Genomic DNA, 57,671 nt, shown 5'->3' with positions numbered 1-57,671 from the left:
TATTTCAAGCACCACATCACTGGGTAAAACATCATGTTTTTGTAGAAGCTGTAATAACTTATTGGGGCTGTTTAAATCATCTAACTGACACGGCGATAAGTTAAATGACAATTTCAAATTTGTACCTAGCTGCTCTTTTAGTTGCTTGATGTCACCACAGGCTTTTTCAAATAGCGTAAACGTAATGTCATTGATTAAATCGCATTGCTCAGCCAAGCTGATAAAACGGCTCGGTAAAATAACTCGCTCGTCTTTACTTGAAACAATGCGAGCCAGCACTTCAACACTTTGTATTTGATTGGTGTTTATATTTATTTTAGGTTGATAGTAAGGTGTTATTTCATTATTTTTTAATGCTTTAATTAGTTTTTCTTTAGTGATTGGGCGCTCTTTTACAAGTGTGTGGCTGTTTAACTGAGCGATTTTGGTAAGTAACGTATTTACCTGATTGAGTTGCACAGGCTTAGATAGGTTGCCAATTAAATGCACATTGTGCTGTTTAGCGAGGTCAGCGGCTAGGCTGATTATTTTAGGATCCATTTCAGAAATAATAACAATTGCACCGCAATAGCCTATTTCACCTAAGTTACGGATCAGCTCCATGCCATCCATTTCTGGCATATTAAGATCGGTAAATATGGCATCAAAATAGTTTATATCAGCTTTTACTTTTTCAAGTGCTTTAACAGGGTTTAAACAGGTGGTTGTGGATTGCGACATTTCGAGTTCATTAAAAATAGCTTTCATGACAATCAAAATGGCTTTTGAGTCATCGACAACGAGTATGTTTGGTAATTTTGTGTGCATTGTTGTCCTTAACTTAACGGTCGTAATTTATATCCTTCTGTTTTAAAAATAGTCGCTTGAATTGTTTTTGTCAGTATTAATTGCTGTTTTAAATTTTAAATATCAGCAAAATCCAATCGACAAATTATTCTATCTTGCTCGTGTTTTTTAGGTGGGTAGGTATACTAGCGCCATAATTTATAATGGTTATAATACCAAGCCGCAATAATACTTAATCATTTTGAGGGGACAAACCAGACGCGAGCTGCGTTAAAAAATTCTTCTTTAAAGCAACTAAATAACGAAGTTTTTGCCTTGCTATCGACTGGATTTTTCTGCCTCAAAATAGCGCCCCTAATTAAGCGAACTGATATAACAATGATAAAAATCGATCTGAATCTAGCCGAACAACCGTTTACGCTTATGCTAGATAAGCAACAAATTGTAAAAATATTTCATGATCAGCAAGCGATTGCATTTGAAAACCCACGTGAAAACTATGTTGAGTTTATGCTTGATGAGCAGCTAATTGGTATTGATAGCAGTGACGTTAACCAACAGAGTATTGCGCTATTTGTAGATAATCAGTTTGCCACTCAGTTAGCTTTGCCTGTGGCGGCGCAAGGCGAATCTAAAAAAGGGTTTTTGGGGCTTGCGGCGCTAGGTTTTAAGTTATTTAAAAGTGCCAAGGTGGTTAAAGTGGTGCTAGCGAGCGCATCAGTAGCAGGTTATGCCTGGCTGTTTACCATTGAGTTTGCGTTAATGCTGATTGCTTGTTTGGTAATACATGAATACGGCCATGTGCGCGCTATGAAGTATTTTGGCATTAAAACCAAAGGGTTTTACTTAATTCCGTTTGTTGGTGGCTTGGCTGTTAGCGACGATAAAATAACTACGCGCTGGCAAGATGTGGTTATATCACTAATGGGGCCTGCCTTTGGTTTGTTTACTTCTGTACTTGGTGTAGTGCTTTATTACGCTACGGAAATGGAAATATTTGCAGGTGTTGCGGTGCTTAGTGCACTGCTTAATTTATTCAATTTACTGCCTATTTTACCGCTTGATGGCGGGCATGTACTAAAAAGCATTAGCTTTTCAATGCGATCTTGGATAGGCTTAAGCGTGTGCTTGCTTGGTGTGTTATTTGGTTTATGGCTAAGTTACACGTTTGGCCTCATGCTATTAGTGTTCTTCTTATTCATCGGTGCGCTGGAAATCGTGTTTGAATGGCGCGGCCGCCATTACTCGCATTTATTGCCATTAGATAGATATGGCCAAGGCTTTTCAGCGGTCATGTATGCGCTGGTGGTTGCTGGCCATGTAGCGGTGATGATGCACTTTGCTGACTCTGAAAATGCAATTTTAAGCTTACCGATGAAGATTTTATCGAGCTAAATAAGTGCGGGCTGTAATATGAGTTACAGCCCGATTATATTAGTAAAAGCTTAATACCAACGAAATAAACACCCCAGTAATAATCAGCTGTACCACGCAAAAGCCCATAATGTCTTTAGCTTTTAATCCTGCAATGGCTAATACCGGTAATGCCCAAAAGGGTTGAATTAAATTAGTCCACGCATCTCCCCACGCCACAGCCATAGCAACCCGCGCCATATCTGCACCAAGCTCTTGTGCTGCAGGGATAACAATAGGCGCTTGCACCGCCCACTGGCCACCACCTGATGGTACAAATATATTCACAAGGCCTGCACTAATGAAACTGTAAAATGGCAAGCTATCAGCATCCGCTATGGCTATAAAGCCCTGTGATATTTGTTGCGCCAGTCCAGTATCTACCATGACCGCCATAATGCCAGCATAAAAAGGGAACTGAATTACAATTCCTGCGCCACTTGGAATCGCTTGTTGCAAGCTATTAAGCACATTATGGGGTGTTTGATGCAGAGTGATTGCCATAAACAAAAACAGGGCAATTACACTATTGAGGTTTAAGCCGCCACCTGCGATAAAAAAGTAATAACCTAAGTAGGCAAGTCCGATTAAACCAATGCCCATACCTAATAGCTTACTTTGTTCTAAATGCTGAGCAGGGCGTGTTATTGTTACTTTATCAGGTGGTGTGTTTTCAAGCAGTGATGGGTCAACATAAACACTGTCTTTTTCACTCGGTAGCATGTAGCGGTTAACCAGCGGCATAATAATAAATAAGCCAATCAGAATCGCAATGTTAAAGCCTGCGAATAAGGTTTGCTGTGTGCCAATAATACCCATAGTCGCCTGTGAAAAATGCCCTTCGCTGGCAATGGTGAGTGGTACGGAGCCTGCCAATCCGCCGTGCCATACTACAAAGCCTGAATAGGCACTTGCCACTAATAGCCGGTAATCCACTCGAGTCTGCTTAGCAATCGCTTTAGCAAATAAAGCCCCAATTACTAAGCCAAACCCCCAATTTAGCCAGCTTGCTAAAAGCGAAATAAATGTCACTAAAATAATGGCTTTTGGGGCCGTATTAGCAAGCGTTGCTAATTTTGTTAGTAACATACTTATTAACGAGGTACTGGCAAGCATGTAGCCTGTTACTAATACCAACAGCATTTGCATGGCAAAGCTCAGTAAGTTCCAAAACCCGCTACCCCATGATGTTATTACCTCAAGTGTGGTTGCAGGGGTCGCTAAATTCGCAATGACTAAAGTAATAATGGTGAGCAAAATAACAAATATAAATGGGTCGGGTAAGTAGCGCTCGACGAGCTTGGTAAATGGACTGGCAACTTTATTAAGCATAATTAATAACGAGTTAGTGAAAACTTATTTGTTAATTAATCATGAAATCTTAGGATTAGCAAACACCGCTTTGAATAAACGCTCAGTAAAGCAGACTTTTTAAAGGTTGTTGATGAGGGAATGTCGCTAGCAAATACTTACCTTGGTCGGTATTTGCTAGTTATGCTCAATTATGAATCACCAAGCACTTGCTTTAAGCGATTTTGTACTTCTTGAACGAGTAAGTCGGGCTGAAATTTTGATAAAAATGCATTACAGCCTACTTTTTCCACCATGGCTTGGTTAAAGCTGCCACTCAGGGACGTGTTAAGCACCACATGTAAGTTTTTTAAGCGGTTGTCGTTACGTATTTCATAGGTTAAGCGATAGCCATCCATTGAAGGCATTTCGGCATCGGTAATCACCATTAGCAGCTCTTTTTCAACATCGCGTCCTTCATCAGCCCAGCTTTTGAGCATTTGTAGGGCTTCTAGGCCATTACTGGCAGGAATAATTTCGATGCCAAGCTGCGATAACGTATCGCTAACTTGTTTACGTGCTGTTGGCGAATCATCGGCGTGCAATATTTTGCGTCCTGCAAATTCGTTTACTATGGTTTCATCCAACACCCCATCAGTAATATTGACTTCGTACTCAACTATTTCAGCAAGCACTTTTTCTACATCAATAATTTCAACTAATTGCTCTTGGCCATCACGCTGCACTTTAGTTAGTGCCGTAATATAATGATTTTTACCCACAGAGCTGGGTGGCGGCATAATGTCAGACCAGGTCATATTCATGATTTGATCAACCTTGCCAATTAAAAAACCTTGTGTGGTACGGTTATATTCAGTTATGACCAGATTACAATCTTCACCATATTCTTTTTTAGCCATAGAAATGGCTTGGCGAAGGTCAATCACTGGGATAGATTCACCGCGTATATTGGCTACACCGGTTACCTTAGGGTGAGAGTGCGGTATTTTGCTTAAACGGGGAAGCTTTACCACTTCTTTTATTTTAAATACATTGAGTGCAAATAAATGGCGGCTATGCAAATAAAAAAGTAGCAACTCTAAACGATTTTCGCCTACAAGCTGAGTACGCTGATCAACTGACGCTAAAACACCTGACATAATAGACCCATATTTTTCCTCATAACTTTATAACTATAGTTTACTCTTATTTTTCTTCATAACGAACCGTGAATATTTCGATTACAGTAAAACGTTGCTTAAGTGTTATCATGTGCAGTATCGTGTTACTAAATGATTTAAATAATCAATCGATTAACAAAAAATTATGCATCATATTTTTAAACGTATTGTTGTGCTGTTGCGCAGCCATATTGATCAGGTAAGTTGGCAGTCTGTTGTAATAGCAACATCTTTACATATGCTGCTTACTTGGTGCTTATTATTAGTGGCAAATGAGCAGGCACTGCTTTCACCGGGTACTTTTTTTTACTACTACACGGTAACCACTTCAACGGTAGGGTATGGGGATTTAAGTCCATCAACTGACTTAGGTCGTTGGGTTGTCGCATTAATACAAATACCTTTTGGTTTGGCTTTATTTGGTGTCTTGTTGGGTAAAACAGGACAAACAGTAACTTACTTAATTAGGCGCGCTATGACTGGTGATAAAAACTTTGCTCACAGTAGCAATCATATTATTATTTTTGGTTGGCATAATGCTCGTACCAAAAAAATGATCGACTACATTTTGGCTGATACTAAGCGGACTGATCGCCGTATTTTATTAGCGGTTACTGAACAAATAGAGCATCCCTTTTTAAGTAATGAGAATGTTGATTTTGCTCGCCTAACCAGTTTCACCGATTTGGATGAATTAGAGCGCGTTGCCATTCGCCACGCGGATAAAGTGATTATTGATGGCCAAGATGACGACCAAACATTTACCACTGCATTGCGTATTAGCCGTTTAGTCAAAGAAGAATGCCACATAAGTGCGCACTTTTTTGATGAAACAAAAGTTGAAATGTTATTAGAACATTGCCACAACGTAGAGTGTAGCAGTACTAAATCGGCAGAGATTTTAGTGCGCTCAATGCAAGACCCAGGCTCAAGTCGTGTACAAGAGGAACTATTATCAACCTTGCATGGTGATACGCAGTTTAGTTTACAAATCCCTAGTAATGTAAAAACCATGGAGTTTGGTAAATTATTTCATCACTTTAAGTACGATCATGATGCAATATTGTTAGGTGTGGCTCATAATTTAAGTGCAAAAAATATGGATTTAAATCCGCCTTTAGATTATGCAGTAAACGCCGGAGATATTTTGCATTACATTGCGCAAGAGCGAGTATTGAGTAATGAAGTTGACTGGCCTAGCTTGGAAAAATAATGACTGAAATTGCGTTTTTAATTATCGTTTTATGTGCTTACATTTTCCCTATTATGATAATCCTTAACAGTAAGCGTAGCCAAGGCCATGAAAAAAATGGCTGGCTAGTAGGCGCTATCTTCTTTTCGTGGATAGCGCTGATTCTTTACTTTTCGATTGTGCCCAAGCAAGGGCACGCCAAGAAAAAGTAAAGAATGAGTACCTTTTGTTACTTATTCTAATTGTCTCAGCTTATGCTCAACCAGCGGGTCGTCTGGCGCTAGCTGTTGAGCCACTTCTAATAGTTTAATGGCATCATTTGGATTTTCATCTTGATGCTTAATGGCTACGTCTATTAAAGGTTGAATATCAATTTTTTCTTGGTTCTCTTGCACGTGCGCTGCTTTTTCGTCGATTAAAATAGTGTGAGCGGTACTTAATAACGCTTGACGATGCGGCGAATTAGCATTGGCTTTATTAAGTTTTTTATAATAATCCTCTTTTAAACGCAGTGTTTTTGTTTGTAGCCTAAATTGTGCAATGTCGATTTGTTGATTAGCAATAAAATCAACAGCCACTTGTTTATAAAACCCAAACTTATTTAAATAAGTGGCATGGGTGCCGTGCCCCATCCCAAACACGCGTAAGTGAGTGAGCTGCTGGTAGCGTTTAGCGTGTTGGCGGTCAATGCGGTTGGTTGGGTCATAAATAATGTAGCCCTGTGCATCCCCTAAATCTAAATCATGGTAGTCACCTTGCCAGTCATATTGCTGGGCAATGTCGGTACTTGAGCGGTCATCCCAAGGGGCGATAAGTTTGTTTTTAGTGCTAACAGGATGGAAAAGCAGTACTTTGTCGAGTTTGAGTAATTTAGCAAATGCACCCACAGCAAAGCCGCCACGACTAAGTCCATAGCCTAGCTTGGTTTCAAAAGGAGAGAGTAGGGTTGATAGTTGCTCAATAAAAAAGATTAAATTGCGGTTACGAAACCAATTACTTTTACCCAAATGCTGAAACGCAATAATATTAACGTTTTGTTTTTGTGCTAAATGATAGCCCCAAGGTGCAAAGTCTTCGTTCAAATCACGCTCTTGTACATCAGTACCGGCAGGTGAAAAAGTAAAAAGCAGGGGTTTGTTGAGATCAACAAAGTGATATTTTACATACACATCACCGAGTAAATCCCCACCAGAGGTAGGTAGTTTTGCTTGCTTCTCATTATCGCTGAGAGTTAACCATTCATCTAACCAGTATAGTAATTTCATTTTTCCTCCAGTGCGCACAAGCCGCAGATCATAGCAAATCTGAGGGCATAAGAGAAATTGAGCCAAGCTATGCTGCGCTGGTGGAGTGCCTTTTTAATGGCAAAATGTATGTTACCTTTGCGACTATTAAGCCATGTTCAAGATTTCATTCCAGTCATTTTCGGTCACTGGCATGACCGATAAACGTCCCCCTTTTTTAAGAGCAATGTCTGTCACTGACTCATTTGCCTTAATTGCTTGCAAGCTCACTATGCTACTGAGATGAGAATGGTAGGTTACTTCCACCACAAACCAACGGGGGGTCTCAACGGTTGCTTTGGCATCATAATAATCGCTACTTAAGTCAAACTGAGTCGGATCAGGGTAAGCGGCTTTAGTGACAATTCCTATTCCCGCAACGCCAACCTGTTTACAGCTAGAATGATAAATCATCACTAAATCACCTTGTTTAACATCATCGCGGATAAAGTTACGCGCTTGGTAGTTTCGCACGCCTTCCCATAACGTGGTTTGTTCGGGTGCATACTTTAAGTCATCAATTGAAAAGGCGTCGGGTTCGGTTTTAAATAGCCAAAAAGCCATATTAGTTTTCCTCACTCAGTGTGTTGGTATTTTTCCAGTATTGTATAGTATCATTTAGAAATTAGGGGATTGAGGAAGAAATAATGAGCCAAGTATTAGATGATTTATTGTCGTTGTTATCACTTGAAGAAATTGAACAAGGTTTATACCGAGGACAAAGCCAAGACTTAGGTTTTAGAGCGGTGTTTGGCGGTCAAGTTATGGGGCAAGCGCTTTCAGCAGCCAAAGAAACACTGCCAGCGGGGCGAATTGTTCACTCATTACATTCTTACTTTTTACGCCCAGGCGATGCTGCAAAGCCGATAGTGTATGACGTTGAAACGATTCGCGATGGTAAAAGTTTTAGTACGCGTCGTGTTAGCGCGATTCAGTACGGTAAGCCTATTTTTTACATGACGGCGTCGTTTCAAGGTGATGAACAAGGGTTATCGCATCAAGCGACCATGCCAGATGTTCCTGCCCCTGAAGAGCTACGTTCTTCATTAGAGTTTTATCAAGAAAATGCACAGCATATTCCAGAAGCAATCCGTAATAAGTTTATTCGTGAAATGCCGATAGAAATGCGCCCAGTGAATTTTCATAACCCCTTTAAGCCAGAAGCCATCGAACCAGTAAAACATATTTGGTTTAAAGCCAATGGCGATATGCCTGACGATCAACGTATTCATAACTATTTATTAGCGTATGCGTCCGACTTTGAATTTTTACCAACCGCATTACAACCACATGGCGTATCGTTTATGCAGCCGAATATGCAAGTGGCGACGATTGACCATGCTATGTGGTTTCATCGTCCGTTTAGAATGGATGATTGGATTTTATATACTATTGATAGCCCAAGCGCGAGCTCAGGAAGAGGGCTGGTACGTGGGCAGTTTTTTGACCGCCAAGGAAACTTGGTAGCCTCTACTATTCAAGAAGGGGTAATGCGCCAGCGCTAATCCTAATACCCACTATATTGAATACCTTCAATATAGTGGGTATGGCTTTATTTTACTTGCATTGAGCGTGCACAATATCTGTTATTGACTGCCAAATGCGTGCCGGTAATAGCGTTTGTAGTTGCTTGTAAGTCTCGCACAACGCTGAGCTGCCTTGTAAGCCACTGTCTGATTCACTAATCAGCTTTTGTTCGCGTAGGTTTGAAATAAAGCTACTGAGTACCTTTTTGTCAAAAAACTCCGGCGTTTTAATGCCATGTAACGTACCCAAGCGCTGCGCCAGCACATAGCTTTCACGTTCAAGCTCTGCTTTTTCAATCCCTTGGCTGGTTTGAATAAAGCCAATCACAATCGCATAACGTTGCAAAGTAAAGCTCAATGCACGACCGAGCATTTCGAGTTTGGCAAAGCTATCGTTATTTTGAGTCACTTTAATGTTATCACCATCAAGCACAATTAAGCCTTGATCACTAAAGTTAGTTAAAATACGAGTAACGTAGCTCTCATCTAACTCTTGCAAGTACCACTCTTTAGCAAACAATGGATAAAAAGATTTCACCAGCTGATGGCACTGAGTTACGGTGCTTTGATGTTGCTTAAATAAATGCAGCGCCACTAAACTAGGCACCGCAAAAATATGTAAAATGTTATTACGGTAATAATTGAATAAGGTTTTTTCTTTATCGCTTATCGCAATTATTTCGCCAAACTCATCACTGATCACGTCAAACTTGTTAAGTTTTAAGGCATGTTCAAGTAGCTGCTCTGGTGTTTCATCTGGTGCGGTTATTTTACTGCTATAGCTGGCATCACGTTGCAATCGTAAGTAAAACTCAAGCTGAGCTAACAGCTTTGGCTTACTCAATGCCTGCTTATCGTTTACCAGCAGTATCATCGCCAGTAAGTTAACTGAGTTAAGTGCGGCGGCATTGTTAATTTTAACCATAACCTGATCAGCAAGGTTAGCCACCTGCGGCCCTAACCATTGTGGTTTTTGCACATCGGTTGCATGAATTGATTCACGCCAGTCAGGCTGGTTATCATTTAAATACTGATTGATAGAAATAGGGTCGCCAAAGTTTAAATAACCACGACCATAGTTTTTTAAATTTTTAATTGCTTTAAAAATACCTAATATCGACTCGCCTTTTTTATCGTTCCCAGCCAGCTCTTTTAAATAGGTATTGATTTCCATGACGTGCTCGTAACCAATATATACCGGCACAATAGATATAGGTCTGTCTATACCGCGCAACATGGCTTGCATTGTCATTGCGAGCATGCCGGTTTTAGGGGGGAGTAAACGTCCCGTTCTGCTGCGCCCACCCTCGGTATAAAACTTTACCGAGTAACCTTTGATAAATAACTGGCTTAAGTATTCTTTAAATACCGCTGAGTAAAGTTTATTACCAGCAAACGAGCGGCGAATAAAAAACGCGCCACTGCGGCGGAATATGCCACCGGCTGGGAAAAAGTTTAAGTTAATACCCGCTGCAATATGCGGTGGAACAAGCCCTTGATGGTAAATAGAGTAGGTCAGTAGCAAGTAATCCATATGACTACGATGACACGGCATGTAGATTATTTCATGGCCTTTGTTGGTTAGGTCATGGATTTGCTCGGTGTACTTTATATCAATCCCATTATACAGCTTGTTCCAAAGCCAGGTTAATATGCGATCGGCAACGCGAATGGTGGCGTCGCTGTAATTAGCAGCAATTTCATCAAGAAGCTTTAATGCGTTTTGTCGCGCTTGGGCTTGGCTAATATTTTTTTCAGACGCTTCAGTTTGAATCGCTTTTTTTATCGTTGGGGATGCCAGTAGTGAGCTAAATAATTGATCTCGAGATGGGATTTTAGGCCCTGTGGCAGCCAGCTTCTGGCGCTTAAAGTGTACTCTAGCTACGCGAAGTAGTTTATGAGGAAGTTCATTTACATCGGCTTTTTCGTTCACCAGTAGTGATAAATCAAGTGGTTGGCTAAAACGAATAAAGTTGTCTCTACCTGAAAAAAGTACAACAAATATTTTTCTAAACCAGCTGGGCGTAAGTGAGTGCGAAAGTAAAGTGCTCAGTCCTGGCTTCTCTTTACCCGGTGCTCTGCCCCATAAAATAGTCACAGGCACAACCTGCACATTTTTTTGGCCACTATTTAATAAGTGCTCAATGATTTGCTTGCCCTGATCTAATGCATTGGTAGGCTTTTCTTTATTACCAAATAACGGTGGTGGGTTTTTAATGCCAATAAAACGATCTAACGCTTGGTCACCTAACACTTGCTGCTCGGTTGGGTCGGGTAAACCATTTCGTTTACATACACGCGCGAGTGCCGCTAAATCAAAGCGTGAATTTAAACGCACTATATAAAAGGTCGGGTTTTTAGGGTTTAACTCAAATTGCTCTAACGGCTTTTCAGGCAGTACTTTGCTTTTAACAAACAAACGGCTAATACCACCAGAGATAAGATTTAAACCATAATTTAAAATACGCATTGACTCACCATAAGAGAGTAGTTACCCAAATCAATATGGGTATATAACAGCAAAATTAGCGCATAGGATAACATATTATCTAAAAAATCCTCTGCAGATTAATCGACAAGCTATGACATTATAGTGACATCATCACTTCCATTACGTTCACTATTGTTAAACTTGACTGTTATTTAAACGACAATTGCAAAGCAATTATGTCTAAATAGTTGTTGCATTTATCACCAGCATCATTATAATACGCAGGCTTTCAAAATTCCCTCGGGAACAAGAAAGAATAAATTAAGCTTGGATTTCAAGCTAATAAACAGGAGTTCCGATTTGGAACTCAACGTAGATATAATCTAACAACCGGCATCTTAATTATTAAGATTGTTTCGGTCGTTTTTTTATGCTCTTTAAATGCTCTTTATATTGAGGTTTAAGAATGTCAAATCAACGCATTCGTATTCGCCTAAAAGCTTTTGACCACCGTTTGATTGACCAATCAACGGCGGAAATCGTGGAAACTGCGAAACGCACTGGCGCACAAGTACGTGGTCCAATTCCACTACCTACACGCTTTGAACGTTTTACTGTACTTACATCACCGCACGTTAATAAAGACGCGCGTGATCAGTACGAGATCCGCACCCATAAACGTCTGATCGACATCGTAGAACCAACTGACAAGACTGTAGACGCACTTATGCGTTTAGACCTTGCTGCTGGTGTTGATGTTCAAATCAGCCTGGGTTAATCGGAAGATTAGAGAGGTTTTAGGAAAATGGCATTAGGTCTAGTCGGTCGTAAAGTGGGTATGACACGTATCTTCACTGAAGATGGTGTATCTATCCCTGTGACAGTTATTGAAGCGACTCCTAACCGCATTGCTCAGATCAAATCTGACGCAACAGACGGTTATAACGCGCTTCAAGTAACCGCAGGCACTAAAAAAGCAAGCCGTGTAAACAAAGCAACAGCGGGTCACTTCGCTAAAGCTGGTGTTGAAGCGGGTCGCGGTCTGTGGGAATTCCGCCTAAATGGTGGTGAAGGCGATTTTGAAGTAGGCGCAGAGCTTACGGTTGAATTATTCAACGAAATCAACAAAGTTGACGTAACCGGTACTTCTAAAGGTAAAGGTTTCCAAGGTGGTGTTAAGCGCTGGAATTTCAGCATGCAAGACGCTACACATGGTAACTCTCTATCTCACCGTGCTCCTGGTTCAATCGGTCAAAACCAATCACCTGGTAAGGTGTTTAAAGGTAAGAAAATGGCCGGTCAAATGGGTAATGAGCAAGTAACAACTCAGAACCTTGAACTAGTTCGCGTTGACGCTGAGCGTAACCTGCTTTTAGTTAAAGGTGCAGTACCTGGCGCTATCGGCGGTGACGTTATCGTTAAACCAGCTGTTAAAGCATAAGTCCTGGAGATTTAGTGATGGAATTAGCAATTAAAGACGCTTCTGGCGCTCTTGAAGTTTCTGAAGCTACTTTTGGACGTGAGTTTAACGAAGCATTAGTACACCAAGTAGTTGTTGCATACGCAGCAGGTGCTCGTCAAGGTACTCGTGCTCAGAAGACACGTTCTGAAGTAAGCGGTGGTGGTAAAAAACCATGGGCTCAAAAAGGTACTGGCCGTGCACGTGCTGGTACAATCCGTAGTCCAATTTGGCGTTCAGGTGGCGTTAGCTTCGCAGCTAAACCACAAGACCACAGCCAAAAAGTAAACCGTAAAATGTACCGCGGTGCGATCAAAAGCATCTTATCTGAATTAGTTCGTCAAGAGCGTTTAATCGTTGTTGAAAGTTTTGGTCTTGAAGCACCAAAAACTAAAGAACTAGTTGCTAAGCTTAAAGAACTTGAGCTTAAAGATGTTCTTATCGTGACTGAAGAAGTAGATGAAAATCTTTTCTTATCGGCACGTAACCTGTACAAGGTTGACACACGTGATGTAGCTGGTATCGATCCTGTAAGCTTAATTGCTTTCGACAAGGTACTAATTACAGCTGCTGCTGTTAAGCAACTTGAGGAGGCGCTAGCATGATCCGTGAAGAACGTCTTTTAAAAGTGATCCTTGCTCCACACATCTCTGAAAAAAGCACAATCGCTGCTGAAGAAAACAACACGATTGTTTTCAAAGTAGCAAATGACGCAACTAAAGCTGAAGTTAAAGCGGCAGTTGAGAAGCTTTTTGAAGTAGAAGTAACTGGTGTTCGCACACTTAACGTTAAGGGTAAAACAAAACGTACTGGCATGCGTTTCGGTCGTCGTAGCGACTGGAAGAAAGCTTACGTTACTCTTAAAGAAGGTAGCGAGCTGGACTTTGTCGGCGGCGCCGAGTAATAAGGGGAGTTAGAATTATGGCACTTCAAAAGTGTAAGCCAACTTCTGCGGGTCGTCGTCACCTAGTTAAAGTGGTTAACCCAGATTTACATAAGGGTAAACCTTACGCACCACTATTAGAGAAAAACTCTAAATCAGGTGGTCGTAATAACAATGGTCGTATTACGGTTCGTCATATCGGTGGTGGTCATAAGCAGCATTACCGTTTAATCGATTTTAAACGTACTAAAGATGGCATTCCAGCCACTGTTGAGCGTTTAGAATATGATCCAAATCGTAGCGCAAACATCGCTCTTGTATTATATGCAGACGGTGAGCGTCGTTACATTATCGCACCAAAAGGCTTAAAAGCTGGCGATGCAATCCAGTCTGGTGTTGATGCACCAATCAAACCTGGTAATGCATTACCTATGCGTAATATGCCTGTAGGTTCGACTGTTCACAACGTAGAACTTAAACCAGGTAAAGGTGCTCAAATTGCACGTTCTGCTGGTGCATATGTTCAAATCCTTGCACGTGATGGTCAATATGTAACATTACGTCTTCGTTCAGGCGAAGTTCGTAAAGTTGAATCTGATTGTCGTGCGACACTAGGTGAAGTAGGCAATGCTGAGCATATGCTTCGTTCACTTGGTAAAGCAGGTGCAAATCGCTGGCGTGGTATTCGTCCGACAGTTCGTGGTGTTGCCATGAACCCGGTTGATCACCCACACGGTGGTGGTGAAGGTCGTACATCTGGTGGTCGTCATCCTGTGTCTCCATGGGGTAAGCCGACTAAAGGTGCTAAGACGCGTAAGAACAAGCGTACGGATAAATTTATAGTACGTCGTCGTACTAAGTAATATTGAGGAATAGCCATGCCACGCTCTCTCAAGAAGGGTCCTTTTATAGACCTACACTTGCTGAAGAAGGTAGAGAAAGCTTTGGAAAGCGGTGAAAAGAAGCCAATTAAAACTTGGAGCCGTCGTTCAATGATCATACCTAACATGATCGGATTGACCATTGCTGTCCATAATGGTCGCCAGCATGTACCAGTTTTCGTTTCTGACGAAATGATCGGTCACAAACTAGGTGAATTTGCACCAACTCGCACTTACCGTGGCCATGCTGCGGATAAGAAAGCGAAGAAACGTTAAGAGGGGAAGATAAATGCAAGCATTAGCTAAACATAAATTCGCCTCTGGTTCGGCGCAAAAAGCACGTCTAGTTGCAGATCAGATCCGCGGGTTACCTGTCGATCGCGCACTAGAAATCCTGGCGTACAGCCCGAAAAAAGCGGCTGTATTAGTTAAGAAAGTACTTGAGTCTGCTATTGCTAACGCAGAGCATAACGAAGGTGCTGACATTGATGAGCTACGTGTAACAACGATTTTTGTGGACGATGGTCCAACAATGAAACGTATTATGCCACGTGCTAAAGGACGCGCAGACCGCATCCTTAAGCGTACAAGCCACATCACTGTTGTGGTTTCAGATAGCTAGGAGATATAAGTAATGGGACAAAAAGTTCATCCTACTGGTATTCGCCTAGGTATATCTAAACCTTGGGTTTCTACCTGGTACGCGAATTCAAAAGATTTCTCTGCACAGCTTTTTGGCGATCACAAAGTACGTACATTCCTTACTAAGGAATTAAAAGCGGCTTCTGTGTCTAAAATCGTTATTGAGCGTCCAGCAAAATCTATCCGAGTAACTATTCACACGGCTCGTCCGGGTGTTGTTATCGGTAAAAAAGGCGAAGACGTAGAAAAATTACGTCAAGCGGTAACTAAAATCGCTGGTGTACCTGCTCAGATTAATATTTCTGAAGTACGTAAACCAGAACTAGATGCACAACTAGTAGCAGACGGCATTGCCTCTCAGCTAGAGCGTCGTGTTATGTTCCGTCGCGCTATGAAGCGTTCGGTACAAAATGCAATGCGCATCGGTTCTAAAGGGATTAAAGTTGAAGTTAGCGGTCGTCTTGGCGGCGCAGAAATCGCACGTTCAGAATGGTATCGTGAAGGTCGTGTACCTCTACATACTCTTCGTGCTGATATCGACTACGCAACTTCTGAAGCCTTAACCACTTACGGTATCATTGGTGTTAAAGTTTGGATCTTCAAAGGCGAAGTTATTGGTGGTTTACCACTAGTACAAGAGCAAGAGAAGCCAGCTAAACGCGCACCAAAGAAAGCCAAAAAAAGTGCTAAGTAGAGGTAGCGAGTAATGTTACAGCCAAAACGTACAAAATTCCGTAAAATGCATAAAGGCCGCAACCGTGGTCTAGCGCAAAACGGTAACAAAGTAAGCTTCGGTACTTTCGGTTTGAAAGCTACTGGTCGTGGCCGCATGACTGCTCGTCAAATCGAAGCAGCTCGTCGTGCTATGACGCGTCACGTGAAACGTCAAGGTAAAATCTGGATCCGTGTCTTCCCTGACAAGCCGATCACAGAAAAACCTCTTGAAGTTCGTATGGGTAAAGGTAAAGGTTCTGTTGAATATTGGGTTGCTGAAATTCAGCCTGGTAAAGTACTTTACGAAATGGAAGGTGTTTCAGAAGAGCTTGCTCGTGAAGCGTTTAACCTTGCTGCTCGTAAACTGCCATTCAAAACAACTTTCGTAACTCGGACGGTAATGTGATGAAAGCAAGCGAACTAAAAGATAAAAGCGTAGAAGAGCTAAATGCTGAACTTCTAGGTCTTCTTCGTGAGCAGTTTAACCTGCGCATGCAAGCAAGCACTGGTCAGTTAGCTCAGACACACACGCTAAGAACAGTACGTCGCGATATCGCGCGTGTAAAAACAATTATTAACCAGAAGGCAGGTCAATAATGAGCGATAAAATTCGTACTCTTCAAGGCCGTGTAATCAGCGACAAGATGGAAAAATCTTTCACTGTTGCTATCGCACGTTACGTGAAGCACCCAATCTATGGGAAATTCATCAAACGTACGACTAAGTTACACGTACATGACGAAAATAACACTGCAAAAGCGGGTGACGTAGTTACTATCCGTGAATGCGCTCCAATCTCTAAGAACAAATCTTGGACTTTGGTAGATGTTGTTGAACGTCCAAAACAAGCTTAATTTTTAATTAAGTCTGTTTTATGAAAAGCCCCGGCATTAGCTGGGGCTTTTTACGTTTAGAGCAGTTTTTAGCGGTAAGCTTTCAGCCGTAAGCCTTTAGCTGGCAGAAGTAAGCTATAGCGCCGTAGTTTGGGTTGAGTGTTACGAACCTAATTGCAAAAAATAATATTATAAAATGGGCGTAAGAAAAGCCTTTGCAAGTGCAAAGGCATATACTTTTCTGCGAAGCCCGAAGCCCGAAGCCCGAAGCCCGAAGCCCGAAGCCCGAAGCCCGAAGCCCGAAGCCCGAAGCCCGAAGCCCGAAGCCCTTTTACCAAATCATTTCTACAAATTCAGGGTGGTCGATATACGGGTTACGATTTCCCTGAAATTCAAACGCTGCTTGATTGCGGTCTAATTCCATTTGGCTAACGGGGTCGTTGTTATGCCATTTTAACAACATAGCCACGACCCAATTTTCAAATACTTGGTTACTAGAGCCGTTAAGTACTGCATTACTAGCCGTAGTGTTATTTTGCCAAGAGCCGATTACGTTTTGGTAGCGTGTAGCCATGTAAAAATAAGCGCGAGCAAAGTCACCTTTAAATTCATCAATAGGCTCAAATACAGTACCAGTGTAATTAATCGCACTACTTGCAGAACCTAATTGACTGCCATTGGTTGAAGTAAACGTAGCGCTGGCCACTTCACCGAACGGGAAGTTGCTACGCTTTGAATTTACATAGCCGTCAGTGGCGTAAATATGATGAACATCAGAGTTCATTGGTTCTATGGTGCCGCCAAACCAGCTTTTAGGAAATGAATGTTCGCGGTTATAACAATCGGCTTCGCTATTGTAGGTGCCACACTGATCGCTTACAGCGGTATAAGTGTAGCTATCTACTCCATTTGGCTTTTCACTGTACATATCTAAAATACTGTTATCATTTTCAAAGTATTTATCGCGTGCTGATGCGTCGTAAAAACTCCAAATAGCAGAATACCCTTGAGCGTTATGGTTATTAATAATGTTATAAAGCTCAGTTTTTAGCGTGTAGCCAGTTAAGCCTTGAGTTGTAACATAGTAGCCGGTTGGCGTCGGTGTTGGCTGAGTAGCACCTAATGAGAATGCGGTAGACTCACTTGCTTGAAAGCTTGATCCACTGGCAAGCAATGTGGCTTCATTATTCAAGGCGTAGCTGCCACTGCCAAATGAGCAACAAATACCATCGCCGTAGCTGTCGTTAATAGTAAATGTATAGTCGCCATTGGTTAAACATAACTGTTCGGTGTATTGAGTATTTGCGGCATAACCACTGCCGCTTGCAACTATACCGACTTGGTTGTGTGTTATTTGCCAACTGGTTTCTTCGCCGTAGTTATCTGTGGTTAGGTTAAAAGTAAGGCTGTTATCTGCGCAGCTTGGAGAACCGCCGCCGCTATCATTATTAGGTAAGAAGTTATCAACATAAACTAACTCACTACCATCAAAGCCGCTTGTATCGTAAAAGCGTAAACCGACATCAATCGTTTTACTACTATCAGCGGTATAGCTGTAAGTTATGGTTTGCCACTGGTTTGTTAAAGCAGGGTTTGAGTAGCCTTGATAACCATCTATAAATAAACGGGCCTTAAGATGACCTTCGGTATGATACACATCCACTGAGAACTCATAAGTTTTGCCCATTTCAACTGCGACTTGCTGTAAAAAATCAGTGTTACTTTGTGTGCCTGTATTTACGCTAATCACAGCTGCTTGTAAGCCTGTACTCACGACTGTGCTATTGGCAGATACGTTAATACCGCTATCAATCACCGTCCACGCTTGTGGAGTGTTGCCTGTCCATTGTTCAAAATTACCATTGACGACATTAGCCATCGCAGGCAAAGAGCTCAATAACAACGTGCTCAGAAGTAACTTATTTTTATATATACCGTGTAACATGTTTGTTCCTAATTTATTTTTTTAAGCAATATACATTAGATTATAAAGGTTACAAAATTGTTAAATTAGAATTTCATAAAAGGCAATAAAAACCCTTTAGGTTAATTTCACTGGTTTTTAACGAGATTAATAACTAAATGGAATATCAAAGCAGATTCTATTCTTTTTTTATCTATGCTTAGACGGCTATCCTGCATACTCAATTAACCTCAACAGAACCTTCTGAATGAGGTGGCACTCATTTTAAACAATGTGAACAAGCATTGTGTTTAACGTTCAGGGTTATGAGGAAAAATTCATGTTGTTAGGTCAACTCAATGCGCTAGCAAGTCCGCTTTCGCAAGAGCAAGTACAAAAGCTACAAGGTTTAGTGGCTGAGCTTAATCCAATTCAGCAAGCGTGGGTTAGCGGCTATTTAGCTGCTAATGCTAATTCAGCAGCGCTAGGTGCGCCAATTGCAGGTACACCGGCAACCCCTGAGGCAGCAGTACTTACTATTTTGTATGGTTCACAAACAGGTAACGCTAAAGCGGTGGCGACTAAGCTTAAAGAGCAAGCTGAATCTCGTGGGTTAGCTGCAAAGCTGGTTAGCATGTCAGATTACAAGCCAACCGCATTGAAAAAAGAAAAGTTTTTAACCGTTGTTGTATCAACTTATGGTGAAGGTGAGCCACCTGAAGATGCCGAAACATTGTACGAATTTTTAATTACCAAAAAAGCGCCAAAGCTTGATGGCGTTAAAGTCGCGGTATTAGGTTTAGGTGATTCTAGCTATGAATTTTTCTGTCAAACCGCTAAAGACTTTGAAGAGCGTTTAACTAAACTCGGTGCAGAGGTTATTTATCAACGTGCCGACCTAGACGTTGATTACGATGATGAAGCCGCCACTTGGATTGAGGGCGCGTTAAATGCGTTTGAACCAGATTTAAAAGCTCAGCAAGATGCCACAGGCGGCCAAGTTGTATCAATGCCATTTGGCACACCCACAACAGCGGCTAGCCAATACACTAAGCAAAACCCGTTTGCGGCAGAGCTAGGCTTAGTGCAAAAAATTACCGGTCGTGACTCAACCAAAGATGTACGCCATGTTGAAATTTCACTTGAAGGGTCTGACATTACCTATACGCCGGGTGACTCATTAGGCATTTACTTTTTAAATGATGAAGCCCGTGTAGATGAGCTACTAACGCAAACACAAATTGATCCAACTAGCCTCGTTAAACTTGGCGATGAAGAACTTAGCGTGCGTGATGCCTTAATTGAAAAACTAGAGCTGACACAATCGTACCCTGGTTTTGTCGAAAAATATGCCACGGCTACAGGCACGCCTGAACTTCTTAAGCTTGTGGAAGATAAAGCCGCAATGCGCGAATATATTGAGCCTCGCCAAATTTTTGATGTGGTTGCACAAAACCCAGCTAAATTAGAGGCGCAAACACTGGTTGATTGCCTACGTAAATTGCAAGCGCGCTTATATTCAATTGCTTCTAGCCAAAGCGAGGTTGAGGACGAAGTGCATTTAACTATTGCATTGGTTGAGTTTGAAGCGTTTGGCACAGAGCATTTAGGTGGCTGTTCAGGCTATTTAGCACGCCGTGCGCAAGAAGGCTGTAAAGTAAAAGTATTTAGTGAACATAACGACAACTTCCGCTTACCAGTAAATGATGACACACCGATCATCATGGTAGGGCCAGGTACAGGTATTGCACCGTTCCGTGCCTTTTTACAAGAGCGTGATGCGCGAGAGGCTACGGGTAAAAACTGGCTGTTTTTTGGTAACCCACACTTTACCCAAGACTTTTTATACCAAGTAGAAATTCAAGGTTACTTAAAATCAGGCTTGTTAAGTAAAGTCGATGTGGCGTTTAGCCGTGATCAAGCAGAAAAAGTTTACGTGCAAGATAAGTTACGTAAAAACTCAAAAGAAGTATTTGACTGGTTAGAAGCGGGTGCTCATTTTTATGTGTGTGGCGATGCAAACCGTATGGCTAAAGATGTACACAATGCCTTAATTGATATCATCACAGAAAATACCGGCAAAAGTAATGAAGAAGCCGATCAATACTTAAAAGATTTGCGTAGCGCAAATCGCTATCAGAAAGACGTGTACTAAGTGCACGTTGTTTATTTTATTAAAAGCTAACAGCCGTCACTGTAACAAATTTAGGATTTAAAATGAGCGAACAAGATAAAACCGTAAAGCTTTCTGATAACGAACGTTTAAAAAGAGAAAGTAACTTTTTACGCGGCACTATAGCGCAAGATTTAAAAGATGAAATTACCGGTGGTTTTACTGCCGATAATTTCCAGTTAATTCGTTTTCATGGCATGTACCAGCAAGATGACCGCGATATTCGTCCCGAGCGTGCTAAGCAAAAGCTAGAACCACTACATAATGTCATGCTGCGTGCACGTATGCCTGGCGGCATTATTAAGCCCGAGCAATGGTTAGCAATTGATAAATTTGCTGGGGAGAAAACCAGCTATGGCAGTATTCGTTTAACTACGCGCCAAACATTTCAGTTTCATGGTGTATTAAAACCTGAAATTAAAGGTATGCACCAGCTACTTAATAGCGTGGGTATTGATTCTATTGCAACCGCCGGTGATGTTAACCGTAATGTGTTATGTACTACCAATCCGGTTGAGTCTGAGTTACACCAGGAGGCGTATGAGTGGGCGGCAAAGATTTCTGAGCACTTATTACCTAAAACCAAAGCGTATGCAGAGATTTGGCTCAATGGCGAAAAAAGCGAAACCACAGAAGAGCCAATTTTAGGCTCAACTTATTTACCGCGTAAGTTTAAAACCACAGTGACGATACCACCTAATAATGAGGTGGACGTACATGCTAACGATTTAAACTTTGTGGCGATTGCTGAGGATGGCAAACTCGTTGGTTTTAACGTGTTAGTAGGCGGCGGTCTAGCGATGACCCATGGCGATACAGCAACCTACCCGCGTAAAGCGGACGACTTTGGCTTTATTAGCCTAGAAGATACGTTAAAAATTGCTGAGCACGTGGTATCTGTTCAGCGTGATTGGGGTAACCGCTCAAATCGTAAAAATGCAAAAACTAAATACACACTTGACCGTGTTGGGTCTGATGTATTTAAAGCAGAAGTTGAAAAACGTGCAGGCGTGAGCTTTGCACCAAGCCGCCCTTATGAGTTTACTCATCGAGGGGATCGTATTGGTTGGGTTGAAGGCATTGACGGTAAACATCACTTAACGCTCTTTATTCAAAGTGGTCGTATTTTAGATTACCCCAATAAGCCACTGAAAACAGGGTGTCGTAAAATTGCAGAAATTCATCAAGGTGATTTTCGCATGACCGCCAATCAAAACTTAATTATTGCCGGTGTACCTGAGGATCAAAAAGCAATCATTGAAAAAATAGCGCGTGAACACGGTTTGATTGATGACAAAGACACTGAGCAACGTAAAAACTCAATGGCGTGTGTATCACTGCCGACTTGTCCTTTAGCGATGGCCGAAGCCGAGCGTTACTTACCGAGTTTAATTGAAAAAATAGAAGGCTTATTGGCCAAGCATGGAGTACCTAATGACAGCATTATTATGCGTGTGGTTGGTTGCCCTAACGGCTGTGGTCGTGCCATGCTAGCTGAAGCTGGATTAGTAGGTAAAGGCCCAGGTAAGTACAACGTTTACCTTGGCGGGAATACGGAGGGTACGCGTATCCCTAAGCTTTATCTTGAAAATGTGGGCGAAGAAGTTTACCTAGAGGCATTTGATAAGCTGATTGGGCAATGGGTTAGTGAGCGCAATGAAGGCGAATGCTTTGGTGATTTTGTTATTCGCAAGGGTATTGTTGCAGAAGTAAAAGTATCTGTTACCGATTTTTACGCATAATTTAAAAGCAGCGCACCGCGCTGGTGAGGTTTAAAATTGACCATGAGTGAATTTAAAAACATATTACAGCTAGATAAGCAAAGCCAACAGGCTATGTTAGCTGATGCGAATGGTTTGCTGGCTAACATGAATGCTGAGCAGCGCGTTGCATGGGCGCTAGAGCACTTGCCTGACACCGCGTTTTTATCATCGAGTTTTGGTATTCAAGCAGCGGTAATGTTGCATTTAATGACATCACAGCGCCCCGATATACCTGTTGTATTAACAGACACGGGTTATCTATTTCCAGAAACCTATCAGTTTATCGATCAGATGAGCGAGCGTTTATCACTTAATTTAAAAGTGTATAAAGCGCAGTTAAGCCCTGCTTGGCAAGAGGCTAAGTTTGGAAAACTATGGGAGCTAGGTGAAGAAGGTATTAAGCAATACAACCAGCTCAATAAAGTAGAGCCAATGACGCGTGCTTTAAAAGAGCTTAACGCGAGCACTTGGTTTAGTGGCTTGCGTCGAGATCAATCGTCGAGCCGTGCTGAAAAACAAGTTTTAGAAATAAGCCGGGGTACAGTAAAAGTGTATCCTATTATTGAGTGGAACAATCGTGATGTGTACCAATACCTCACTAAACATGACCTGCCATATCACCCGTTATGGGAGCAAGGCTATGTGTCGATGGGTGATGTACATACTACGCGTAAATTAGAGCCAGGTATGAGCGAAGAAGAAACTCGCTTTTTTGGGTTGAACCGTGAGTGTGGCTTACATATTGATGGTGATGGAATTTAATTACCTTATTATTCAAAGCTATAAAGTTAAAAACGCAGCTAAAGCTGCGTTTTTATTTTGTGAAAATAATTGCCTGACTGCTGTTTTTTTATTATATTAATGATAATAAAGGATTAAATTTACAGCAGGAACGCTATGAAATACTTTACCTACTTAGCAATATCAGTAATGGTCATTGCTCTTATCTCTTTGTTTTATCTTAAAAAGCCAAATGGGCAACCTTGGCTCACCAGCTCATTGATTAAAAATGAATCTTTTTCTATTAAAGATAAAGTGGTAGCGCTTTCATCTAATACATTCGAACAGCTCACACTTGAGCTTAAAAAAGTAGGAGATAAAATCACATCGTCACCGTTAGCATCTGACTCTCAAAGTAAAATTTATAAGTGGCAAGATGAGCAAGGGCAGTGGCATTTCTCCGATGTGCCAAATAAAAATGGCAAGAGTGTTGAAGTGCACCTTGACCCTGCAGATATTAATGTTGTGGTAGCCGAAGATACAGCTATATTAAGTGGCAGTGCTAAATCTGCAGCAAAACCTTTTCCTCAGCGAGCGCCTGAAATATACAACAGTGAGTCAATTAATAAGTTATTTGAAGATGCTGAAAAAGCCAAAAAGAGAATTGAGCAACGCAGTAAAGAAGTCGAAAGTTTCAGCGGCTTTTAGCCCTAGGGGGTTACTACTATTTCAAGTAGCGCTTTTCTGCTTCCATTAATAATATGGTTAAATAAATTTTAGTTGGCAGTGATAAAAACACACCAATTGCAATGCACGCTGCTGCAGTAATAATGCCTTTAATACCGTACTGGCTGGTAAAGTAGCTCGATACAATTAATACATGGCCCGTCACAATCAGGCATAATCCAAGCAAAATAGATGTTTTAAGTAGTCTTATCATTACTATTGAAGACATGGCGACCTCTGCGCAGCGTGTCTTCTTAGTGTATGGTATCTTGATAGAGCAACATTGATTTAGCGCAAGGGTGTATCAATATTTACTTCTATAGCGAATGTAAAAAAGCCCAGCTCATTGCTGAGCTAGGCTTTTAAGCTACCTTGTTTAATGCCTAGTTAGTCGAGCATATTGCGTAATACGTACTGCAAAATCCCGCCATGTTTGTAGTAATCCCACTCTTTAGGGGTATCAATACGCACATCGGCACTAAAACTAACTTGTTTACCTTCACTGTTAGTGGCAATGACACTGACTTCGTCGGTTTTGTCGTATAAACCTTGAATATCAAATTGTTCTTGCCCCGTTAAGCCCAATGATTCATGGCTTTCACCCTCTTTAAATTGTAAAGGTAATACGCCCATACCAATCAGGTTCGAGCGGTGAATACGCTCATAGCTTTGTGCTATCACAGCTTTAATACCGAGTAGTAATGAGCCTTTTGCAGCCCAATCTCGTGAGGAGCCGGTACCATATTCTTTACCTGCTAGAACCACTAATGGTGTTCCACTCTCTTGATATGCCATTGCCGCATCATAAATACTCTCTAGCTTATCGTCAGGTTGAGTGCGGGTTACACCGCCCTCAGTACCGGGGGCGAGTAAGTTTTTAAGGCGCACATTAGCAAATGTACCACGCATCATGACTTCGTGATTACCACGGCGAGAACCATAAGAATTAAACTGTGCTTTTTCTACCCCATTTTCTTGTAGATAAAGTCCTGCGGGTGCCTCCGCTTTAATCGCACCTGCTGGTGAAATATGATCGGTAGTCACTGAATCGCCTAGTTTAGCTAGACAGCGCGCACCTTCTATTTTTGGGATCCCCGGCGGTTCAACACTCATACCATCAAAGAATGGCGCTTTTTTGATATAAGTCGAGGCAGCATCCCAATCGTAAAGCTTACCATCAGGTATTTGAATTTTTTGCCAGCGACTGTCGCCATCGTAAACATTGGCGTAGCTTTTTTCGAACATTTCTTTAGTTACCGTATTTTTTACAAGCTCACTCACTTCTTTAACGCTTGGCCAAATATTTTTAAGGTATATATCGTTACCATGCTTATCTTGCGCAAGTGGTTCGTTGTATACATCAATATCGGTTCTACCTGCTATAGCATAAGCTACTACAAGTGGTGGCGACGCGAGGAAGTTCATTTTAACGTCTTGGTGAATACGCCCTTCAAAGTTACGGTTACCCGACAAAATAGAGCTTACAATTAGTTTATGTTTTTGAATAGCTTCTGAAATTTCATCCGCTAATGGGCCGGAGTTACCAATACAGGTGGTACAGCCATAACCAACTAAGTTAAAACCAAGCGCATCAAGATCATCCATTAACCCTGCTTTTTCAAGGTAATCGGTAACCACCTGCGAACCTGGTGCTAAAGACGTTTTAACCCAAGGTTTTACATTAATACCTAATTGACGTGCTTTTTGAGCCACTAATCCTGCCGCTAAAATTACGCTTGGATTAGAGGTATTAGTACAGCTTGTGATTGCAGCAATGACGCAGGCGCCATCGTTTAATTCAAACTCTTGGCCATTAAAGTTAACTTTTGCTGCGCCCATAAACTGCGCTTCATCAGTGGGTTCGTCAGGATTGGTAGTAGGGCCTTCACTTTCAATACGCGCTTGCTCTTCATCGCTTTTATCTCGACGTGCCATACGTTCGTCTTGGAAGTCTTTTAAGTGTTGACCAATAACATCACCGGCTTTATCCAGTGTGATTCTGTCTTGTGGACGTTTCGGGCCAGCAAGACTTGGTACTACATCATCTAAAGTTAGTTCTAGCTTATCGGTATAATGTGCTTCATCGCCATCATTACGCCATAAACCTTGATGTTTTGCGTAATCTTCAATCAGTTTAAGCTGCTTTTCATCGCGATTAGTTAAGCGTAAGTAATTAATCGTTTCATCATCAATAGGGAAAATACCACAGGTTGCGCCATATTCCGGTGCCATGTTGGCAATAGTCGCTCTGTCGGCCAGTGGTAAGTCGGCAAGCCCGTCACCATAAAACTCAACAAACTTACCTACCACACCATGATTTCGTAGCATTTCAGTAACAGTTAATACTAAATCGGTTGCTGTAGTGCCCTCAGGTAAGCGACCATTTAATTTAACACCCACAACCTGTGGAATAAGCAAGCTAATAGGTTGGCCAAGCATGGCGGCTTCGGCTTCAATACCGCCTACACCCCAACCGAGTACGCCTAGGCCGTTGATCATGGTTGTATGAGAATCAGTACCAACCAGTGTATCTGGATAAGCTAACGATTTACCGTTTTTTGTATCATTGAACACTACACGTGCTAAGTATTCTAAATTTACTTGATGGACAATACCGGTGGCTGGTGGCACCACTTTTAAATTATCAAATGCGGTTTGACCCCAACGTAAAAACTCGTAGCGCTCTTTATTACGTTCATATTCTAGTTTTGAATTTAAGTCGAATGAGCCATCTTTACCGTAACCATCCACTTGTACTGAGTGATCGATCACCAGTTCAGCCGGAGAAAGCGGATTTATTTTTGCAGGATCGCCACCAAGCTTTTCCATCGCATCACGCATGGCGGCTAAGTCAACAATAGCAGGGACACCGGTAAAATCTTGCATTACTACGCGGGCAGGGGTGAAGGCTACTTCGGCCGAGGGCTTAGCCTTAGGATCCCAATCTAGTAGTGCCTGAATATCTTGCTCTTTAATATTCACACCATCTTCATTACGCAATAAATTTTCTAGTAATATTTTTAACGAAAAAGGCAGGCGTTTGGCTTTATCGCCAAGTCCCATGAGCGAGTTAATATGATATTGCTCGCCATTGATAGTAAGCTGTTGTTGGGTGTCGAAACTATTTTTCATTATTTGTCCCTTCAATAAATTAGATTGATATTCTTGAAAAAGTGACCTCTGTAGTAGTTTGCAAACTGTGTACCATGATAAAAAAATACCATGCAGTGTAATTTTTTTGACTGTTATATAAATAGAGATGAAGGCCAAAAGTTAAAATTCAAGGGATGCTCTGAGTAATAATTGGCCACAAAACTAAACTCAAAAAAGTGTTATTTAAAGTAGTCCTGTTGTTTTAAGTGGAAACTTAAATACACCAATGCAATCGCAATTAAGGTCACTGCAATAGGCATAAAAATAGCGCTAACGCCAAACAAGCTGATGCTATTAATAATCATAAAATTATAGTATTGCTGAGCTAAAACCGCTGCCAAAGAGATTATTAATGTTAATGTGGCTAGTGACTTTTTGAATAATAAAAGTACGCACCCTAATGCGCCGCCAAATACTGCAATAGCAAACGCTAAAGTAGCCCATAGAGGTTGGCTGTTATAAGCAAGTTGTTGTTCTTGTGGGAGTTTACTTACCATTTCGGGTGTTAATAATAGCTGCATGATAAATGCAAAAACACCTAATATATTCCATAACAGGGTGGTAATAAGTACGGGTTTTATCCAGCGGTTTGCAGTGTTTTCTGACATGTAAGCATCGATTTTTTATTATTGATATTCTATTAAAGAATAAAAAAGCCAGTGATGCAAACTGGCTTTTAATAACACATATGACGTAAGCGAATGTTAGCCAAACGAAATAGGACGACGACCCGTTTTTTCATCCACTTTAGGTTTTTTAGTACGTTTGCGCTTATTTTTAGCCGGCTCTGTTGTTGCTACTGGCGCGGCTTTTTCTGCTGTAACTGTTTCATCAATAACAGGACGCTCTGCAGGAGTTGCATCTTCACTTAGCGTCAGTTGGAACAACTCGCCATCAAATGTAAGAACATCGCCACTGTATAATTTTTTCCGTTTAATTGTACAAATTTCATGGTTAACACCTACATAGCCACCGCTAATTAGATTTTTTGCTTGGCCACCACCTTCAACTAGATCTAATACTTTTAATAATTTACAAAGCTCTATAGGCTCTTCTTCTAATTCAATTTCTATATATTCTTCGTTCATCATGTTTCTCTGTGGGGGTGCCATTAGCTGTAGTATAAAGGCTAGCTGGTTATTTTGCACCAAAGTGCGTTTGTTAGATGCGATGATTGTGCATTTTTTATGAAACTTTTTACCTCTTTCATTTGTCTTTAAAAAAACTGAAGTAATTCAAGACTACACTTCGCGTGAAAAAAATTACACATTGGCGCGCTTATTGCCAATATCTGTCGTAAAAAGAGATTGAATATAAAAAGTGGAGTAAAACATGGGCATAAGATTAGCGATGAAAAAAGAGCTAATGGGCTTAGACAATTCAGATATGTTAACTGCTGATGATGTTAGAAAGCATTTGGCTCAGCAGGTACAAGAAGACACTGAGCGTGGTTTTTCAGTTATCTCCAAGTTTAATGACACCCATAGTCAGTTAGTCAGCGGGCTTAAAACCAAACAAAGCGAGCTGGTATTTGAACGACATCGTTTATTTAATGAAGTACTTTATAATCGCCAGAGTGTTGATGCATGGTTAAATAACCAAATAAATTAAATTGCCATTTTAAATCACCCTTATAGACTACGCTTGTAATCGATTGGGGGTGATAATGAAAAATGGAATTTTAATATGTATATTGGTGTTTTTATTAGCTGCGTGCCAGCGACCTACTGTTTATGTTTTTATTGAAAACTTGCAAGGTGAACAGCGCAACCAGCTAGATGCTGCACTAAATGCACAAACTCTTTCCTATGAATATGTAGAACTAGCAATCCCATCAGATTTTGGTGAGGCCACATTACTACTCTCAAGCGATAAAATTTACCCCAAAGAGACGGAGCAACTTGCAGCTATAATGCAAGAGTTAGGGTACGCGCCACAAGTTAATTATACAAGTCGTTCAAATCATTTTTATGGTGATGGCAATATAGGCTTTTATTTAAAAAATGCTGATGCCAATAGAAATTTTGTTATGCCTAAACAGCTGAGAACAACTCATTGCAGCGAAGATAAATACAATGATTTAGCAGTCAAATTTGCAAATGAAGCTGTTGAGTTTACATTACCAAGTGGCGCAATCGTGAGGCTAAACTGGGAATATTTATATGGTTATGTTGTTGTTTATTTTAAAGACTATTCGCAAACATACAGTCATTCGCAGCCGCTTGTAAATACCCCCTTTGGCGCCAAGCCGTCAGATACCTACACATATACCGCAAGCGTTAACACCCCAGGTTGGCTTGATTGCTCACTACAAATTGTTTATATGGACTGATTTAACCGTGGGTTTCTATATGTTCGCTTAGTTTAGCTATGCGCAGGCTCATTCCTTCAATAATACGGTCTTTAATTTTTTCGCGTATAACATTAGGTAGGCGGGTAAGGGCATCGGCAGTAATAGCCAGTACGATGGCATTTTCTTTGGCGCGTGCATTAATGCTGCGCTCTCGGTTATTAATAAACGCGCCTTCACCAATAAATTCACCAGGCTCTATACTACCCAGTTCCAGTAGGTGACTATGCTTAAACACCATCAAAGAGCCACTGAGGACAATAAAAAGTCGCTTGTCATTATCAAACTCTTTAAATAAAAACTGATTTTTACTTACTAAGTATAATAATCCAAACGACTCTAAAAGAATTTGACGTTCATTAAGCGTGAACTCTTTAAAGAATTCTAAGCGATTTATAATTTCCATTTGCTTAAACAAAGGGATGTTTTCAATTAACTTCATCAATAACCTAGGGCGCTAGCCTTATAAAATATCAGCTAATATTGCGCTCTTTTAATTTACGGGTCAACGTATTGCGACCCCAACCAATTTTTACCGCGGCTTCTTGCTTATGGCCTGAACAATTAGCGAGTGCTGTTTTTATTAAGCGGGTTTCCAGCTGGGCTTGAATATCCGGCCAAATATTTTCTTTACCTTGTTTAAACTCTTGATTAAGCCATTGCTGAAATGAATCTAGCCAATCGCCTTCTTGAGTTGCGGCGGCATTATCAATAATTTCAGGGGGTAAATCTTGCTCACCAATCAGCTCCCCAGGTGCCATTACGGTTAACCATCGACAGGTGTTTTCAAGCTGGCGAACATTTCCTGGCCAATTAAATAAACACAGTTGTTTAATCGCTTTAGGGCTAAGTACTTTACTATCTACTTGCAGGTCTTTTGCACTTTTATGTAAAAAGTGTAGCGCTAAGCGTTCTATGTCTTCGGGGCGCTCGCGTAGAGCCGGCAAGCGTAAGCGAACCACGTTTAAACGATGAAATAAGTCATCTCTAAACTTACCTTGTTTTACCAGCTCTTCTAAATTTTGGTGAGTGGCAGCAATGATGCGCACATCCACTTTTATACTTTGATGGCCGCCAACGCGGTAAAACTCGCCATCGGCTAATACGCGTAACAAGCGGGTTTGTACATCAAGTGGCATATCACCTATTTCATCCAAAAATAAGGTACCGCCATTGGCTTGTTCAAAGCGCCCTTTACGCACGCTATCGGCCCCCGTAAAAGCGCCTTTTTCATGGCCAAATAATTCAGACTCAACTAACTCTTTAGGAATAGCGGCCATATTAAGAGCAATAAATTGGTTTTCTTTACGCGGGCTGTGATTGTGCAAGGCGCTGGCAACCAACTCTTTACCGGTACCTGATTCACCATTGATGAGTACGCTCATACTGGATGCTGAGAGTTTGCCTATAGCACGAAACACTTCCTGCATAGCAGGGGCTTCGCCAATAATATGAGCGCTTTTGGGTGGCGCGCTTTTTCGTTTGGTTTTTTTGGTCGAATTAGCACGATAGGCGCTTTCCACTAGCGCAACGGCTTCATTTAAATCAAACGGTTTAGCTAAGTACTCAAACGCACCTTTTTGAAAAGCATTAACCGCTGAGTCTAAATCAGAGTGTGCGGTCATAATAATAACGGGTAGGCCAGGGGTTTGCTCAGCTATCAGCTCAAGTAACGCCATCCCGTCCATCCCCGGCATTCTTACATCTGAAATTAACACACTGGGTTGACTAAATTTTAGTGCATTAAGAACGTTTTGCGCATCTGCAAAGCTTTCTACTTCAAACCCTGCGCGAGTCAGTGCTTTTTCTAGTACAAAGCGAATTGAGGCATCATCATCTACAAGCCAAGCTGTTTTCATGCAAACTCCAAAGTATTAATCTGTAAATGGCAGATAAATATTAAATTCAGTATGTCCTGGCCAACTATCGCATTCGATATAGCCATCATGTTGATCAATCAAGGTTTGCGCTATAGATAATCCAAGTCCCGAGCCACCTTCTTTATTAGTGGTCATAGGGTAAAATAAGGTGTCGCGTAAATTAGCATCAATACCTGGGCCGTTATCCATTACTTGAATAAGCAATGCCTTTTTAGGGGCTTTTCCCGGACGACGATGCTGATAATTAATCCGTGTTTTTATTTTTATTTCGCCACCATCCACCAATGCCTGTTGCGCATTACGCACAATATTAAGCACCACTTGTTGAACCTTGCTCTGATCAATATAGACATCAGGAATACTCGGGTCGTAGTCTTTAACTAACCGAATATCGCGGTTGTTATCTAACGTACTGAGTTTAACAACCGACTCTAATGTTTGATGTATATTGCCATACGATTTTTGCGGTAGTTGGTTAGGCCCAAGGAGTCTATCAACTAATTCACGCAACCGATCGGCTTGTTCAATTATCAGTTCTGCACATTGATCTCTTTCTTGTTGATCACCCTCATACTGCAATAATTGCGCCGCCCCGCGAATTCCACCCAGCGGGTTTTTAATTTCATGGGCTAAACCGCGAATTAAGTTACGTGCAGCTTGGTATTGATGCATTTGATTTGAGACTTGGTCATGTTTTATTTCGTCATCGGTTTGTCGACATTCAAATAAAATATAATAGGTGTCGTTATGTTTTATTCGCCGAGTACTCACCGCTAATTTTGCATGGCGAGAATCGATAAACACCACGTCAGCCCTGTGCTGGTGGCAGTCTACACCATCAACTAACGAGTACTGTGCAATGCGTTTTAAGTCGATAGAATGGTAGTTAAATAAATCGTCGAATGCTTGTCCTAGCAAACGTTTTTCGCCTAAGCCAAGTAATTCACTGGCACTGGTGTTAGCGTAAATAAGCTGAAAGCTTTCATCAAGTAACATCAGGGCAGTGGTTTGGTTTTGCCAAATTATATTCAGTAGCTCTGGGCTAAAATGTGTTTTATTAATCATCATTGCACCATTTTAGTGCGCCTGGGAAGGTAGGCAAGGTTTTTAGAAAATATACGCTAAACACGCGTACTTAATTGTAATTATCGACCTATGTTAAGGCCTTTACGGTGCATAAAAAATACACTGTCAGGACTGGTTGCAATTACCTGATTTTGTTTATTATAAAGTTTAACTTGCAGTGTGTGTTGGCCTCGCTCCACATCTCTTAACGCCAGTGTAGTGGTGTCACTAGGTTCACCAATGGCAACGCCATTTAAAAATAAACCAATGGTAAATCCAGCTTCAAATCGAGGAGCAACACGGGTAGAGACATACACAGAGCCGGTGTTTTCCCTGATAGTTTGGTTTGGTTCAGGCGATGAAATACTAATACTAAACTTTACTGCTGTTTTAGTAGGAGCAGTATCAAGAATATCGGTGTTTGTAGCGGGCATGCTGAGATGTTGGCTCGTGAGTTTAACCTCTTTAGCGCCAGGCTGAGGAGTATCTGAAAAAACCAGCACCCCATTTTTGTCTTTCCATGCGTAAATTTTTTTATCGCTCGCATGGCTATTAAGGCTTAACATTAAAGCTATTAATAGCAACAAAATCTTACCTACCATCCAGCTATCCTGCATTGTTTAAACTAACTTCACTTTAGTGTAGAACCGTTAAATTTACCATAAAAAAAGCCCGCAAAGCGGGCTTAAAACACACATTATTTATCGGTTAATAAATTAACAGCTGTAGTACATTTCAAACTCAACTGGGTGAGTTGTCACGTTAAGTTTTTCAACTTCTTTTGACTTAAGTGCGATGTAAGCATCGATTAAGTCATTGGTGAATACACCACCTTGGTTTAAGAATTCACGGTCTGAATCAAGCGCAGCTAATGCTTCATCTAATGAAGAAGCAACTGTTGGAATTTCTGCCGCTTCTTCAGCTGGTAAGTCGTATAAGTCCTTGTCCATAGCATCGCCAGGGTGGATCTTGTTTTTAATTCCGTCAAGGCCAGCCATAAGCATTGCAGAGAAAGCAAGGTATGGGTTAGCTGTTGGATCTGGGAAGCGTACTTCGATACGACGACCTTTTGCAGATGGAACCACTGGAATACGGATTGATGCCGAACGGTTACGAGCCGAGTATGCAAGCATTACCGGTGCTTCAAAACCAGGTACTAAACGTTTGTACGAGTTAGTTGACGCGTTAGCAAAAGCGTTGATCGCTTTAGCATGTTTGATAATACCGCCAATGTAGTAAAGTGCATCTTCAGAAAGTCCGCCGTATTTATCACCTGCGAATAAGTTTACGCCATCTTTTGCTAAAGACTGGTGACAGTGCATACCAGAACCGTTATCACCAACAACCGGCTTAGGCATAAACGTTGCCGTTTTACCGTAAAGGTGAGCCATGTTGTGGATAACATATTTCATTTCTTGGATTTCATCGGCTTTTAACACCATAGTGTTAAAGCGCGTTGCAATTTCGTTTTGACCGGCAGTCGCCACTTCGTGGTGATGCGCTTCAACAACTTGACCCATTTCTTCTAAAACTAGGCACGTTGCAGAACGCCAATCTTGGAAATCATCAACAGGTGCAACTGGGAAGTAACCGCCTTTAACACCTGGGCGATGGCCTGTGTTGCCATCTGCATATTCTTTATCTGAGTTCCAAGCTGCTTGCTTAGAATCAATTTTGTACATTGAACCAGACATGTCAGATTTGTATTTAACGTCGTCAAATACGAAAAACTCTGGTTCTGGGCCAAATAAAACAGTGTCAGCAATACCCGTAGAGCGCATGTACTCTTCAGCGCGCTTAGCAACTGAGCGAGGGTCGCGTTCGTAACCTTGTAATGTAGAAGGTTCAACCACGTCACAACGAACGATTAGGGTTGTTTCTTCTGTGAAAGGGTCAAGTTTAATTGAATCTGCATCTGGTAGTAACACCATGTCTGATTCGTTGATGCCTTTCCAGCCAGCAATTGAAGAACCGTCAAACATCTTTCCATCTTCAAAAAAGTCTTCATCAACTTGATGATGAGGAATAGAAACATGTTGCTCTTTACCTTTTGTGTCAGTAAAGCGTAAATCAATGAACTTAACGTCATTTTCTTTAATAAAATCTAAAACCGATTGTGACATGTGTCCTCCAACTATTGGGTTTTATTATTGCTGCTTAGATACGTTGAATATATACAAGCTGATTTTGTGCCACTATTATAATTATTTGTTTTTTATGTAAAAAAATATAAATAAAATAAAGGTGATATAGATTAAGCACCATCTTAGTGCGTAATTTTTCCAAAATGGTGCAATATTTACAAAGCAATAATTGCTTGTAAATTAATCACCTTAGACTAGCACAAAGAAAATGCAAAATACGCAGTAAAGTCGCTTTAAATTAACCCAAAACCATCTTTTTATATAAATATCTAAAAATTAATTATCATAATTAATTATTTTAAAACAATGGGTTAATTATTTTATTGAGAAAGTTTGAAATTTTATTTTGGATAAACTTTCATCCATTCCATTTATAGGGGATAATATGCGCCCTTTTAAATCCTATGCTGGGACATCTCGTGAAAGCGCAGGTGAGAACGTATAGCCCCTGCAGGATCAATGAGATTCAATTTCTCTGAGTGAATATATGAGCATCGAAAAGTTAAGAAATATAGCAATTATCGCCCACGTTGACCACGGTAAAACAACACTGGTTGATAAACTACTTGAGCAATCAGGTACATTAGAAACACGCGGCGGTAATGAAGAGCGCGTGATGGATTCAAACGACATTGAAAAAGAACGTGGTATTACCATTTTAGCGAAAAACACCGCTATCTCATGGAATGATTACCATATCAATATCGTAGATACTCCTGGACACGCCGACTTCGGTGGTGAAGTTGAACGCGTACTTTCGATGGCTGACTCAGTATTACTACTTGTTGATGCTCAGGAAGGTCCAATGCCACAAACGCGTTTCGTAACGCAAAAGGCATTCGCGCAAGGCTTAAAGCCAATCGTTGTTATCAATAAAATTGATAAGCCAGGTGCTCGCCCTGATTGGGTTATGGATCAAATCTTTGATTTATTCGACAACCTAGGCGCAACTGATGAACAGTTAGACTTTAAAGTAATCTACGCATCAGCAATCAATGGTTGGGCTACATTAGATTTAGACGAAGCATCTGATAACATGGAACCTATGTTCAAGATGATCGTTGACGAAGTATCACCACCGGATGCAGATCCTGAAGGTGACTTCCAAATGCAGATCTCACAGCTTGATTACAACTCTTATAAAGGTGTAATTGGCATTGGTCGTATCAAACGCGGTTCAGTTGTACCTAACCAACAAGTTACGGTTATTAGCGCTGACGGGTCTAAACGTAACGGTAAAATTGGTTCAGTACAAAGCTACTTAGGTCTTGAGCGTATTGACACTGACAAAGCTTACGCTGGTAACATCGTAACGGTAACGGGTCTTGGCGAGCTTAAGATTTCAGATACGCTTTGTTGTCCTAACAACGTTGAAGCATTACCTCCACTAAGTGTTGATGAGCCAACAGTAACGATGACGTTCTCTGTAAATAACTCACCTTTCTGTGGTAAAGAAGGTAAGTTTGTAACATCACGTAATATCCGTGAGCGTTTAGACAAAGAGCTAGTACACAACGTTGCACTTCGCGTTGCAGACACTGATAACCCAGATAGCTTCCGTGTATCGGGTCGTGGTGAATTACACTTAGGTATCTTAATCGAGAACATGCGTCGTGAAGGTTACGAGTTAGCTGTATCTCGTCCAGAAGTTATCTTACGTACTGTTGATGGTGTGTTAGAAGAACCGTATGAAACACTAACAATTGACTGTCAAGAAGAGCACCAGGGTTCTATCATGGAACAAATTGGTCTTCGTAAGGGTGAGCTTACTGATATGGCCCCAGATGGTAAAGGCCGTATGCGTTTGGACTTTATGATCCCAAGCCGTGGTTTAATCGGTTTCCAAACTGAGTTCATGACGTTAACATCGGGTTCTGGTTTACTTTACCATACGTTCGATCACTACGGTCCGCACAAAGGTGGCGAGCTAGGTGTTCGTAAGAACGGTGTAATGATTGCAAATGCAACAGGTAAAGCACTAACTAACGCATTATTTAACTTACAAGAGCGCGGCCGTTTATTCATCGGTCACGGTGTTGAAGTATACGAAGGTATGGTTATCGGTATTCATAGCCGTGATAACGACCTTACAGTTAATGCGCTTAAAGGTAAGCAACTTACTAACGTTCGTGCATCTGGTACCGATGAAGCACAAACACTAACACCAGCTCTTAACTATTCACTTGAGCAAGCGCTTGAGTTTATTGCTGATGATGAGTTAGTAGAAGTTACACCTGAGAACATTCGTATTCGTAAACGTCATTTAACTGAAAATGAGCGTAAACGTGCGGGGCGTGCGCCTAAGTCATAATCTATTAATTTAGAATCATGATTTTAAAAGCCGCTGTATTGCAAAATACAGCGGCTTTTTTGTGGGTGAAAACAAGCGCTATTAGCTATAAGTCGTCAGCTGTCAGATTAGAACAGTGTCATTGAATCGCTTGGTATTAATATGGCTATTAGGTGAAAGCCGCTAGACTTTATAAACCATGCAACATATTGTTTTTCCTCTAAAAGCGCTGCGCCTCTTATCCTCTTTGTGAATAATTCACTTAAAAATGTTTGCACAAAGAGAAGGGAATGAAAAGTAAAAGAGGAAGGGCTTAAAGCAGACGATAATGAAAAGCAGCTGTTTTTGTTGGTAGGGTATGTTTTCGTTGGGTTTCGCTTCGCTCAACCCAAGCTACACGCTAACTTACATCACTTTTTTGGTAGTAGAGTGATTTTGCCAAATACACTGGCGTCGATAAATCCACGGTTTCTGTCACCGTTCACTGGCTGTACTTCGTGTGAGCCCATAAAGTGTTCACGTACTTCGCTACCATCGTTATCGCAGTAGGCGAGCATAAAACCAATGACGTGTTTTTCAGTTAATTTAAGCGGTGTATTTTTTGCGCCTTGTTGATAATCATTCGGGTAGAGTTTTATCGCCACTTCCCATGTGATGTTATAGGGCGCAGTGGTATTACGCTTCCAGTTACTAACTAAATGGTCGGTATATAAATGCGCTTTTTTATCAGGACCATAATCGGCTGCTTGGTTATCAAGGCCAATGTGATAAGCAAACGCGGTATGATTAAACTGATGATTCCCACCCGATGCGTCACTATCTATAAACACTTCTAAGGCATCATCATCCCAGTATTTATCAGTTGGATCTGGGTGAGTATCAATCAGCACATCGTCACTAATATCTGCTTGTAAATACAAGTAGTTTTCATCCCACAGAAGGCGGTAGCGGCCTTTAAAATCGGCCTCTGATGAGGGAAGTGCGCCATCCATTAGGTGCGGCATAGGATGCCATGTGGCGCTATCCCATGTACTTTCAGAGACACCATCAATAATAATAGCTGTTGATGTATGACTAACTTCAATAGCCATAAGTGGTTGGGTGAAAAGTAAACTAAAAGCGAGTAGTGTTTTTTTCATTAATAAGCTCATCAATTAAAGATGATTTAGCTTGGCTTAAATAGCAATTAAAAACAATCTCATAGTTGTATTTATTATATTAACTTATTGCCCCAGTTATGCTTGTTTTTAATGCCAACATTAATAAATGCGCGCTTTCACCCGACATTTTAAAAGGGTTAAAGTCAATGTTACCCGAGTATTTTAGATTAAGTAATTCGGTTGGCTGTGATTGCGGCACATAGCCCATTGACCATGTTTCAAACTCTCTTTCGGGAATTTGGGTATAGTTGAGCATAATTACATTGTGGTGGCGTTTGTCATTTAATATTTGTTGATAGGTATTATTAACAGCGGTTCTGGAGCCTTCAAGGCATTGTAAAAAGTACTCATTACTAAAACATAACATGCCGGTGACATTTGTTTTTACATTGTAGGTTCGCGCACTTTGTAAGATACTTTCTATATCTTCTGGCCCAAAACCACTACTTATTTTACTGGCGTAAATGAGTCGCACAAGAAACATAAAACCCCCTGACTGTTTAGTTAATTAAAGATAGTTCAGTGAGGGGGTTATTACTAATTATGTAAACGCATTTTGCGTAAATGACTAATTAAAGCTGGATGCTTTCACCTTCATTTAAAATATACAGAGGGATCTTCGAATCCATTTTTTTATGCATATGCAATAAGCGCAGTAGTGCAGAGTGGCTGCTGTGATCGCCCATCTTCCAACTTGAGTTACCATAGCCCCACGGTATCATTACTTTACAGTTAAGCGCTTGTGCTGCGGTTAATGCATCCTCAGGAGTGGTATGTACATAACGGTACCAGTTGCCGTTCTCTTTATGGTAATAAGAGGCAATAGGCATTAAGCATACATCGATATCGCCATATTTTTGCTGTATATCGTTAAAGTGTTTTGAATAACCAGTGTCGCCTGCAAAAAATAAAGTGCTGCCACTTTGCTCAAGTAACCAGCCATTCCATAGGTCTTTATTATTATCTTCATAAATAAAAGGCACTAACACACGGTTACTAAAATGATGCGCAGGTAGCGCATGAATGGTTAGATCATCAATTTTAGTTTTTGCATACCATGCCATTTCACTAATGTTAAAGCCACCTGTTGGAAAGTTATCAGCCATGCCAAGGGGGGTTAGGTAGCGAGGCTGATTACCAATTTCTTCAATATCGGCTTTATTGAAATGATCGTAGTGAATGTGAGAATACATAACGGCGACTAAGTTTTTCAATTCATTGTCAGTGAGCCAGTCGCCAGGCTTGCGATAAAATCCCGATGTAAGGCGAAAAGCTAAATCAATAGGCGAGTCAAATTGCTCTTTTACGGGATCAAATACAACTTGTTGGCCATTCGGGGTTTTGATCACAAAGCCTGCGTGTCCGAGCCAACGAATAGTAAAGCCCGCATTAACCTGCGGATTTTTTTGCTGACCTTGATATTGGCAATTTTCAGCCTCTGTTTCACAAACTAAGTTATTGTTTTTTGGGTAGCAATCAGTTTCACAGCTAACAGGATAACTTTTTTTGCCTGGGTAGAGGTTGTGGTAGCGCCCAGCTTGCTCACCTTGTTGATGAAGTGGAATAACGGTATTAGGGCCAGCAATAACCTCAATATTATTCGCAGTGCTGCATGCAACGAGCACACTGGAGGCGATGATTAAGCTAAGTGTATGTATTTTCATAATTCATTTTTAGTTGTTATTTTTATCTTACTGAAAGTGTAACAAAAGCAGTTTGCTAAAAAAGGACAAAAAAGTAACAAAAAGTGTGTATAAAAAAGCCCGCTATTTTTAGCGGGCTCAGTTTAATAGGTTAAATATTTAGGATTTATTCATTTGCTCAATAAATTTATTTGAGTCTTCAATCGATTTGTTCATATCATTCATTAATAACTGAATATCGCGCTTTAAGTTAGTAAATTCACCTTTGATAGCCGCTACCGCTTGCGCATTTAAGTTATGCTTTAAATACAATACGTTGTCTTTTAAAGATGATAATACCGGCTCCATTTTACTCTCGGCGCTGCGCATTGAGCGAAGTAACTGGTCGAATTGACGTTGTGTTGCTGCTAACTTTTTGCTGCTTTCACGTTTAAGTGAGGCACTTTTGTATTGCTCTAACTCATCATTCCACTCATCAAATAAAGCTTCTGCTACGTCTTCAACTTTATTAATGTTACTTGATACTTCGTTTGCCGCTTGAAGGCTTGACTCGTAGTCGTCATTAAGTTGATTGTAAGCATCTTGCAATTCACCGCCATCAAAATTAATGAGTGTAGTTAAACGCTCAAGTGCTGATTGAAATTCTTGTTGAGACTCTTGTTGTGAGTCTTTTGTTTCTTCTACGCGGTCAATCAAAATATCACGCTTATGAACACCTACTTTTTCCATTGCCGAATAATAAGCAGACTGACAACCAGAGAGCATCAGCATTAACGCAAGTATGGTTGTCCCTAAAAATGTTTGTTTTTTCATCTGAATTCCTATTTACGAGTGTTAATGCTGTAAATTATGGCCTTGATTGTTATTATAATCAAAAGCTCACCAACAAAGTTAATTGTATGAATGATAAGCTCTCCCATTATAAACAGCAAGTTAAGGCGTTTTTAAAACTGCAACCAGGCTGGTGGATGCAATATTTTAATCGCTGTATTGACGATCAAATAACCATTAATGCAGGGTATTTAGCGTACGTTACTTTACTTTCGTTAGTCCCACTTATTGCTGTAGGTGTGGCAATATTTTCTGCTTTTCCAGGATTTGAGTCGACCCGTTTAGCCATTGAGAGCTTTTTGTTTACTAACTTTGTGCCGACCTCTTCTGGTGTTATTAAAGAGCATATTAGCTCGTTTGCTAGTAACGCTAATCAAATGACGGCAGTAGGTATTGGCTTTTTAGCAGCCATTGCCTTGCTACTTATTCGTAATGTAGATGCCACGTTAAACCGTATTTGGCGAGTAAAGAAAAAACGCCCGATGATGATATCGTTTGCCGTATATTGGATGGTACTCAGCTTAGGGCCCGTATTACTGGGCGCCAGTATCGGTGTAACCTCATATATTGTGTCGTTGGTATCGTTTGCCGATCAGGGGATCCCAGGGTTTAGTGGTTTCTTGTTAAAGCTACTACCGTACGCTATCTCTATGGCCGGTTTTATTATGCTTTACACCTTAGTGCCTAATACTCGCGTTTCGTTTAAAGCAGCCGTTCCCGGTGCGCTATTTGCTGCCATGTTATTTGAGCTAACCAAAAAAGGCTTTGCTTTGTACATTAGCCATTTTCCATCATACGAAGTGATTTATGGTGCGGTAGCAACCATTCCTATTTTGTTTGTATGGGTTTACTTGTCGTGGGTCGTGGTGCTACTAGGCGCTGAATTCACCGTGTGTATTAACATGCAGCATTACAATAAAAAAGATCAACAAGCAGAGGATACAGAGTAAATGCAGGGATTAATTCAACGAGTAACACACGCTAATGTGGTGATAGACCAACAGCTTGTCGGTGAAATTAAACAAGGCATTGTATTATTGCTGGGGGTTGAAAAAGAAGATGATGAAAGCAGCGCTGATAAACTATTACACAAAGTCACCAATTACCGTATTTTTAATGACGAAAACGATAAAATGAATCTCAGCCTTAAAGACATACAAGGCGAACTGTTAGTCGTATCGCAATTTACGCTCGCAGCCAATACAAAAAAAGGCATGCGGCCTAGCTTTTCATCGGCAGCTACACCAGACCAAGCGCAAGCGCTATATAATTACTTTGTAGAGCAGGCTAAATTACTCGGTATTAAGGTCGCGACCGGTGAATTTGCAGCCGATATGCAGGTGAGTTTATGTAACGATGGGCCGGTTACCTTTAATTTAACCGCTTAACGTGCTTTTTCTACAATCACAATATGATTAACAAAGCCGGTAATTTTTTGAATACTAATAGCCTTCCCAAATACAGTCAGTAGTACATGTTGTAACTGAGTGAGTTGTGATGAGTGCTGCGATAAAAAGTTAATAAATAAGATGCCCTGTTGATCAAGTGCATCATAAATTGTTTGATAAAAGCATGAATCAAATAAAAATCGCGGGGCGTCTAATTCACTAAATAAATCTAAAATGACCCAGTCCATATGCTCTGCTGATTTTAAAATTGTTTGCGCATCCTCGCAATGAATCTGTTGTTGTTCACTGGGGGCAAAAAATTGTTGATAACAGTCAATAATATGGGGGCTTTTCTCTACTGAAGTAACCTGCACTTGAGGATACTGTTCTAATAAGTAATTACGAATGGCACCGCCACCTAACCCCAGTTCGAGTACTTTTTTAGGCGCAGGTAGCTGTTGCCAAGCCGTTGCTAAATAAGCAAGGTGTGGAAACAGTAATGCATGTGGTTTTGCTTTTAAAATAACAGACTGCAACGTGTTATTAATGAGTAGCCAGCGAAGTTGTTGATACTCTCTTACTTGTATGTGCTCACCATGCTGATTATGCCAATAAAGTAACTGGCCTAGCGATGAACTATGCTCAATAAAATGTTGGCTGATCAGGCCACTACTGCAATGGATATATTTATTCATGCTATTGAGCATAAACCAGCAGAGGTAAATCGCAACGGCTTTTGTCATTAATTTTTTACAGCTGTTTTCTCAGCACCAAAGTCTTATTTGCAGTTTTATCCAGATCGAGTATGGTGTTTTTCACAAAATGCACAGCGTAATATTTTACATTTTTAATTTATGGAGTATGTATGTTTCAAGTGAGCACCCCACAAAGTAGTGAAGACTGGCAAGCCTATTACCAATTACGCTGGCAGGTTTTACGTGCCCCATGGGGCGAACCTCGGGGCTCTGAGCAAGACGATTTAGAGCAAGAGGCTGAGCATCGCTTCATTAAAAATAAAGAGGGTGAAGTATTGGGTGTGGCTCGTTTGCACTTTAATAATCAGCAACAAGCTCAAGTACGTTATATGGCGGTTGCAGAGGGTAACCGTAATCAACATATTGGTAGCCGCTTGTTACATGAACTCGAAAAAATAGCGTGGAATCAAGATGCTGATGAATTAGTGTTGTTTGCTCGCGAACGTGCACTGGAATTTTATCAGCGCCATGGCTATGAAAATAAAGAAAAAGCACATTTGGCTTATGGTGATGTACAGCATTATAAAATGGTTAAGCTCAAACCGAGTGAACCAGGTTGGTTTCGCCACCCAAATTGGACTCAAGTACTGCAAAACACATGGCGTGAATCAATCCCCATTAGTGATGCAATGGGAATAAAAGTTGAAAGTTACACAGATTGGCAATTTACTACTCGTGCAGATTTAAATGCTAACTTAAATTTACACAACACTATGTTTGCAGGCTCTATTTATAGCCTAGCTACATTAACGGGTTGGGGTGCAACGTATTTAGCATTAAAAGAAGCCGGGCTTGAAGGGAATATCGTGTTAGCAGATGCCAACATTAAGTATTTAAAGCCACTGAATACTGACCCTAAGGGCTGTGTGAATATTCAAACCTGTAAAGGGAACTTAAATGAGTTACAAGATGCGGGTAAAGCAAGTTACCTAGTGCCGGTAACCATTTTTGATGGTGACGAGGTGGTTGCTCAATTTGAAGGGCAGTTTGTGGTTAAAAAATAATAAGAATAAACGAAAAAGCCAAGCGAGTTGCTTGGCTTTTTTTATAAGCATTTTTTACAGTAAATCTGTCAGTAATATACCCACACCAAAGCGTTCGATATCGGTGTTATAGTCTATCAAGCTCTCGCCATAGCCATTAAAATATTGTGCGTAGCCGCGAACTCTTCCCCATAATGGGAATGACCAATCAAGCTGAATTGCCCCGCGGTTATCTGAATTTAAATTATTACGGGTCATAAAACTAAATTCATGATCGTGAAAGCGATACGCGCCACCAAATTCAAAGTAACCCATGTATTTATAGATATCAGGGTTATCGTCACCTCGTGCATCTAACGGCGCAGGCTTTTTGTTTTCAGGAATGCGATACCAAGGTTTAAAGCTAAATACAAAGCCGTCTTTTTCCCAAATGAAATCGGCATAAATGCGATTCCAAGAACGCGAGTTTGGCTGACTACGACCATTAGATTGGTGCGAAATACCAATGGCTATTGCCATTTCATCGCCCCATAAAACGTTTTCAGGGTCTAAGTAATTAATCCAAAATACTTCTGGCTCGTAGTTGGTTTCACGAAAAGGGGAAGAAATATCGTCGTTATATACTTGCCAGTATGACTGCAAAGTAAAGCCAAAAAATATCGCTTGGTCTGAATCGGCAAACTCATCATACAAAGGCACTTTAATTGATAGCTGATATTTAGCTTCTAAGTTATCAAGTGGGTCGCCATCTTTTTTATCGGTTAACTCTGCAAATCCATCAAACGGGCGAGTGTTTGGGTTCGACATATAAGAAACAGGTAAAATATAATTACGTTTATGCGGGGTAATTACATTACGATTTTTTTTACCAACCGCTTCACGGGCTTGGCGTTTGTCGATAGCCGTTAGCTGCTTGCTTTCTTCAACGGCAGAACACTTTTTACGTAATTGATCGAGGGTTTGCTTACCGTCTCCACCTATCACTTCATTTAATATACATTGTTTAACCAGCTCAAGTTCATTGTTTTGCTCGTTTTTTGCTGTTTCTTCAGCAATAACAGCAGTACTTAGTAATGTTGAGAGTAGTATCCAGTGGCGCCAACTCATTATAATTCCTTTGTAAGTGAGGGAAGTAACAGATTTGTAGTGATTATAACGCATTTTTAACACGTATGCGGTGAACTTGTCCTGAACTTTAATAAAGCAAAAAGAAAAGCGACCTAAGTCGCTTTTACTGGATAACTAGCTAATAGCTCGCTAGTTAGACTCTCACGCAATGAGAAGGGGTGAGCTAGAGCTCAAAAACGTTTGTAAAAAACTTATAAAGTTCAGTGCCTTGGTTCACACTAGCTGAGGCAAAATGCAATATCGCAATCGCATCAAGATCAAAGCTTAATGTTTGCAGTGGTTGTTCGCTTAGGTAGCGTTCCATTCGCAGTATTTTAGCTATAGGTTCGCCCGCTTTAATGTGCCCACCAAGGGGGGCTAAGTATTCAACCATGCCACCCATAGGTGCATAGTAAGCAATATAATCATTTAGTTGGCAGCCATACCTTGTCATCACTTTTGGCTTGTAGGGCGCATCAACAAATACTTGCTTATGATTTAAATAACTTAAAATACTTTGAGCATCATCAAACGCCGCGCTTAAATCTATTTTTTCTTGGCTTCCCAGCTCTACCGTAAAGGCTTCAACTTGTACGTTAAAATTTCGGCCTTGCTGAGCAAGTTGCTCGCTAAGTTGCCACCATGGACAAAAGCTCGCTTCATCCATTGCGCCATCAAAGTCATTAGGGATCACTAGCACATGGGGAATATTAAAGTAACGGGCACTTTCTGTGGCATATTCAGGACAATATAAGTGCTGACTAGAAATAGGGCCAGTGTGTAAATCTAAAACAATATCAGCTTGATGCGCTAGTCTTTGTAAGTTTAGCGCTATGCGTTTACCCGTTGTTAAACGATAGTCTGGGCCATTAAGTTGCTGCTCAACATCATTAATTAACGCGGTTTTAAACGCTGTTCTTAGAGCGGTATCGTCAGCGTCGTAGTATTGCTTTGCAAACTGTGATGCAAGCTGATTATTACAGTGATACATACGATTCCAATTAGTCCCCGTAATAGGGTCGAATCGGCCAAGCGTAAATTCGCCCGATTTTTGATTACAGCCAATGGGGTTAGCGTAGGGAACTAAGGTAATATCACCTTTTAAATTAAGGTTTTTTAGCTGTTCAAGTAGCTGATAAATAACCGCGTTACCTTGTACTTCGGCGCCATGCATATTAGCTTGTATATACACACCTGGGCCTGTGCCATCGCCCTTTAAACGATAGACAGGAATGGTCAGTGGTAGGCCATTTGCCACTTCACCAACTACAATATTTTCCTGGCTTATAGCTGTGGTGTTATTCATTTTTATTACCTCAAGTAGTGGCTTGCATCTTCTGCTTGGCGAATACAGTTGATTTCGCCATGGTGTATAACATATTCACCGGCCAGTTCATGGCACAAAAAGTACGGCATACTTTCGGTAAAACCATAAGCACCGCATTGACTAAACACCAGCCAGTCATGTTCATTTAAATCGCTCGGTAATTGGTGCTCCCCTAAGCAATCCAGCGCTGTACATAAAGGTCCGTATAGGCTCATTGCTTGGTTTGCTGCGTTTGAATCACGTAATAAACGCGCAGGAAAGTCTTGATTAGTAACCGCAGGGCGCAATAAGTGATTAATACCGCCGCTCATAATTACCTGCTGTTGGCCGTAGTTTAATTTGCGCTCAACCACCGGTGTGGCGTAGTGGCCGCATTCGCCTACAGCATAGCGACCTAGTTCCATCCACAGCTCTTTAACATCCGCATCGCGTTTAATCTTTGCAAGGGCTGCTATTAATGCATCCCAGCTTAAAGTCGGATCATTAAGGGTGTAAGGAATACCTAAACCGCCACCTAAATCTAAAATATTCAGGTTTATATTTAAGTTATTAGCAAGGACTGTAAGTGGTGTAATCATTTGCGACCACAGATCTGCAAGTTTGTCGCTGCTGAGCATGTTACCCCACTGAAAAATATGTAGGCCATCAAAGCTCAATGCTGTGTAGTATTTAGTATTTAGCGATTGCCATTCATCGCATCCTAAGCCAAATGGAGTAAGGCTATCACCACCAAGTGGGTTTTTATCACCCTCGGGCCAGCGTAATTGAACACGCAGCAAAACCTGTAACTGACACTGCTGGGCAGTCGCTTGTTCGTTTAACCAACGCACCTGATTAAGACTTTCTGCCACAAAGGTGCGTACGCCACGTGCAATAAAATGTTTAATTTGTTTTGGGCTTTTAGCAGGGCCCGTGTTGAGCACGCGCTCGCTGTTAATTCCTTGGGCAAGTACTTGCTCAAGTTCGCCTTTACTTGCAACATCAAAGTTAAAACCAGCGTTATCTAAACTTTGTATCACTTTAGATAGGGGATTGGCTTTAACCGCATACCAAAGCTTTACTTCGGTTTGCGCCACTAAGTGCGCAAGGTGCGCATCTAGTGAGTCAAGGTCGTAGACAAAAAATGGAGTATCGAGTTTACTCGAAAGCTCATCAATAGCGCTTTTAACGGGCGTACTCAAAAAGGTCATTAACGTAAAACCTCTTCAAGCAATAATGACGCGTCACTTTGCTCGTCCCGGTATTTAACAATTAAGGCACACGACATACTCAAGCCTTGATCACGGGCCCAGTCATTTGACGCAGGGCGAGAGCCTGGGATCACAATCGCGTATTCAGGGATTGCTTCGCCTTTATCAAGCTGACGCTCATTAACGCAGTCATAAACAGGGATGGTTGCAGATAAGCGAACACCTGGGGCAAGTACCGCGCCTTTTTTAACTACCACGCCTTCAACAATCACACAGCCTGCACCAATGAATGCATCGTCTTCTATGACCACAGGGCTTGCGCCAATGGGCTCAAGTACCCCGCCTAATTGTACCGCGGCGCTCAAATGAACATTTTTACCCACTTGCGCACATGAGCCAACCAATGCGTGGCTATCTACCATAGTCCCCTCGTCAATAAAGGCGCCAATATTTACGTACGCAGGTGGCATAATAATAGTGCCTTTAGCAACATGTGCACCACGGCGCACACTTGAACCACCTGGCACCATGCGAACGCCTGCTGTGGCTTCAAAGCATTGCGGCGCTAGATTATGTTTATCTACAAAGCCACCAGGAAACTCCATGTTAGTGCCATTTTTAAATGCCTCTAAAATGCCTTGCTTTACTTCTACGTTAGCGTGCCATTGGCCGTTTTCGTCTTGTGTTGCTGCGCGAACTGCGCCCGTTTCTAAATTATTTAATAGTTCTAACCAGCTCATTATAAAAACCTGTATTTAATGCCAAGATAAAATGGTGTTGTTTGCCGATGAAATGTCATCTGTGTGTGTCAGCTCAAGGTGTGTTAAAGGTGGACGTAAATGCGGACTGCTAATACGCCCTTGTAAATGCATTAACACTTTGACTGGGATAGGGTTTGCTACTGAAAATAAGCTATTGATGGCGCTAGACCACTGGACAAAAAGATTAGGGTGTTGGCCGCTTAAACTGCGCTTTACAAACTCATGGGTTTGCACTGGCCATGCATTGGCTGCAACCGACACTAAACCTTTTGCACCTGCTTGGGAAAAATAAGGCATGAGGGCATCGTCACCACTAAAAATGGCTAGTTCAGGCGCTGCTTGTCGATAGGCTTCAAATTGAGAAATACAGCCACTGGCTTCTTTGAGTGCCCATAAATTTTTATGTTGTTTGAGGTTTTCAATGGTTGCAATGGGAATGCTAACCGCACTACGTCCTGGTACGTTATAAAGCATACAAGGATGAGAACTGGCATTAAGCAGGCTTTCAAACCAATGCGTTTGCCCCACTGCACCGGGTTTGGCGTACAAAGGCGAGCCAAGTAAAAAACCATGAATAGGCAGTTGGTTGCAGTAGTTAACCCATTCAAGCTGCTGCTTTAAGTTACTACCACCGACTGCGACCATAAGCGGGACGCTCGGCTGTAATTGGCAAATATGCTCTACGATGGCTTGCTGCTCTTTTAGGGTCAGGGCTAACCCTTCGCCAGTGCTACCAAGTAATAAAATGCCGTTGTTAGCGGCTTCTTGTTCGGCCACCAAGGTGTCTAAGGTTGCGTAATCAACTAGGCCATTTTGATCAAATGGGGTGATCAGCGCAGTCCATAAATGGAAATTGTTAATATTGAAGTTGTTGATCATCTCTCACGAACTTATAGGGCATTCGTCGAGTTATTGGCGGGTATTTAGGGTGCCTGACTCTTTGAATGTATTTATAATTCGAAGAGCGAATGGGCTTATATAACAGGGCGCACGGCCTTATTATACTAAGACCAGAAGCTCTCCACCAAATATGTTATTGGTGACAGTCGCTAGGATTCAACCTAGTCGCCCGAAGTAATCTTTCACAAAAAAGTGTTACCTCTCGGCGTTAATTCCCCTCACGTATGCTCAATGGAGTTTGCGCTCCTAACATACGCTACCTGAATAACGCACCTCTTCCAGCCCTTTGCACTTACTATTGAAAAATCAATCAGCAAATACAATGTAATAGGGTAAGTGTGACGATTAAACCACTTTAGCCGTCTAGGTGTCAAGTGACTAAATACAGAATAGTTCATCGATAATAGCAACGGTTACGTATTGGCTGCTTTTCTCGTAAACTAGTTTCATGGTCGAAGTAAGGTATTAAGTAGATGGAAAAATTTAGCGATATTTATAAGCGTGCAGTGGAGCGAAAGGGCTCTGAAAAAATGCTTAAGTTGTTACTCGCAAAACCTTTATCAACAAAGCAACTCGTCACATTAAGTGATGATGATTGGCTAGAAGAATTTACTCGGAAAGTTTTTCAAAGTGGTTTTTATTGGTCGGTGATCAACAGTAAGTGGGCCGGATTTAGAGAGGTTTTCTGGGACTTTAGTGTTGAAAAGCTATTGATGATGCCACCAGACATATTAGAACAAAAAGCCAGTGACGAACGGATTGTGCGCAATTATAAAAAAGTAAAAACCATTACTGAAAATGCGTATATGATCCACGAAGTTGCAGAGCAACACGGCAGTTTTAGTCAGTTTATTGCTAACTGGCCAAGTGAAGATATTATTGGTTTGTGGGCGTATTTAAAAAAGCATGGTGCAAGGCTGGGTGGTAATACCGGCCCTTATGCGCTGCGCGCCTTAGGAAAAGATACTTTTTTACTTTCAAGAGACGTAGAAAGCTATTTGCGTGCACATAAAATTATCGATGGCGGCTTACAAACCAAAAAATCATTAAATGCCGCGCAAGCTTTTTTTAATGAACTGCAGCAGCAAAGCGGTTTAAGTATGCAAGAGCTAAGCTTAATTGTCGCTTATGGTGTCGGCGACAACCGAGTAGGAATAAGCCAACAACAATAGGATTAATCATGAAATTAGTGCCAAGGTATACCAATATTGGTGACGGCTTTGCTATTAGCGATCATCCAGCCAAGGTGATAGCGCCACAGTTATTGTTATGGAATGAGCCCCTAGCTAAGCAATTTAATATACAGGTGAGTGCCGATTCACGAGCAAATATATTTAGCGGTAATGAACCCCAAGCGATTTCTGCGGTGGCACTGGGATATTCTGGTCATCAGTTTGGTCACTTTTCACCGCGACTAGGGGATGGTAGGGCGCATTTGCTCGGTGCGATTAGCGATGATAAAAATCAGCTTTGGGATCTGCAATTAAAAGGCGCTGGTGCTACGCCATTTTCGCGCGGAGGCGATGGCCGCTGTGCATTAGGTCCAGCTATTCGTGAGTACGTAATGAGCGAAGCTATGCACGCGCTTGGCATTCCAACAACGCGTTGTTTAGCCGTGGTTGGTAGTGGTGAAACCGTTTATCGCAACCCACCTCAACCTGGCGCTATTGTAACGCGACTCGCGAGTAGTCATATTCGAGTTGGCTCGTTTCAATATTTAGCTACCCAAGGCGATTTGACCAGTCTAAAAAACTTAGCCGATTTAGCCATTCAAAGACATTACCCTGAAATTAACAGCACTGGCGCCCAGCGATACTTGGATTTTTTAGCTGCAGTGATCGCCAATCAAGTTAACTTAGTCGTAAGTTGGATGAGGGTGGGGTTTATTCATGGGGTAATGAATACCGACAACACCTTAATTAGTGGTGAAACCATAGATTACGGTCCATGTGCCATGATGAACCAGTTTGATTTTGATACCGTGTTTAGCTCTATTGATAAGCAAGGGCGTTACGCATTTGGTAATCAGCCAAACATGGCGAGTTGGAACTGTGCTCGCTTAGCAGAGAGTCTAATGGCACTAATAAGTGACGACGATGAGCAAGCCGTAGCAATGCTGACACCTATCATTGCAGACTTTTCAACGCAATTTAATCAGCAATTTAGCGCTATGTGGGCACAAAAGTTAGGGCTAACAGTCACGGATGATAAAGATAATGAGCTGGTGGGGGAGTTACTAGGGCTATTAAAAGAACACCAGCTTGATTATACCAATACTTTTAATGCACTCACTGAGTCGTTAAATGGGCAAGCTGAAATACCATCAGCACTTACCTCTTGGGCACAGCAATGGCAAACACGAACTAATGAGCACAGCTATCAAGTGATGCGACAAGCCAATCCGAGCGTGATCCCACGTAACCATATTATTGAAGATATTATTACTCAGTACACTACGCATGGGGATAGTGAGCTACTCAGTCGTTTTAGCCAAGTGATGGCGAGCCCTTACACAAGCCATGCGCAGGCCACTGAGTTTCAAACGCCGCCCGAAGATGATAAGAATTATCGTACTTTTTGCGGTACTTAAGTATGGTTTATTGCATTTTAAAATGAACATAAAAGGTCATTTTTTACCCCAGCGACGTTCATTCATAGAGCAAACTATGAACGGGTGATACCATAACTCCATAAAAGCCAGTGATCGTGTGGGGTTTAAAGCGATTGTTTGCTTTTTGAGCTAGCCTGTGTTCATCGACATTTTTTATGAGCTAGTTTTATTATCCTAGATATTGAAAAAATATATTTGCGTTAAGTATTGATTAACAAAGACTCAGTTACTGTATAGGTAAGTTAGAAGAGCTAGCAATGCTTAGCTACATTTTTAGTTGTTAAAATGGGAAGAAAACAATGAAATTAAAATCACTTACAATGGCTATTGCGTTAGCTGCAACTAGCGCATCTACTTTCGCAGCCGAGCAAGAAGGCTTTTACATCGGTGCATTCGGCGATTATTACGATGCTTCGTGGAAAAACATGCGTGAGCAAGCTGGCCTTGACGTTAATGAGTCAACAGGCTGGGGTGCTGAATTAGGCTACCGCTTTAATGATTACTGGAGTGCGCGTTTAGAGTACGCAGACCTAGACTTTAATGCTCACGACAAAGTATTGAACAACCGCAACGATATTGACGGCGAACGTTACGGTATCGATGCACTTTACCACTTTGGTGGCGGTCCTTTCTACGGTTTATTTGGTCTGAAAGATATTGATGTTGTTGATGACAACACGTTTGTAAACGCAGGTGTAGGTTACCGACACTTTGTTACAGACAACTTTTTTGTTAATGCTGAAACCAGTGTTTACCAAGGTTTAGACAAAGGCTACACAGATGTTGGCGCTAAATTAGGTATAAACTACTTCTTTGGTCAAAAATCGGCGCCAGTAGCACCGGTTGAGCCTGCACCACAGCCAGAGCCAGAAATTGTTCCTGTGCCGGTAGCACTTGCTGATACAGATAAAGACAGCATTCCTGATGTAGATGATAAATGTGCCAATACACCTATGACAGATGCTGTTGGTAGCGATGGTTGTACACTTTATGAAGATACTGAAGTAACAGTAAGCTTGTTAGTAACATTCCCTAACAATGACTCGTCAGTTTCACAGCAGTACTTAAATGATATTGATGAAGTAGCGACTTTCTTAAAAGAGTACCCAGATACAACAGTGCTTCTTGAAGGTCATACGTCTGCAGTAGGTAAAGCGTCTTACAATAAATGGTTATCTAAAAAACGTGCTGATGCAGTAGCTAAAAAGCTAATTGCTGATGGTATTGCAGAAGATCGCATTACAACGGCAGGTTTAGGTGAAGAACGCCTTAAAAATGAAGCGAATACGGCAAAAGCGCATGCTGAAAACCGCCGCGTTGAAGCACACGTAAAATCTATTAAACGTGTAAAAGTATTACGTTAATAGTCTCATTATTGAGTAAAAACCCAGCTTAGGCTGGGTTTTTTTATGGCTGCTTAATAGGTATTCATGGGAGTTGGTTTTACTTTGTTCACTATTCATATTATTAATAATCGGTATAACTAGTTGCCTAACTGGATGGATTTTAATCTATGCACAAAAGCTTTATAATCGGCAGATAGAATACTATAAGTATTGGGTTATGGTGTGTTTAGTAAACACCACCGAATACTTTAACGTCACCAAGAGGGCAATACTGTGCTACAAGAATATCGTAAACACGTAGAAGAACGTGCCGCGTTAGGTATCGTACCAGCGCCATTAGATGCTCAGCAGACGGCTGATCTTATTGAGCTAATTAAAACGCCACCGGCAGGTGAAGAAGAGTTCATCCTAGAACTACTGATCAACCGCGTACCACCAGGTGTTGATGATGCAGCCTACATTAAAGCAGGATTTTTAGCGGCTGTTGCTAAAGGTGAAGCTGTTTCTCCGTTGATTTCTAAAGAAAAAGCAGCTGAGTTACTAGGTACTATGCTCGGTGGCTACAATATTGCGCCAATGGTTGAACTACTTGATGATGAAGCGTTAGCGCCAATTGTAGTAAAAGGCCTTTCGAACACATTATTAATGTTTGATGCGTTCTACGATGTAGAAGAAAAAGCAAAAGCAGGTAATGCATACGCCAAGCAAATTATAGAGTCTTGGGCTGCGGCAGAATGGTTTATCAATAAGCCAGCCGTTGCTGAAAAAATCTCTGTTACGGTATTTAAAGTCACTGGCGAGACAAACACCGATGATTTATCACCAGCACCAGATGCATGGTCACGTCCTGATATTCCGCTTCATGCATTAGCCATGCTTAAAAATGAGCGTGATGGTATTAACCCTGACAAAGACGGTGAAGTAGGTCCAATCACTCAGCTTGAAGAATTAAAAACTAAAGGCTTACCACTTGCTTACGTAGGTGACGTTGTTGGTACAGGCTCTTCGCGTAAGTCTGCAACAAACTCTGTGCTTTGGTTTATGGGGGATGATATCCCATTCGTACCAAACAAGCGCGTGGGTGGTGTATGTTTAGGTAACAAGATTGCGCCTATTTTTTTCAATACAATGGAAGACTCGGGTGCGTTACCAATCGAATTAAATGTTGATGAATTCAACATGGGTGACCAAATCGACATCTACCCTTATGAAGGTGTTGTGAAACGTCATGGTACTGATGATGTGATCTCTACATTTGAACTTAAATCAGAGGTAATTTTAGACGAAGTTCGTGCTGGTGGTCGTATTCCATTGATCATTGGTCGTGGTCTTACAGACAAAGCACGTACATCATTAGGTTTAGGCGCAACTGACGTATTTAAAGTACCAGCAGTGACTGAAGTATCAGACAAAGGCTTTACGCTTGCGCAAAAAATGGTTGGTAAAGCATGTAACGTTGCCGGTATTCGCCCAGGCCAATACTGTGAACCTAAAATGACCACGGTTGGCTCGCAAGATACAACAGGTCCTATGACGCGTGATGAGCTTAAAGACTTAGCCTGCTTAGGTTTCTCTGCAGATTTAACAATGCAGTCTTTTTGTCATACATCCGCTTACCCTAAGCCAATCGATGTAAACACGCACCATACGCTTCCTGATTTTATTATGAATCGTGGCGGTGTATCGCTTCGCCCTGGTGACGGTGTAATTCACTCATGGTTAAACCGTATGTTATTACCAGATACCGTAGGTACGGGTGGTGATTCACATACACGTTTCCCATTAGGTATTTCATTCCCAGCAGGTTCGGGGGCGGTAGCGTTCGCAGCTGCAACGGGTGTAATGCCACTAGATATGCCTGAATCAATTTTGGTTCGTTTTAAAGGTGAAATGCAACCGGGTATCACTTTACGTGACCTTGTACATGCTATCCCTTACTTCGGTATTAAAGAAGGCCTATTAACGGTTGAGAAGAAAGGTAAAATCAACGAATTCTCTGGTCGCATACTAGAAATTGAAGGGGTTGAGCACTTAACGGTTGAGCAAGCGTTTGAGCTATCCGATGCATCTGCAGAGCGTTCAGCTGCTGGCTGTACTGTTAAGCTTTCTAAAGAGTCTATCAGCGAATACCTTGAGTCTAATATTGTTATGCTTAAGTGGATGATTTCTGAAGGTTACGGCGATGTACGTACGATTGAACGTCGTGTTACTGCAATGCAAGACTGGTTAGCAAACCCAGAACTAATGGAAGCGGATAAAGACGCAGAGTACAAACACGTACTTGAAATCGACCTTGCTGAGATTAAAGAGCCAGTACTGTGTGCGCCAAATGATCCTGATGATGCACGCCTACTTTCTGATGTGACAGGCGAAAAAATAGATGAAGTATTTATCGGTTCTTGTATGACTAATATTGGTCACTTCCGTGCTGCAGGTAAATTACTCGATGGCTTTAAAGGGCGTATCCCAACACAGCTTTGGGTTGCTCCACCAACGAAAATGGATAAAGACCAACTTACAGACGAAGGTTACTACGGTATTTTTGGTCGTGTTGGTGCACGTATTGAAACGCCAGGGTGTTCACTGTGTATGGGTAACCAAGCACGTGTTGCGGACAAAGCAACGGTTGTGTCTACTTCTACACGTAACTTCCCTAACCGTTTAGGTACAGGGGCAAACGTATTCTTAGCATCAGCAGAGCTGGCAGCAGTAGCAGCAATTTTAGGCAAATTACCTACACCTACTGAGTACCAAGAATACGCAGCGAAGATCAATGCAACGGCAGCAGATACCTACCGTTACTTGAACTTTCACCGTATGCCTCAGTACACTAAAAAGGCAGACAACGTAATTATTCAGCAAGCTGTATAATTTATAGAGTGTGTTTAAAAAAAACCCGCTTTGGCGGGTTTTTTATTGTCCAAATAAAATATTAGATAGTTAATGCTTAATTCGTTGCATGATTGTATTAACTTTCGTTAAATGTCGTCATTGATATGGTTAATAAAGCAAAAAATCCTCTCTACATGCATTAAAATCCTCGACAATATTATCATTATTATAAGCAGGATTTTATGACCGCATTAAACAACCAGAATTTACTGCAACTTCGTTTTATTAACCAAGCCAATATTGATTTGGTTAAGCCTTCTTTTGATAACTTACCTGCAAATCCTTATGCAGATGGTGCGTTTCGTAAACGCCGTTATTCAGTGGTTAAATTACAAAATGGTGAGCTTAATCTTCAAGCGACCAAAGCGTTTGTGCAAGACGATTCAATTAATACCTTTCAAGGTAATGTTGAGCGTACTTACGAAAACTTAGAGCAGAGCTTGCTTGAGTCTGAGGGTATGAAAAGCATTGTTAGTGAATTTGCAGCAATCACCGGCATTGATGCAGAGCGTGATATTGAAATTCACCAATTTAGAATGCTTGCCATTGATAGCGATACGCCAGCAGCTCCAGAAGGTGTGCATCAAGATGGGTTTGACCATGTGTGTGTATGTGGTGTTTCTCATGAAAATTTAGAAGGTGGTGAGCTATTGGTTTATGAAAACCAACAAGCTGAACCGTGTTTTAAAATGGAAATAAAAGACGGCATGTTTGCACTAATTAATGACCGCCAGGTATGGCATAACGCCACGCCAATGAACAAAATTGATGCTAATAAACCAGGTTATCTGGATTGTTTTGTACTAACTGCTTAAGAGAAATAAAATGAATTTAATGCAATTGCGCGCGCAATTTCCTGCTTTAATGCAAACGGTTGATGGCAAGTCACCGGTATTTTTAGATGGGCCTGGTGGCTCACAAGTACCCCAGCAGGTACTCAGTGCCATGACCGCTTATTTAGGGCATTACAATTCAAACTTGGGCGGTGCGTTTTTCTCAAGTGACAAAACGGTTGAGCTGATGGCGAATGCGCGTCAAGCGGCGGCTGATTTGTTAAATGCGTCCAGTGCACAAAATATTGTGTTTGGCCCTAATATGACTAGCCTAACATTTAGCTTTAGCCGAGCAATTTCACGCAATTGGCAAGCAGGTGATGAAATTATAGTGACCAATGCTGATCATTTTTCAAATGTATCGTCTTGGCAGCAAGCCGCTGAAGATAAGGGCGTTGTGGTTAATACTGCACTGGTTAATGAAGCCGACTGCAGTTTAGATATGGCGCATTTTGAAAGCCTATTAAACAGTAATACTAAATTAGTTGCCGTTACGTATGCCTCAAACACCACGGGATCTATTAACGACATTAAACGTATTATAGAGCTTGCTCATAATGTGGGTGCGTTGGTGTATGTTGATGCGGTGCATTATGCGCCACATGAACTGATTGATGTACAAGCGTTAGATTGCGACTTTTTAGCTTGTTCTGCATATAAGTTTTTTGGCCCGCACTTAGGCATGGTTTATGGTAAAACTGAGCACTTAGAAGGGTTTACACCTTATAAAGTAGAGCCAGCAAAAGATGTTGCACCAGGTCGCTGGGAAACCGGCACACAAAGTTTTGAAGCACTAGCGGGCTTTATTGCGGCGGTTGATTACATTGCGGCAATTAGCGAGCTTAATGACAGTCACTCACGCCGAGAAAAACTACGTGTTGCGTTTGAAAAAACGAAACAACACGAGATGGCGCTTAGTGAATACTTTTTAACTCGCCTGGTTAATTACCCGCGTATTAAATTGTTTGGTATTGATGACTTAGCACGCTTAAGTGAGCGTACCCCTACGTTCGCACTGACCTTTGAAGGGTTAGAGCCTCGCCAAGTGTCTGAATTTTTGGGTAAACAACATGTATGTGTATGGGATGGTAATTTTTACGCCCAAGGTTTATGCAAACAACTGGGTGTGCTTGATAAGGGCGGCGTAGTACGCATTGGTTGCATGCACTACAACACTCTAGAAGAAATGGACACGCTATTTAATTTGTTTGATGAGCTGATTTGAAGCTGTCAGCTATAAGCCGTCAGCTTTCAGTTTAATGC

At 41.3% G+C, this 57,671-nt stretch carries 57 protein-coding genes and 1 riboswitch (1 of these 58 running past the window's edge); of the genes, 31 read left to right on the top strand and 26 right to left on the bottom strand.

Annotation, left to right across the window (positions count from 1 at the left end; genetic code table 11):
* A protein-coding gene (locus tag ACTRWE_RS07710) for an EAL domain-containing response regulator (RefSeq protein ID WP_462879773.1) crosses the window boundary here: on the bottom strand, positions 1–807 show its 5' portion. Its footprint begins 411 nt before the window's first position; only the first 807 of its 1,218 coding nucleotides appear in the window; the start codon lies at positions 805–807; its stop codon lies off the left edge, out of view.
* A 357-nt stretch (positions 808–1,164) separates the two neighbouring features.
* On the opposite strand from ACTRWE_RS07710, the gene ACTRWE_RS07705 reads away from it, so the two are divergent.
* Positions 1,165–2,181: a site-2 protease family protein gene (locus ACTRWE_RS07705; RefSeq protein ID WP_462879772.1), complete on the top strand. Its 1,017-nt coding sequence runs from the start codon at positions 1,165–1,167 to the stop codon at positions 2,179–2,181.
* A gap of 39 nt (positions 2,182–2,220) precedes the next feature.
* Here ACTRWE_RS07705 and ACTRWE_RS07700 read toward each other — a convergent pair whose 3' ends face one another.
* Complete coding sequence (locus ACTRWE_RS07700) at positions 2,221–3,531, bottom strand: short-chain fatty acid transporter (RefSeq protein WP_462879771.1); 1,311 nt, start codon at positions 3,529–3,531, stop codon at positions 2,221–2,223.
* A 170-nt stretch (positions 3,532–3,701) separates the two neighbouring features.
* Positions 3,702–4,649 (bottom strand): chemotaxis protein CheV, encoded by a 948-nt coding sequence (locus ACTRWE_RS07695; RefSeq protein ID WP_013463773.1) that lies wholly within the window; start codon positions 4,647–4,649, stop codon positions 3,702–3,704.
* Between the two features lie 166 nt (positions 4,650–4,815).
* Here ACTRWE_RS07695 and ACTRWE_RS07690 point away from each other — a divergent pair, with 166 nt between their 5' ends.
* Together ACTRWE_RS07690 and ACTRWE_RS07685 are read left to right on the top strand one after the other, a co-directional pair.
* Entirely contained in the window at positions 4,816–5,883 is a 1,068-nt protein-coding gene (locus ACTRWE_RS07690) for a potassium channel family protein (protein WP_411737513.1), read from the top strand.
* Positions 5,883–6,074 (top strand): hypothetical protein, encoded by a 192-nt coding sequence (locus ACTRWE_RS07685; protein WP_013463775.1) that lies wholly within the window; start codon positions 5,883–5,885, stop codon positions 6,072–6,074. The genes ACTRWE_RS07690 and ACTRWE_RS07685 overlap by 1 nt, the downstream gene beginning before the upstream one ends.
* 21 nt (positions 6,075–6,095) lie before the next feature.
* On the opposite strand, the gene ACTRWE_RS07680 is transcribed toward ACTRWE_RS07685, so the two are convergent.
* A complete protein-coding gene (locus ACTRWE_RS07680; protein ID WP_462879770.1) occupies positions 6,096–7,127 on the bottom strand; it encodes a cytosolic protein in 1,032 nt (343 codons plus the stop codon).
* 126 nt (positions 7,128–7,253) lie between these two features.
* Entirely contained in the window at positions 7,254–7,709 is a 456-nt protein-coding gene (locus tag ACTRWE_RS07675) for an EVE domain-containing protein (RefSeq protein ID WP_013463777.1), read from the bottom strand.
* A gap of 83 nt (positions 7,710–7,792) precedes the next feature.
* Between ACTRWE_RS07675 and tesB the strand changes: the two genes are divergently transcribed.
* Positions 7,793–8,650, top strand: a complete 858-nt coding sequence (tesB, locus tag ACTRWE_RS07670; protein ID WP_013463778.1) for an acyl-CoA thioesterase II — start codon at positions 7,793–7,795, stop codon at positions 8,648–8,650.
* Between the two features lie 52 nt (positions 8,651–8,702).
* Here the strand turns inward: tesB and plsB are convergent, their stop codons facing one another.
* Positions 8,703–11,141, bottom strand: coding sequence for a glycerol-3-phosphate 1-O-acyltransferase PlsB (gene plsB / locus ACTRWE_RS07665; RefSeq protein WP_350606198.1), 2,439 nt, complete (start codon positions 11,139–11,141; stop codon positions 8,703–8,705).
* Positions 11,142–11,568: 427 nt separating this feature from the next.
* On the opposite strand from plsB, the gene rpsJ reads away from it, so the two are divergent.
* Genes rpsJ through rpsQ form a run of 11 tightly spaced genes read left to right on the top strand, consistent with a single transcriptional unit; the run spans position 11,569 to position 16,535 of the window.
* Entirely contained in the window at positions 11,569–11,880 is a 312-nt protein-coding gene (rpsJ, locus tag ACTRWE_RS07660; protein WP_002957900.1) for a 30S ribosomal protein S10, read from the top strand.
* Positions 11,881–11,907: 27 nt separating this feature from the next.
* A complete protein-coding gene (gene rplC, locus ACTRWE_RS07655) occupies positions 11,908–12,543 on the top strand; it encodes a 50S ribosomal protein L3 (RefSeq protein ID WP_008108338.1) in 636 nt (211 codons plus the stop codon).
* A gap of 17 nt (positions 12,544–12,560) precedes the next feature.
* Positions 12,561–13,166 carry a 50S ribosomal protein L4 gene (gene rplD / locus ACTRWE_RS07650; protein ID WP_008108340.1) on the top strand — a complete coding sequence of 202 codons (606 nt, stop codon included), beginning with the start codon at positions 12,561–12,563 and terminating at the stop codon, positions 13,164–13,166.
* On the top strand, positions 13,163–13,465 hold the full coding sequence (rplW, locus tag ACTRWE_RS07645) for a 50S ribosomal protein L23 (RefSeq protein ID WP_008108343.1): 303 nt from the start codon (positions 13,163–13,165) through the stop codon (positions 13,463–13,465). The genes rplD and rplW overlap by 4 nt, the downstream gene beginning before the upstream one ends.
* A gap of 17 nt (positions 13,466–13,482) precedes the next feature.
* Positions 13,483–14,307: a 50S ribosomal protein L2 gene (gene rplB / locus ACTRWE_RS07640; RefSeq protein WP_007376192.1), complete on the top strand. Its 825-nt coding sequence runs from the start codon at positions 13,483–13,485 to the stop codon at positions 14,305–14,307.
* A gap of 15 nt (positions 14,308–14,322) precedes the next feature.
* Entirely contained in the window at positions 14,323–14,601 is a 279-nt protein-coding gene (rpsS, locus tag ACTRWE_RS07635) for a 30S ribosomal protein S19 (protein WP_004588689.1), read from the top strand.
* A 13-nt stretch (positions 14,602–14,614) separates the two neighbouring features.
* The gene (gene rplV, locus ACTRWE_RS07630; protein ID WP_004588690.1) at positions 14,615–14,947 is read left to right on the top strand and encodes a 50S ribosomal protein L22; all 333 of its coding nucleotides are present in this window, start codon (positions 14,615–14,617) and stop codon (positions 14,945–14,947) included.
* A gap of 12 nt (positions 14,948–14,959) precedes the next feature.
* Entirely contained in the window at positions 14,960–15,661 is a 702-nt protein-coding gene (gene rpsC, locus ACTRWE_RS07625; RefSeq protein WP_008108350.1) for a 30S ribosomal protein S3, read from the top strand.
* Positions 15,662–15,673: 12 nt separating this feature from the next.
* Positions 15,674–16,087, top strand: a complete 414-nt coding sequence (gene rplP, locus ACTRWE_RS07620; protein WP_008108352.1) for a 50S ribosomal protein L16 — start codon at positions 15,674–15,676, stop codon at positions 16,085–16,087.
* Entirely contained in the window at positions 16,087–16,278 is a 192-nt protein-coding gene (rpmC, locus tag ACTRWE_RS07615) for a 50S ribosomal protein L29 (RefSeq protein ID WP_004588692.1), read from the top strand. The genes rplP and rpmC overlap by 1 nt, the downstream gene beginning before the upstream one ends.
* A complete protein-coding gene (gene rpsQ / locus ACTRWE_RS07610) occupies positions 16,278–16,535 on the top strand; it encodes a 30S ribosomal protein S17 (RefSeq protein ID WP_013463780.1) in 258 nt (85 codons plus the stop codon). The genes rpmC and rpsQ overlap by 1 nt, the downstream gene beginning before the upstream one ends.
* Before the next feature lie 310 nt (positions 16,536–16,845).
* Here rpsQ and ACTRWE_RS07605 read toward each other — a convergent pair whose 3' ends face one another.
* Positions 16,846–18,459 (bottom strand): endonuclease, encoded by a 1,614-nt coding sequence (locus ACTRWE_RS07605; protein WP_462879769.1) that lies wholly within the window; start codon positions 18,457–18,459, stop codon positions 16,846–16,848.
* 298 nt (positions 18,460–18,757) lie between these two features.
* Between ACTRWE_RS07605 and ACTRWE_RS07600 the strand changes: the two genes are divergently transcribed.
* The 4 genes from ACTRWE_RS07600 (at position 18,758) to ACTRWE_RS07585 (ending at position 23,781) form a co-directional block, all read left to right on the top strand.
* Positions 18,758–20,572, top strand: a complete 1,815-nt coding sequence (locus ACTRWE_RS07600) for an assimilatory sulfite reductase (NADPH) flavoprotein subunit (protein ID WP_462879768.1) — start codon at positions 18,758–18,760, stop codon at positions 20,570–20,572.
* A gap of 62 nt (positions 20,573–20,634) precedes the next feature.
* Entirely contained in the window at positions 20,635–22,332 is a 1,698-nt protein-coding gene (gene cysI / locus ACTRWE_RS07595; protein ID WP_462879767.1) for an assimilatory sulfite reductase (NADPH) hemoprotein subunit, read from the top strand.
* 42 nt (positions 22,333–22,374) lie between these two features.
* Positions 22,375–23,115, top strand: coding sequence for a phosphoadenylyl-sulfate reductase (locus tag ACTRWE_RS07590; RefSeq protein ID WP_028835921.1), 741 nt, complete (start codon positions 22,375–22,377; stop codon positions 23,113–23,115).
* Positions 23,116–23,250: 135 nt separating this feature from the next.
* Entirely contained in the window at positions 23,251–23,781 is a 531-nt protein-coding gene (locus ACTRWE_RS07585; RefSeq protein WP_462879766.1) for a DUF4124 domain-containing protein, read from the top strand.
* Between the two features lie 16 nt (positions 23,782–23,797).
* On the opposite strand, the gene ACTRWE_RS07580 is transcribed toward ACTRWE_RS07585, so the two are convergent.
* The 4 genes from ACTRWE_RS07580 to ACTRWE_RS07565 all read right to left on the bottom strand — a co-directional run bounded on the left by ACTRWE_RS07580 (position 23,798) and on the right by ACTRWE_RS07565 (position 28,040).
* Positions 23,798–24,028 carry a hypothetical protein gene (locus ACTRWE_RS07580; RefSeq protein WP_462879765.1) on the bottom strand — a complete coding sequence of 77 codons (231 nt, stop codon included), beginning with the start codon at positions 24,026–24,028 and terminating at the stop codon, positions 23,798–23,800.
* Between the two features lie 158 nt (positions 24,029–24,186).
* Positions 24,187–26,931, bottom strand: a complete 2,745-nt coding sequence (gene acnA / locus ACTRWE_RS07575) for an aconitate hydratase AcnA (RefSeq protein WP_033102717.1) — start codon at positions 26,929–26,931, stop codon at positions 24,187–24,189.
* A 200-nt stretch (positions 26,932–27,131) separates the two neighbouring features.
* Positions 27,132–27,560 carry a hypothetical protein gene (locus tag ACTRWE_RS07570; protein ID WP_462879764.1) on the bottom strand — a complete coding sequence of 143 codons (429 nt, stop codon included), beginning with the start codon at positions 27,558–27,560 and terminating at the stop codon, positions 27,132–27,134.
* 96 nt (positions 27,561–27,656) lie between these two features.
* Positions 27,657–28,040: an RNA-binding S4 domain-containing protein gene (locus tag ACTRWE_RS07565; RefSeq protein ID WP_013463789.1), complete on the bottom strand. Its 384-nt coding sequence runs from the start codon at positions 28,038–28,040 to the stop codon at positions 27,657–27,659.
* Positions 28,041–28,284: 244 nt separating this feature from the next.
* Between ACTRWE_RS07565 and ACTRWE_RS07560 the strand changes: the two genes are divergently transcribed.
* Both ACTRWE_RS07560 and ACTRWE_RS07555 read left to right on the top strand, forming a co-directional pair.
* Entirely contained in the window at positions 28,285–28,563 is a 279-nt protein-coding gene (locus ACTRWE_RS07560; protein ID WP_013463790.1) for a hypothetical protein, read from the top strand.
* A gap of 55 nt (positions 28,564–28,618) precedes the next feature.
* The gene (locus tag ACTRWE_RS07555) at positions 28,619–29,284 is read left to right on the top strand and encodes a putative periplasmic lipoprotein (protein ID WP_462879763.1); all 666 of its coding nucleotides are present in this window, start codon (positions 28,619–28,621) and stop codon (positions 29,282–29,284) included.
* 1 nt (position 29,285) lies between these two features.
* On the opposite strand, the gene ACTRWE_RS07550 is transcribed toward ACTRWE_RS07555, so the two are convergent.
* From ACTRWE_RS07550 to glnA, 5 genes are all read right to left on the bottom strand, one after another.
* The gene (locus ACTRWE_RS07550; protein WP_013463792.1) at positions 29,286–29,744 is read right to left on the bottom strand and encodes a Crp/Fnr family transcriptional regulator; all 459 of its coding nucleotides are present in this window, start codon (positions 29,742–29,744) and stop codon (positions 29,286–29,288) included.
* Between the two features lie 31 nt (positions 29,745–29,775).
* A complete protein-coding gene (ntrC, locus tag ACTRWE_RS07545) occupies positions 29,776–31,161 on the bottom strand; it encodes a nitrogen regulation protein NR(I) (RefSeq protein ID WP_010391999.1) in 1,386 nt (461 codons plus the stop codon).
* 15 nt (positions 31,162–31,176) lie between these two features.
* Complete coding sequence (gene glnL / locus ACTRWE_RS07540; RefSeq protein ID WP_013463793.1) at positions 31,177–32,247, bottom strand: nitrogen regulation protein NR(II); 1,071 nt, start codon at positions 32,245–32,247, stop codon at positions 31,177–31,179.
* Positions 32,248–32,327: 80 nt separating this feature from the next.
* On the bottom strand, positions 32,328–32,849 hold the full coding sequence (locus ACTRWE_RS07535) for a DUF4124 domain-containing protein (protein WP_028835925.1): 522 nt from the start codon (positions 32,847–32,849) through the stop codon (positions 32,328–32,330).
* A gap of 114 nt (positions 32,850–32,963) precedes the next feature.
* Positions 32,964–34,370 carry a glutamate--ammonia ligase gene (gene glnA / locus ACTRWE_RS07530; RefSeq protein WP_462879762.1) on the bottom strand — a complete coding sequence of 469 codons (1,407 nt, stop codon included), beginning with the start codon at positions 34,368–34,370 and terminating at the stop codon, positions 32,964–32,966.
* Between the two features lie 508 nt (positions 34,371–34,878).
* Between glnA and typA the strand changes: the two genes are divergently transcribed.
* A complete protein-coding gene (gene typA / locus ACTRWE_RS07525) occupies positions 34,879–36,702 on the top strand; it encodes a translational GTPase TypA (protein WP_013463797.1) in 1,824 nt (607 codons plus the stop codon).
* 389 nt (positions 36,703–37,091) lie between these two features.
* On the opposite strand, the gene ACTRWE_RS07520 is transcribed toward typA, so the two are convergent.
* The 4 genes from ACTRWE_RS07520 to ACTRWE_RS07505 all read right to left on the bottom strand — a co-directional run bounded on the left by ACTRWE_RS07520 (position 37,092) and on the right by ACTRWE_RS07505 (position 40,297).
* Positions 37,092–37,820 (bottom strand): CBM9 family sugar-binding protein, encoded by a 729-nt coding sequence (locus ACTRWE_RS07520; RefSeq protein WP_462879761.1) that lies wholly within the window; start codon positions 37,818–37,820, stop codon positions 37,092–37,094.
* A 79-nt stretch (positions 37,821–37,899) separates the two neighbouring features.
* Entirely contained in the window at positions 37,900–38,325 is a 426-nt protein-coding gene (locus tag ACTRWE_RS07515) for a BLUF domain-containing protein (protein WP_462879760.1), read from the bottom strand.
* Positions 38,326–38,413: 88 nt separating this feature from the next.
* On the bottom strand, positions 38,414–39,505 hold the full coding sequence (locus ACTRWE_RS07510) for an MBL fold metallo-hydrolase (RefSeq protein ID WP_462879759.1): 1,092 nt from the start codon (positions 39,503–39,505) through the stop codon (positions 38,414–38,416).
* A 138-nt stretch (positions 39,506–39,643) separates the two neighbouring features.
* On the bottom strand, positions 39,644–40,297 hold the full coding sequence (locus ACTRWE_RS07505) for a DUF2959 domain-containing protein (RefSeq protein ID WP_013463802.1): 654 nt from the start codon (positions 40,295–40,297) through the stop codon (positions 39,644–39,646).
* An 86-nt stretch (positions 40,298–40,383) separates the two neighbouring features.
* On the opposite strand from ACTRWE_RS07505, the gene ACTRWE_RS07500 reads away from it, so the two are divergent.
* Both ACTRWE_RS07500 and dtd read left to right on the top strand, forming a co-directional pair.
* Positions 40,384–41,265, top strand: coding sequence for a virulence factor BrkB family protein (locus ACTRWE_RS07500; RefSeq protein ID WP_013463803.1), 882 nt, complete (start codon positions 40,384–40,386; stop codon positions 41,263–41,265).
* Positions 41,266–41,703 (top strand): D-aminoacyl-tRNA deacylase, encoded by a 438-nt coding sequence (gene dtd / locus ACTRWE_RS07495; protein WP_033102725.1) that lies wholly within the window; start codon positions 41,266–41,268, stop codon positions 41,701–41,703.
* On the opposite strand, the gene ACTRWE_RS07490 is transcribed toward dtd, so the two are convergent.
* Positions 41,700–42,446 (bottom strand): spermidine synthase, encoded by a 747-nt coding sequence (locus tag ACTRWE_RS07490; protein ID WP_462879758.1) that lies wholly within the window; start codon positions 42,444–42,446, stop codon positions 41,700–41,702. The two genes, dtd and ACTRWE_RS07490, sit on opposite strands and share 4 nt — an antisense overlap.
* Positions 42,447–42,568: 122 nt before the next feature.
* On the opposite strand from ACTRWE_RS07490, the gene ACTRWE_RS07485 reads away from it, so the two are divergent.
* Positions 42,569–43,462: a bifunctional GNAT family N-acetyltransferase/hotdog fold thioesterase gene (locus ACTRWE_RS07485; protein WP_462879757.1), complete on the top strand. Its 894-nt coding sequence runs from the start codon at positions 42,569–42,571 to the stop codon at positions 43,460–43,462.
* A 54-nt stretch (positions 43,463–43,516) separates the two neighbouring features.
* Here ACTRWE_RS07485 and ACTRWE_RS07480 read toward each other — a convergent pair whose 3' ends face one another.
* The 5 genes from ACTRWE_RS07480 to dapA form a co-directional block, all read right to left on the bottom strand.
* On the bottom strand, positions 43,517–44,548 hold the full coding sequence (locus tag ACTRWE_RS07480) for a phospholipase A (protein WP_462879756.1): 1,032 nt from the start codon (positions 44,546–44,548) through the stop codon (positions 43,517–43,519).
* 184 nt (positions 44,549–44,732) lie between these two features.
* On the bottom strand, positions 44,733–45,854 hold the full coding sequence (locus tag ACTRWE_RS07475; protein ID WP_462879754.1) for a succinylglutamate desuccinylase/aspartoacylase family protein: 1,122 nt from the start codon (positions 45,852–45,854) through the stop codon (positions 44,733–44,735).
* Between the two features lie 5 nt (positions 45,855–45,859).
* On the bottom strand, positions 45,860–47,065 hold the full coding sequence (locus ACTRWE_RS07470; protein WP_262976494.1) for a PLP-dependent decarboxylase: 1,206 nt from the start codon (positions 47,063–47,065) through the stop codon (positions 45,860–45,862).
* A complete protein-coding gene (locus ACTRWE_RS07465) occupies positions 47,065–47,805 on the bottom strand; it encodes a 2,3,4,5-tetrahydropyridine-2,6-dicarboxylate N-succinyltransferase (protein WP_054202775.1) in 741 nt (246 codons plus the stop codon). The genes ACTRWE_RS07470 and ACTRWE_RS07465 overlap by 1 nt, the downstream gene beginning before the upstream one ends.
* A 15-nt stretch (positions 47,806–47,820) precedes the next feature.
* Positions 47,821–48,705 carry a 4-hydroxy-tetrahydrodipicolinate synthase gene (gene dapA, locus ACTRWE_RS07460; protein WP_462879753.1) on the bottom strand — a complete coding sequence of 295 codons (885 nt, stop codon included), beginning with the start codon at positions 48,703–48,705 and terminating at the stop codon, positions 47,821–47,823.
* Positions 48,706–48,832: 127 nt separating this feature from the next.
* Positions 48,833–49,012, bottom strand: a riboswitch (Lysine riboswitch).
* A gap of 187 nt (positions 49,013–49,199) precedes the next feature.
* On the opposite strand from dapA, the gene ACTRWE_RS07455 reads away from it, so the two are divergent.
* The 6 genes from ACTRWE_RS07455 to ACTRWE_RS07430 all read left to right on the top strand — a co-directional run bounded on the left by ACTRWE_RS07455 (position 49,200) and on the right by ACTRWE_RS07430 (position 57,633).
* Complete coding sequence (locus ACTRWE_RS07455; protein WP_462879752.1) at positions 49,200–49,898, top strand: DNA-3-methyladenine glycosylase I; 699 nt, start codon at positions 49,200–49,202, stop codon at positions 49,896–49,898.
* Between the two features lie 8 nt (positions 49,899–49,906).
* Complete coding sequence (locus ACTRWE_RS07450; protein ID WP_462879751.1) at positions 49,907–51,316, top strand: protein adenylyltransferase SelO; 1,410 nt, start codon at positions 49,907–49,909, stop codon at positions 51,314–51,316.
* A 320-nt stretch (positions 51,317–51,636) separates the two neighbouring features.
* On the top strand, positions 51,637–52,701 hold the full coding sequence (locus tag ACTRWE_RS07445; RefSeq protein WP_013463815.1) for an OmpA family protein: 1,065 nt from the start codon (positions 51,637–51,639) through the stop codon (positions 52,699–52,701).
* Positions 52,702–52,956: 255 nt separating this feature from the next.
* Complete coding sequence (gene acnB / locus ACTRWE_RS07440; RefSeq protein ID WP_069440233.1) at positions 52,957–55,554, top strand: bifunctional aconitate hydratase 2/2-methylisocitrate dehydratase; 2,598 nt, start codon at positions 52,957–52,959, stop codon at positions 55,552–55,554.
* A 203-nt stretch (positions 55,555–55,757) separates the two neighbouring features.
* Positions 55,758–56,390 carry a 2OG-Fe dioxygenase family protein gene (locus ACTRWE_RS07435; protein WP_013463817.1) on the top strand — a complete coding sequence of 211 codons (633 nt, stop codon included), beginning with the start codon at positions 55,758–55,760 and terminating at the stop codon, positions 56,388–56,390.
* Between the two features lie 10 nt (positions 56,391–56,400).
* The gene (locus ACTRWE_RS07430) at positions 56,401–57,633 is read left to right on the top strand and encodes a cysteine desulfurase-like protein (protein WP_462879750.1); all 1,233 of its coding nucleotides are present in this window, start codon (positions 56,401–56,403) and stop codon (positions 57,631–57,633) included.
* Positions 57,634–57,671 lie beyond the last annotated feature (38 nt).

It is taken from the genome of Pseudoalteromonas sp. G5_S1_54_S4 (assembly GCF_054968565.1).
Note: the sequence above shows the minus strand (reverse complement) of the source record. Positions and strands in the feature narration are given on the sequence as shown.

Coding starts and splice junctions, on each gene's coding strand:
- ACTRWE_RS07705 (WP_462879772.1), top strand. CDS start 1,165: ATGATAAAAATCGATCTGAATCTAGCCGAACAACCGTTTACGCTTATG.
- ACTRWE_RS07700 (WP_462879771.1), bottom strand. CDS start 3,531: ATGCTTAATAAAGTTGCCAGTCCATTTACCAAGCTCGTCGAGCGCTAC.
- ACTRWE_RS07695 (WP_013463773.1), bottom strand. CDS start 4,649: ATGTCAGGTGTTTTAGCGTCAGTTGATCAGCGTACTCAGCTTGTAGGC.
- ACTRWE_RS07690 (WP_411737513.1), top strand. CDS start 4,816: ATGCATCATATTTTTAAACGTATTGTTGTGCTGTTGCGCAGCCATATT.
- ACTRWE_RS07685 (WP_013463775.1), top strand. CDS start 5,883: ATGACTGAAATTGCGTTTTTAATTATCGTTTTATGTGCTTACATTTTC.
- ACTRWE_RS07680 (WP_462879770.1), bottom strand. CDS start 7,127: ATGAAATTACTATACTGGTTAGATGAATGGTTAACTCTCAGCGATAAT.
- ACTRWE_RS07675 (WP_013463777.1), bottom strand. CDS start 7,709: ATGGCTTTTTGGCTATTTAAAACCGAACCCGACGCCTTTTCAATTGAT.
- tesB (WP_013463778.1), top strand. CDS start 7,793: ATGAGCCAAGTATTAGATGATTTATTGTCGTTGTTATCACTTGAAGAA.
- plsB (WP_350606198.1), bottom strand. CDS start 11,141: ATGCGTATTTTAAATTATGGTTTAAATCTTATCTCTGGTGGTATTAGC.
- rpsJ (WP_002957900.1), top strand. CDS start 11,569: ATGTCAAATCAACGCATTCGTATTCGCCTAAAAGCTTTTGACCACCGT.
- rplC (WP_008108338.1), top strand. CDS start 11,908: ATGGCATTAGGTCTAGTCGGTCGTAAAGTGGGTATGACACGTATCTTC.
- rplD (WP_008108340.1), top strand. CDS start 12,561: ATGGAATTAGCAATTAAAGACGCTTCTGGCGCTCTTGAAGTTTCTGAA.
- rplW (WP_008108343.1), top strand. CDS start 13,163: ATGATCCGTGAAGAACGTCTTTTAAAAGTGATCCTTGCTCCACACATC.
- rplB (WP_007376192.1), top strand. CDS start 13,483: ATGGCACTTCAAAAGTGTAAGCCAACTTCTGCGGGTCGTCGTCACCTA.
- rpsS (WP_004588689.1), top strand. CDS start 14,323: ATGCCACGCTCTCTCAAGAAGGGTCCTTTTATAGACCTACACTTGCTG.
- rplV (WP_004588690.1), top strand. CDS start 14,615: ATGCAAGCATTAGCTAAACATAAATTCGCCTCTGGTTCGGCGCAAAAA.
- rpsC (WP_008108350.1), top strand. CDS start 14,960: ATGGGACAAAAAGTTCATCCTACTGGTATTCGCCTAGGTATATCTAAA.
- rplP (WP_008108352.1), top strand. CDS start 15,674: ATGTTACAGCCAAAACGTACAAAATTCCGTAAAATGCATAAAGGCCGC.
- rpmC (WP_004588692.1), top strand. CDS start 16,087: ATGAAAGCAAGCGAACTAAAAGATAAAAGCGTAGAAGAGCTAAATGCT.
- rpsQ (WP_013463780.1), top strand. CDS start 16,278: ATGAGCGATAAAATTCGTACTCTTCAAGGCCGTGTAATCAGCGACAAG.
- ACTRWE_RS07605 (WP_462879769.1), bottom strand. CDS start 18,459: ATGTTACACGGTATATATAAAAATAAGTTACTTCTGAGCACGTTGTTA.
- ACTRWE_RS07600 (WP_462879768.1), top strand. CDS start 18,758: ATGTTGTTAGGTCAACTCAATGCGCTAGCAAGTCCGCTTTCGCAAGAG.
- cysI (WP_462879767.1), top strand. CDS start 20,635: ATGAGCGAACAAGATAAAACCGTAAAGCTTTCTGATAACGAACGTTTA.
- ACTRWE_RS07590 (WP_028835921.1), top strand. CDS start 22,375: ATGAGTGAATTTAAAAACATATTACAGCTAGATAAGCAAAGCCAACAG.
- ACTRWE_RS07585 (WP_462879766.1), top strand. CDS start 23,251: ATGAAATACTTTACCTACTTAGCAATATCAGTAATGGTCATTGCTCTT.
- ACTRWE_RS07580 (WP_462879765.1), bottom strand. CDS start 24,028: ATGTCTTCAATAGTAATGATAAGACTACTTAAAACATCTATTTTGCTT.
- acnA (WP_033102717.1), bottom strand. CDS start 26,931: ATGAAAAATAGTTTCGACACCCAACAACAGCTTACTATCAATGGCGAG.
- ACTRWE_RS07570 (WP_462879764.1), bottom strand. CDS start 27,560: ATGTCAGAAAACACTGCAAACCGCTGGATAAAACCCGTACTTATTACC.
- ACTRWE_RS07565 (WP_013463789.1), bottom strand. CDS start 28,040: ATGAACGAAGAATATATAGAAATTGAATTAGAAGAAGAGCCTATAGAG.
- ACTRWE_RS07560 (WP_013463790.1), top strand. CDS start 28,285: ATGGGCATAAGATTAGCGATGAAAAAAGAGCTAATGGGCTTAGACAAT.
- ACTRWE_RS07555 (WP_462879763.1), top strand. CDS start 28,619: ATGAAAAATGGAATTTTAATATGTATATTGGTGTTTTTATTAGCTGCG.
- ACTRWE_RS07550 (WP_013463792.1), bottom strand. CDS start 29,744: ATGAAGTTAATTGAAAACATCCCTTTGTTTAAGCAAATGGAAATTATA.
- ntrC (WP_010391999.1), bottom strand. CDS start 31,161: ATGAAAACAGCTTGGCTTGTAGATGATGATGCCTCAATTCGCTTTGTA.
- glnL (WP_013463793.1), bottom strand. CDS start 32,247: ATGATTAATAAAACACATTTTAGCCCAGAGCTACTGAATATAATTTGG.
- ACTRWE_RS07535 (WP_028835925.1), bottom strand. CDS start 32,849: ATGGTAGGTAAGATTTTGTTGCTATTAATAGCTTTAATGTTAAGCCTT.
- glnA (WP_462879762.1), bottom strand. CDS start 34,370: ATGTCACAATCGGTTTTAGATTTTATTAAAGAAAATGACGTTAAGTTC.
- typA (WP_013463797.1), top strand. CDS start 34,879: ATGAGCATCGAAAAGTTAAGAAATATAGCAATTATCGCCCACGTTGAC.
- ACTRWE_RS07520 (WP_462879761.1), bottom strand. CDS start 37,820: ATGAAAAAAACACTACTCGCTTTTAGTTTACTTTTCACCCAACCACTT.
- ACTRWE_RS07515 (WP_462879760.1), bottom strand. CDS start 38,325: ATGTTTCTTGTGCGACTCATTTACGCCAGTAAAATAAGTAGTGGTTTT.
- ACTRWE_RS07510 (WP_462879759.1), bottom strand. CDS start 39,505: ATGAAAATACATACACTTAGCTTAATCATCGCCTCCAGTGTGCTCGTT.
- ACTRWE_RS07505 (WP_013463802.1), bottom strand. CDS start 40,297: ATGAAAAAACAAACATTTTTAGGGACAACCATACTTGCGTTAATGCTG.
- ACTRWE_RS07500 (WP_013463803.1), top strand. CDS start 40,384: ATGAATGATAAGCTCTCCCATTATAAACAGCAAGTTAAGGCGTTTTTA.
- dtd (WP_033102725.1), top strand. CDS start 41,266: ATGCAGGGATTAATTCAACGAGTAACACACGCTAATGTGGTGATAGAC.
- ACTRWE_RS07490 (WP_462879758.1), bottom strand. CDS start 42,446: ATGACAAAAGCCGTTGCGATTTACCTCTGCTGGTTTATGCTCAATAGC.
- ACTRWE_RS07485 (WP_462879757.1), top strand. CDS start 42,569: ATGTTTCAAGTGAGCACCCCACAAAGTAGTGAAGACTGGCAAGCCTAT.
- ACTRWE_RS07480 (WP_462879756.1), bottom strand. CDS start 44,548: ATGAGTTGGCGCCACTGGATACTACTCTCAACATTACTAAGTACTGCT.
- ACTRWE_RS07475 (WP_462879754.1), bottom strand. CDS start 45,854: ATGAATAACACCACAGCTATAAGCCAGGAAAATATTGTAGTTGGTGAA.
- ACTRWE_RS07470 (WP_262976494.1), bottom strand. CDS start 47,065: ATGACCTTTTTGAGTACGCCCGTTAAAAGCGCTATTGATGAGCTTTCG.
- ACTRWE_RS07465 (WP_054202775.1), bottom strand. CDS start 47,805: ATGAGCTGGTTAGAACTATTAAATAATTTAGAAACGGGCGCAGTTCGC.
- dapA (WP_462879753.1), bottom strand. CDS start 48,705: ATGATCAACAACTTCAATATTAACAATTTCCATTTATGGACTGCGCTG.
- ACTRWE_RS07455 (WP_462879752.1), top strand. CDS start 49,200: ATGGAAAAATTTAGCGATATTTATAAGCGTGCAGTGGAGCGAAAGGGC.
- ACTRWE_RS07450 (WP_462879751.1), top strand. CDS start 49,907: ATGAAATTAGTGCCAAGGTATACCAATATTGGTGACGGCTTTGCTATT.
- ACTRWE_RS07445 (WP_013463815.1), top strand. CDS start 51,637: ATGAAATTAAAATCACTTACAATGGCTATTGCGTTAGCTGCAACTAGC.
- ACTRWE_RS07435 (WP_013463817.1), top strand. CDS start 55,758: ATGACCGCATTAAACAACCAGAATTTACTGCAACTTCGTTTTATTAAC.
- ACTRWE_RS07430 (WP_462879750.1), top strand. CDS start 56,401: ATGAATTTAATGCAATTGCGCGCGCAATTTCCTGCTTTAATGCAAACG.